Genomic DNA, 54680 nt, shown 5'->3' with positions numbered 1-54680 from the left:
CGGACGACGGAGCGAACGGATCGACGGCTACCGAGGATGCCACGGCCCAGGCCGCCGACGGCGCGACCGACTGGCGGCAAACGGGCAGCCAACCCGGCGGGGCCAGCGCCGGTGCGGCGACGGCGGACGGGTACGCGACCCGGACCGACTACAAAGAACAGTCCTTCGACCGCGTTCGGGTCCCGCTGACACCCCAGTCGATCATTCAGGTCGGGACGATGTTCGCCTTTTACCCCGTGTTCCTGTTCGCCTCGCTGTTCCCCGCGTTCCCGGCACTCGTCAACCTCGTCGTCGGGCTCTGTACGCTGTTCGTGATCGCGTATCTCCTCTCGATACCCGAGGTCGGGATGGTCGTGTTCGGCGGCTGGGGCCTGCTGGCTCCCGCGGTACTGCTCGCATTACCAGCGGTCGGCATCGTCTCGCTGGTCGGCGTCGTCGCACTGACGGCCTGCTGGGTCCCGTTCGGCCTCTCGGTGCTGACCCGGGCCGCCCTGCGGACCTGAAAATCCCTCACGAGAACCGGTCGAAGACCTCCCACGCGGGATCGCCGTCCGGCGGCTCGATCGCCTCGCCGTCGACGACGACGCCTTCGCCGTCGGTCACGGAGCCGACGACGGCCGCGGGCGTCCCGTTCCGCCGCACCGCCTCTGCGACCGCTTCGCCCGACCCCGACTCGACCGTGATCAGGAGCGTGCCGGCACTGGTCACGGTCCACGGATCGAGCTCGACCGCGTCACAGACGGCTTCGACACCGGGCGCGCTCGGCACCCGGTCGCCCTCGATCTCGAACCGGACGCCTGCGCCGCGGGCCATCTCGGTCAGCCCGCCGGCGACGCCGCCCTCGGTCGCGTCGTGCATCGCGGTGACGCCGCCCGCCTCGAACGCCGCGCGGGCGTCAGCGACGGCCGCGATGTCGTCGACCCGTTCCTGTGCGGTCGCCACGGTCTCGGCGTCGAGGCCCAGTTGCTCCGGAAACAGCGTCGCGAACAGCCCCGTCAGCTCCGCTGCCGGTCCCGTTGTCATGACGAGGTCGTCACCGGCGCTCGCGCCGTCGGGTCGGACCACGTCCTCGGGATCGCCGACGCCCAGCACCGTCGCGCCGCCGACCCACGAACTGTCGACGCCGGGGTACCGCGCCGTGTGTCCCGTGACGATGCTCACGCCCAGCCGCTCGGCGTGGTCTGCGAGTCCACCCCACACCGCGGCCAGGTCCTCGTCGCTCCAGTCCGGGGGGAGCGTCAGGCTGATCGCCAGGTGCGTCGGCGCGATTCCCGAGACGGCCACGTCGGCCAGCACGATCTCCAGCGCCAGCCGACCCGCCCGCTCCAGCCCGAGTTCCGGGAGCAGCGAGATCGGGTCTGTGGCGATGGCGATCGCTCGATCTCCCACCTCGATGACGCCGAAGTCGACGCCGTGCTGTGGGCCCAGCGTCACGTCGTCCCGCGTCGCGCCCAGCGACGGGTAGATCACCTCCCGGAACACGTCGCGGTCGATCTTCCCCAGGTCAGTCATGGTTCACCTCTGTCCGCTCGCCCCGACGTTCGGTCGAGAGGACGTGAACGGCGTCCGGCTCGAACCGGAGCGAGACGCCCCCCTCGGGCGCGCTCGTCCCGGCGGTCTTGACGGTGACCGGCCGACCGTCCCACCGGCAGTGAACCCGGTAGGCGTCCCCGAGGTACTCGACGGTCTCGACGGTCGCGGGCCGGGTCACCGCACCTCCCGGATCCGTCTCGTCGACCCTCGATCCGTTCCGGTCGGTTGCTGGGCCCTCCCGTTCGCGGAGCGTGATCGACTCCGGGCGGATCGAGACCGTCAACGACTCGCCCGCCGTCGCGTCGATATCGGGCGGGAGCGGGAGCGTCGCCGTTCCGTCGACGGCGAGTCGATCACCCGACTCGCCAACGACGCCGTCGAAGACGTTGTTGTCGCCGACGAACTCCGCGACGAAGCGGGTGGCCGGCTCGCGGTACACCGCTTCCGGGGTCCCGACCTGTTCGATCTCCCCGTCGCGGACGACGGCGACGCGGTCGCTGATCGCCAGCGCCTCCGCCTGATCGTGGGTGACGTACACCGTCGTGATCCCGAGGTCGCGCTGGATCGTCCGGATCTGGACCCGGAGCCGCTTGCGAAGCCGGGCGTCCAGTGCCGACAGCGGTTCGTCGAGCAGGAGTACGTCGGGTTTCGGTGCCAGCGCCCGGGCGAGCGCGATCCGCTGGCGCTGGCCCCCCGAGAGCTGGTCGGGTTCGCGGTCGGCGACGGCTTTCAGATCCACGAGGTCGAGCATCTCGTCGACGCGCTCGTCGTCGGATTCGGGGAGGTCGTGGAACTGCAACCCGTAGGCGACGTTCTCGCGGGCGGTCATGTGGGGGAAGAGGGCGTAGTTCTGGAAGACCATCCCGACGCCGCGGTCCTCGGGCGGGTCGTCGGTCACGTCGCGGTCGTCGATGCGGACCCGGCCTGCCGTCGGCGTCTCCAGGCCGGCCAGCGCGCGCAACAGCGTCGTCTTCCCGCAGCCCGAGGGGCCGACGAGCGTGAAGAACTCGCCGTCGTCGACGGCGACGGATACCTCTGACAGCGCGTCGACCTCACCGAACGAGACCGTAAGGCCCTCTACTTCGACGCCAGCGTCGGATCCAGTCATCACTCCCACATCCCGCCGACGCGGTCGATCAGTACGAAACTGACGGTCGTGACCGCCAACAATACTGTGCCCATCGCCGTCGCCGGGCCGAGACTCGGACCGATCGAGCGGTCGTCGGTGTACCGTTCGAGCGCGACCGGCATCGTGGCCGTGTCGACGCCCTCCGCGAGCAGGACGGTCGAGTCGAACTCCCCGACGCTGATGGCGAAGGCGAAGGCCGCGCCGGCCACCAGTGCCGGCGCGACCAGTGGCAGTTCCACGTCGGTCAACACGGTCGTCCGGTCGGCCCCGAGCGAGCGGGCGGCCTCCCCGAGCCGGTCGTCCACCGAGCGCAACGCCGGTGTCACACTGCGGGAGACGAACGGGTAGGCCGCGACCGCGTGGGCGGCGACGATGGCGACCGGCCCGGTGACCGTGAGCCGGCGGCCGAACAGGGTCGTGCCGAACACGAGCGTCTGGAGCATCCCCAGTCCGAGGACGATCCCGCTGACGGCAAGCGGTGCGGTCAGCAACACCTCGGCCGTGCGGGTGCCGCGTCCCTCCCGCGTCGCGACGACCGAGACGACGATACCCATCGGGATCGCCACGAGGAGCGTGGCTGCGCCGAACAGCAGGGAGTTGACCACGGCCGGGAACGGCTGGACCGTCCCCGCGGCCGTCGAGGCCTGCCGGGCGAGCAGGAAGGCGTAGTACTCCAGCGTGAACTGTCCCCCGGGCGTCGTGACGCTCTCGACGATCAGGCTGACGAGCGGGCCCGCGAACAGCACGAGGACGACAGCCCCGTACGCGAGCATGGCGAGCCGAAGGGGGTCGAGGAGCGACCGGGCTCCGTCGACCAGCGGCCGCCGTGACAGGCCGCGGTCCCCACTGCTCGACCCGGTCCGCGTCGCCTCGTACCGCAGATAGACGTACAGCAACCCCAGCGAGAGCGCGGTCTCGATCGCACCCAGCGTCGCCGCCTCCGCCAGGTCGAGGCTCTGGACCTGCGAGTACAGCCAGACCTCGACCGTCGCCAGTTCCAGCCCGCCGAGCGCGAGGACGATGGGGAACGACATGAACGTGAACACGAAGGTCAACACCGCAGCCGTCGCCAGCGCGGGCAGCAACTGCGGGAGCGTCACGTCCCGGAACGCCCGCAGGGGCGAGGCCCCGAGCGTCCGAGCGGTCTCGACGCGGTCGGCGTCGACGGACTCCCAGGCCGCCGTCACGAGTCGCGTCACCAGCGGCGCGTTGTAGAAGGCGTGCGCGAGGACGACGATCTCCAGCGTGAACGTTAGATTCACGGGACCGAGCCCGACGATCCCGAGCACGTCGTTGAACAGCCCGGTCCGGCCGAACATCGCGAGGAAGCCGACCGCGACGAGGATCGACGGCAGGACGAACGGCAGGATCGTCACCGATCGCAGAAACCGCCGGCCGGGGAACTCGAAGCGTGCGAGGACGTACGCGCCCGGGAGCCCGATCAGGACGCTGGCGACCGTCGAGAGCAGCGCCTGGTAGGCGGTGAAGGCGAACAGGTCGACGTAGAACGGATCGCTCAGCACCGAGAGCACGGGGGCGAGCGAGAGGCGACCCTCGGCGCTGAACGCCTCGGCGAAGACGCTGGCGACGGGGTAGTAGAAGACCACGACCAGCGTCGCGAGCGTCGCGGCGACGCCGGCCCAGAGCGCCCAGCCGTCCCGGCGTGCCATCGCTACGCGCTCGCGATCTGGCGCGCCCAGTCCTCGATCCAGCCGTCGACCTTGCCCACGAGTTCGTCGTAGCTGTAGGTCACTGCCTCCGGCGGCCTGAACGCGTACTCGCCGAAGTCACCGCCGGGCTCGACGCCCTCGACCGCCGGGAACTGGACGTTCCGCACTGCGATCTCCTTCTGGGCCTCCTCGGTGAGGACGAAGGACATGAACTCCCGGGCCAGTTCCGGATTGTCCGAATCGGCGAACTGCGCCATCCCCTCTGGGTTGGCGTAGCCCTGGTCGTTCAGGAAGCCGACCTGGTGGCGCGACATGTCGACGCCCTCGCCGTGGTAGTACACCTGATCCGTGGAGTAGGAGACGACCATCGGGGCTTCCTCGTTCTCGTAGGCCTGATAGGCCGGCTGCCAGTCCGAGAGGACCTGCACGCCGTTGTCGACCAGCCCCTGCCAGTAGTCGAGGTAGCCGTCCGGTCCCTTCGCCTTGATCGTCCACAGCAGGAACGCCCGGCCGGGGTCGGACTGCTGGGCGTTCTGGACGATGAGTGCGTCCTCGTAGGCCGGTTCCAGCAGCGCGTCGAAGGTCCCCGGCGCGTCGACCTCGTTCTCGTCGTAGACGAGGCTGATGAACCCGGTGTCGTACGGGATCGCACGGCCCTCGGGGTCGAACGACAGCGACGGGTCGACCACGTTGGCCCCCTCGACTTCGTCCTCGACGGTCGCGAACAGTTCCTCGTCGAGTTGCTCGTCGGCCCGGACGAGTTCGCCCGTGTTCAGGCCGACGAACAGGTCGGCGTCGATCGGCGCACCCTGGGACTTGCGCTGGACGAACCGGTTGATCCCGTTCTCCGGCGTCCGGAACTCGACGGTCGCGTCCGAGTGTTCATCCTCGAACGCCGACTTGAGCCAGTTGCCCGCCGTGTCCTCGCCCGTGAAGGAACTGTAGGTCGCGACGGTGACCGTCCCCGATTCCGAATTCGAGGAGTCCCCGAGACAGCCCGCGGTCGCCGCCAGCCCCGCCGTAGCGAGTCCAGCCTGTGAGAGAAACGCGCGTCGTTGCATTACCCAGTTGTCACACCGGGTCATACTTGAACGCTGGCTTTTCGCCACGTCGCAGGCCCAGTTTCCGGGTTTCGAAAAAGTGCGGGCCGCGGGCGGCGATCAGTCGTCTCCCGCTGCCGCGGCCTGCTGGTTCTCGATGTGATCTACGATCTCGGCCGTCTCTCGCTCGAAGTCGTCCATCTCCACCTCCGCGCCGTGGAGGACCGTCGAGAAGTACCCGACGCCGGCGGCGACGTTCACGGCTTCTTCGAGGCCCTCCTCTTCGACGCCCTCGAGGCGCGATTCGGCCTTGTGGAAGTGGATGCAGTAGGGACAGCCGATCGCCGCGGCCGCTCCCAGACCGACGAGCGCCTTCTCCCTGTTCGGCAGTTCCGTCTCGGCCAGTTCCAGGTCGCGCATGATCGCCCAGCTGTGGTCCGCGGCCGGTTCGGACAGCGCCTCTATGAAGCTCGGCACCTGGCCGAGATACTCTTCTATCTCACCGCTGATTTCGCTTGATACCATTGTGATCCCGGACTTCGCGCGTCGTCTCGTCATCGACGACGACGGACCGCGCCGCTGCCACCCGGTGACGCCGCTCGAAATCCGTTTCGAAGGACGCGGTCCAGCATCATGACAGTATTTCGCACACGCCTGCGTGTTGCGAACCGCTTCCGTCGCTCTCGTGAGCGGATGGTGGTCACCTGCTCGACGTTGCGACCGACATCCTGCACGGGTTTCGCCGTCGGGTCACTCCCCGTGGAGGGTCCGGCGGACACGCTCGTGGATCGTCTCCCGCGTCCGGTGGCTCGATTCGCTGTCGAAGACGACCTCGATCACCTGCGCGCCGTCCATCCCCTGTGATTCCTCGAAGGCAGCCGCGAAGTCGTCGGGTCGGACGCGCTGGAACTCGAGGTCGTAGAGGTCCGCCGTCGACTCGAAGTCCAGTCCGTGCGGGGTCCGGAACTGCTCGGTGAACGGCGGATCGAACTCCTCGATCGGGAGGAGGTGGAAGATGCCGCCGCCGTCGTTGTTCACGAGGACGATGGTCGCGTCGACGCCACAGCGAGCGATCGAGAGCAGGCCGTTCGTGTCGTGGTAGTAGGCCAGATCACCCGTCACGAGCACCAGCGGATCGTCGGCCGCGCTCCCCGCGCCCAGCGCCGTGCTGGTGACGCCGTCGATGCCGCTCGCACCCCTGTTTCCGAGGATCGTGAGGTCCGCCCCACGGGGCCGGCCGAACCGGTCCAGATCCCGGACGGGCATGCTGTTGGAGACGAAGACGGTCGCCGGGTCGGGCGCGCGCTCGGCGACCGTCGCGAGCACCTGTCCCTCGAATGTCTCGGCCGCGCGGGCCTCGTCGATCAGGTTCCAGTAGTCGCGCTCGGCGGCCTCGAATCGCTCGCGGTAGCCGTCGGCGCTGGTCGCGGTGTCGATCCGCTCCGCCAGGGCGGCCGCCAGCCGCGAGGGGTGCGCGACGAGGTGGTCGGTCGCGGTGAACTCTGCCTCCCGCCAGCCACCGGCCGGGTCCACGACGAACTGCCTGTCTGCGTAATCTCTGAGGTACTGGCGGAGGACCTTCGAGGTCGGGGAGGCACCCAGTCGGACGACGACCTCGGGCGCGGGCCAGTCCCCGGCACCGTTCAGGTAGGAGTCGTAGCCGCCACAGACGGTCACGCCGTCGCGGTCGAGGTGGTCGCCGAACCGGAGTCCCGAGAGGGGATCGGCGAGGATCGGGAAGCCGGTCGCCGCGGCGAGGTCGGCCACCGCGTCGGCGTCGAGGTCGGGCGCGTCGGCCGGCCCGGCCACGAGCAGGCCGCGGTCGGCGGCCCGCAAGGCCGCGGCCACGTCGTCGACCTCTCCGTCGGTCAGTTCGGGCCGTCCCGCGGTTCGCTCGACGAAGGGCCCGTCTCGACCCTCGACAGCGAGGGGGGCGCGCTCGGCCAGATCCGCGGGCACGTCGCCCTCGACCTCGACGGGTTCGAGTGGCTTCCGGAACGGGCAGTTGAGGTGCACCGGCCCCGCGGGGACGCCGGTGGTCTCGCCGACCGCTCGGTCGATCGTGGTCCGGAGCGAGCGGAGTTTTCGGTCCCTCGGTTCGGGTTCGGGAAGCGTGCGGTACCACCGGACGGCGTCGCCGTACAGTTTCTCCTGGTCGACGGTCTGGTTGGCACCGCTGTCCCCGAGTTCGGGCGGTCGGTCGGCGGTCAAAAGGAGGAGCGGGACTCGCGACTGACTGGCCTCGATCACCGCCGGGTGGAAGTTCGCCGCCGCGGTCCCGGACGTGCAGACGACCGCTGTAGGCTCGCCCGTCCGCCGCGCTCGCCCGAGTGCGAAGAATGCCGCCGAGCGCTCGTCGAGTACGGAAAACGTCTCGATGTCGTCGTGCTCGGATATCGCGACGGTCAGCGGCGTCGAGCGACTGCCGGGGCAGAGCACCGCGCCCGAGATCTCTGCCTTGGCGAGTTCGTCGGCGATCACTCGGCCCCACAGCGTGTTCCGATTGGGTGCGACCATGTCAGCGTTCGAGTTCGTCGAGGATCGGACGGTACTTGTGTTTGACCTCCGCCCACTCCTCGTCGGGGACGGAATCGGCGACGATGCCGTTGCCGGCGAACAGGGTCGCCTCGCGACCGCCGACGACGCCCGAACGGATGCCGACGGCGAACTCGCCGTCTCCATCACTGTCGAACCAGCCGACCGGTGCGGCGTACCAGCCGCGATCGAAGGTCTCCGTGTCGCGGATGACCTCCCACGCCTTCCCCGGCGGGAGCCCCCCGACGGCAGGGGTCGGGTGGAGCGCCTCGACGATTGTGAGGACGTGGTCGTCGTCGGCGAGCGTCGCCTCGATGGGCGTCTGGAGGTGCTGGATGTTCGTGAGTTTCCGGACGCCCTGCTGACCCCTCGACACGTCGCCAAGCGGTTCTAGCTGGCCCGTGATGGCGTCGACGACGAGCCCTTGCTCGTGCTGGAGCTTCTCGCTCGAAAGCAGCGACTGGGCGTGGTCGGCGTCCTCCTCGGGTGTCTCACCCCGTGGGACAGAGCCAGCCAGTGCCTCGGTCCGGACGCGGCCGTCGGTCAGCTTCACCAGCCGTTCCGGTGGCGGGCCGAAGAAGGCCGCCTCGTCGGTCGGCTGGACGAGGAAGCGATAGCAGTTGGGGTAAGTCCGGCGGAGCCGTTCGAGCACGTCCGGTACGTCGATGGCCTCGGCGAGGTCGACCGACAGCGCCGTCGCGAGGACGACCTTCCGGAGGTCGCCGTCGCGGATCCGCTCGATGGCCCGCTCGACCTGTGCTGTCCACTCGGCCTGCGTCGGCGTGACTTCGGTGCCCTCGACGCCCGGCGGCCCGCCGCTGGGACACATCGAGGGTAGCGTCTCCAGGTCCTCGCGTGTGCGATCCAGCCGCGCCGATACGTCTTCGGGCGAGACGTTCTGGCCGTACTCCCTGACGGTCAGCCAGGTGGTCCCGTCGGCCCGCGTCAACTGGACTTCGGGGAGGAAGAACGCCGCCGCGGGGAATCCAGTCCACGGCGGTGCCGGATCGTGATTCTCGTTGAACGCCAGTCCGCCCAGAAATCGCGGGCGCGTCTCCGTCGGCCCGGTCCGGTCCACGTCGCGAAACACCGTCGCTGCACCCTCGCGGAGCGTTGCGAACCGGTCCTCGCCGGCCGCCGTCAGGGTGACGGCAGCACCGCTGCCGACCACCTCGAGGCCGTCCGGCGCGGCCCAGTGGAGCCGTGGGGCCGGGTGGCTGGCCAGGAACGCCCGGTAGGACACGTCGGGGACCTCACAGGTGCGGCTGACCAGCACTGCACCCGCGCGTGGACCCACTCTCTCCTCGCGTTGGGCCGGTTCCATTCCCCTGAATCTCAGGGTTGGTCCCCCTTGAGACTGTCCTTCCGCCAGCGGCGAAACCCGACGCTCCACCCCCGAACCCGCCGCTCGGCGATCAGCTATACCGGTCTTCCGCCCACGGGTCGGCCGTGACGGAGTACCCGCGCTTCTCCCAGAACCCGCGTTCGGGTTCGGTGAGGAACTCCACGCCACACACCCACTTCGCACCCTTGTAGGCGTACCTGTGGGGGGTCACGACCCGGAGCGGGCCGCCGTGTTCGGGGTCGAGGTCCTGGCCGTCGAACCCCCAGGCGAACAGTACTTCGTCGCGCATGCAGGCGTCGAGCGGTAGATCCGTCGTGTAGTCGTCGAGCGCCGAGAACATGACGTGACAGGCGTCGTCGTGCACGCCCGCGCGCTCGGCGAGTTCCGGGAACGTGACGCCGGTGAACTCGCAATCGAATCGGCTCCATCCCGTGACACAGTGGAAGTCCTGGCGTTGCGTGACGCTGGGCAGCGATCGGAACTCCTCCCAGGACAGTTCCAGCTCCTCGTCGACGGCACCGCTGACCCGGAAGGTCCACGAGTCGGGGTCGAACTGCGGTGTGTTCCCCTTCGAGAGGACCGGAAAGTCGCTCGTCTCGTGTTGTCCCGGGGGGAGCCGTTCGTCGCCAAACTCCTCGTAGAGGTCCGTAACGTCGGTAACGGGCACGCTCGGCAAGTGGGGCCACAGCTACGTAGGCGTGCCGACTCAGTGTCGGCTACCCTGTCGGTGTCTCGATTTCTTTCGGATCGGGAACTGGTGTGCCGTAATCTGATAATTAAACACTCGTATCCGAGAAGACAAGTTTGCGAATACAGACGAATTATTTTGCTGGACCCGAAGAACCCCCGTCAGAGTTAAATACCCCTCAGTCGAAACCACGCACGTTCAAATGCCGAAGGCAGAGATAACCGTCCCCGAGCACCTCGAGATGCAGATCGCCCAGCTCGTCGAGAAAGGGGAGTTCCTCAACCGCGAAGAAGCCATCGAAGACCTCCTCTCGACCGGTATCAAGGCGTACAAGACCAGCGGCCCGGTCGACGACGACGACGAGGCGGAGTTCGAAGACGACGGGATGATGGGCCACGACGACGAGTACGTCTTCTGACAGACCATAGGTTGGTCGAGGGCAGTCCAGTCACGACTCGGATCCCGTCGCCGTCGGCCAGACGCCGCAATAGTATCGGCTCGACCTGACAGGTGTCGCGTGTGCGCACCTGTGGCACGGGTTGTCAAAAACCCTTAAACAGTGCTTTTGCCTATGTCATAGTACAGATGCACAAAGACGAACTGCTCGAACTGCACGATCACATGGTGCAGATCAAAGATTACTTTTCGGATCTGGAGGACGTCGACTCGACGCTTTTCGACCCCTACGAGGAACTCGACGTGACGCCCAACGACGTGCACAAATCCAAGAGCGAGCACAAACACGCCGTCTTCGTCCTCGGCAACGCGCTGGCGACGGCCATGAGCGAGGACGAGTTCTCCGACGCCGGCCGGATCGGCAAGCGGATGAAGGAACTCGCCGAGGACGCCGAGAGCAAACTCTGAGCCGGTGACGGCGGTGGGCAGACTCACCCGCGGAATGGAACCTGTTTGAACGTCGGGGTCGTTGGTGATCGTTGATTTGTTCGGAAACCAATGGGTTGATAGTCCCCGAGGGCGGTTGTTCCGAACGAGATGGCGTCCCTCCACCATGCGACACTCACTGCAGTGTTAACTTTCCTCATTCTCGTGAGCGGTGCTGGTCTGGCTCCCGGTACGGGTGCCACCGCCGTCGACGGGGAGGCGGTATCGGTTCAGTCGGATTCACTCGACGCGATGACCGCGGTCGACAGCTACCGGGCGGTCACGAACATGGACGTGTCGATCGGAGCCAACCGCACGTTCACGAACGTAACGACGGTCGTCAACCGGTCCACGGCGACCGCGAGCGTCTACAGCACCGACGGCAACGACACCACACACGTCGTCGATGACCGGATCTACCGCAACGGGAGTGACGGCTGGCAGGTCGAATCCACCGGCGCCGAGAACGTGACCCGACCGGCGCGCGAACAGATCGAGCTGCTGAACGACTCGCGGGTGACCGACGTTCAGCGAACGCGGACGAACGGTCGCCAGACCTACCAGCTGGAACTGACCCCGAACAACACGACGGTCGCGGAGACGGTCGCAGCCCAGCCCGGGAACGGTATCGAGCGGGCGGCGTCGATGACCGTCCTGGACCGCTCCTACGATATCGTGGTCAACCGGTCGACACACCGCGTCCAGCGGGTCCAGATGACGCTCAAGTTCCAACACGACGGCGAGATCGGCCGCGCGACGATGGTGACGTGGTTCTCCGGGTACAACGAGACCGTCCCCGCCGCACCCGAGCGCGTGCCGTCGGAAAACTGAGGGTCGGAGACCGGCGGATCGCGACTTAAACTCTCTATCACGGACAGCACCTTTATCATGTAGTGATACGAACAGGTACGATATGTTTGGACAAGGGAATCAAACGTATCAAACCGTGGTCGATCTCCTCCACGCATGGAGACCGTCTCAGGATTATGGCCACGAAAGTAAGTTCCAAAAGGAATTAGCGGATTTTCTGGAGGTAGAGCTCAACGAGCATAGTGACGGAATGATGGGTGGGATGTTGGGCGGTGGTGGAGGTGATAACTACGTGGTCAGCCGGGAACGTGGCAATGCTCGTGGTGACGTCGTAGTCAACGATACGGTCGGAATCGAGATGAAGCGACATTTCTCAAATGACCAGAAGCGGAAACTGCGGGGCCAGCTCGAGGACTACGCGGACAATTATCCTTACGTAATCGCCCTGGCGTGTGGCATCGATGATATGGATGGCTGGCGCGAGGTCGAGAACAAGTTTGCCCAGGGCCGCGGGATGGGGATGGAGCAGACTGAATTCACATTCCTCGTCAAACGCAGGGAAAACTTTGGCGAGGAACACGATTTCGGCGGTGGCTTTGACGGTGGAATCCCTGGGATTTGAGGCTAATAATACGATGAAATTGCCATCAACTGGACGTCTGAATGGAGGGCTGTTCTAATGGACGAGGACCCGCTTCAGGACCTCCCGGACTGGATAGTACTCCTCATGCTCCTCCTCTTCCTGATCGGTGCAGCTGTTGTACTCTATCTCTAAGCGACATTCTATCCCGATTATTCAAAATAAGCCGTCTGAACGGCCTCTGAGACGACTCGCGCGTCAGGGCCGTTCCATGATATTCACGCAAGAGACAGCGCCGGTCGCGTTGCGGCCGATCCCGATGTTGTGCTGGAGGCCCACCTCCGGCGCGTCGACCTGCACGGCACCGGCCTCGCCCCGCAACTGCTCGAAGATCTCGGCGATCTGAGCGACGCCCGTCGCCCCGATGGGGTGCCCCTTCGAGAGCAGGCCGCCCGAGGGGTTGACGGGCTTGTCGCCGTCGAGGTGTGGGTGACCCTCGTCGACGAACTGGCCGCCTTTGCCTTCCTCGCAGAACCCGAGGTCCTCGTAGGTGATCAGCTCCGTGATGGAGAAACAGTCGTGGACCTCGGCCACGTCGACGTCCTCGGGGCCGAGGCCGGCTCGCTCGTAGGCCTGGCTGGAGGCCTGCCGGGTGGCCGGGAAGTTCGTGAGCGCCTCCGGTGCGCCGCGCTGGAAGGTGTCGCTGGCGAGCCCGTAGCCCGCGACCCGGATCGGATCGTCGGTGAACTCGCGGGCGCGGTCCTCGCTGGTCACCAGCACCGCACACGCCCCGTCGGTGACGGGACAGCAGTCGTAGAGATTCAAGGGGTAGGAGACCGTCGGCGACTCCTTGACGTCCTCGACCGAGCACTCGAACTGCTGGTGAGCGTGGGGGTACTTCGTCCCGTTCTCGTGGTTCTTGACGCTGATCTCGGCGATCTGCTCCCGGGTCGTCTCGTACTCCTCCAGATGACGGGTCGCGCGCATCCCGAAGTAGGCGGGCATGGTGACGCCCCGGCCGCGCCAGAGCCGCTCGAGGGCGGCGCTGGCGATCAGCCCCTCCGTGGAGTCGGTCATCTTCTCCGCGCCGATGACCAGCGCGACCTCGGCGTCGCCGGCCTTGACGGCCTGGGCCGCGTTCCGGAAGGCGTCGCTCCCGGTCGCGCAGGCGTTCTCGACGCGGGTGATCGGCGTCTCGAATAGCCCGGTGGCGTGGGCGACGGCCGACCCCGAGGACCCCTCGTTGGCGATGTCGATGGTGCCGTACCAGGCGGCGTCGATGTCGCTCGGATCGACACCCTTGTCGACGTTCTCCAGCAGGGAGAGGTAGGCCGATTCGAGCAGGTCGTCGAAGCTCTGCTCGTACAGTTCGCCGAAGTCGATCATCCCCGCGCCGACGACGTGTGGCTCCGTCATGCTTTCTCCTCCCGCGGAACGCTGAACTTGAACGAGTCGATCGGTCGCTCGCCGTCGCTGAACAGTTCGCGGAAGCGGGCGACGACCTCGGTGCCCACGTCGATCTCCTCCAGATCGGTCTCGGTCAGCAGGCCGTAGGCTCTTGCTGGTTCACCGTCCCCGTCTTCCTGCGGCAGGTCGACGATGGCCACGGGCTGGGGCGTCTCGATGTCGTCCGGGAGGTACTGCTGGACGACGAAGGTCTGGATCTCGCCGCGCTCCTGCAGTTGCACTTCCTCCATCTCGGCCGGAGCGTCCCCACACCGCTTGCAGGTCCGCTTCTCCTCGGGGAAGGAGACCCAGCCGCAGGCCTGACACTCGAAGCCGATCAGACGCTGGTCCTGCCGTTTCGTGCGGTCGTATCGCGGACCGCTCACGGCGTCTTCACCCCCTCGTACTCGACGGGTTCGCGGTATTCGAGGTGCTTGGCGTAGGTCGTCTGCTCGCTGGCGTCGAGGTAGGTCGCGACCGACTTCGCGTCGGCGGTCCCGACGCCGTCCGCGGTCTCCAGCGCGACCGCGCCGGCACCGCCCGCGCCGTAGGCGACCACGAGGGCGGTCTCGCCCACGTCGGCGGATTCGAGCATATGCGCCAGATCGAGCAGCGCGGCGGCTGCGCCGGCGTCGCCGACCCGATCGCGTGTCGAGACCTGCTCGACCTCGACATCGGAGAGGGCGGCCCCGGCGTGGCGGTCGTTCGGTGCGACGGCCACGGCTTTCGTGGGTTCCGCTCCGTCGAGCGCCCGCTCGATGGCCGGGGGAGCGGCCTCGCCGACGCCGTGCTGGCTCTCGAACTTCGCGTCGCCGCTCTCGGCGGCCTCGCCGTGACGGCGGTGGTGTTCGACGAAGCCGGTCGTCGCCTCGCCGACGCCCGTGAGTTCTGCAGCCGGGCTCTCGGCGTCGGGGCGGAGAACGACCGCGCCCGCGCCCGCACCGGCCTCGGCCACGTCGTCGGCCTCGGGGTCGGCGGGAAGGACGTCGACGCCGACCACGAGGGCCGGCGCGTCGTTCGCCGCGACGAACTCTTGGGCCGACGCGAGGGCGTCGGTGGCCGCGCGGCGACTCCCGCGCAGGTCTTCGGTCCGCACGTCGCCCGTGGCACCGAGGCGGTAGGCGACGTGGGGCGCGATCCCGTGTTCGGCGAAGGGGTCGCTCACGCTCGCGGTGAGGACGGCTTCGAGTTCCTGCCTCTCGATACCGCTCCGGGCGAGGGCGTTGGCGGCGGCCTCGCAGGCCATCGTCACGTGGTTCTCGTCACGGGCCGGCACGGCGCTCTCGCCGCGGCCCCGTCCGCCGTGCTGTGCGGCGACGTCGCTCCTGTCGACGCGGTACAGCGGGACGTAGCCCCCGTGTCCGTCGATCACTGCCATCCGGACCACCTCGCGGCGACCCGACCGGTCCTGTGTAGAGAGTGCATACCATTAACGCTCCACGAAGGCCTGGTAGTAATCCCTTCCGATGGAAGGCGAAAGGCATATGTGGGTAACGTTGGAAGGGGTTCCTGGGTTGCAACCCGTACCCGGTGTACCAGGCAGGTCTTAACACGAATCACATGCTCACCCCTCTCTGCTTTACGACAGACGAGAGATATCTGTGTTAATCTAACAGTGTTCCGCTGCTCCGGTGGAGTTAAACCGGTGGGCGTACAGCTACCCCGCATGTCAGTTGACGACATCGAGCGAGTCGCGGTGCTCGGCGCCGGAAACATGGGCCACGGCATCACGGAGGTCGTCGCCATCGCCGGCTACGACGTGGTGATGCGGGACATCGAACAGGAGATCGTCGACGAGGGCTACGAGGACATCCAGTGGAGCCTCGAGAAGCTCTCCGAGAAGGGCATCGTCGACGAGGACCCCGACGACGTGATGGCCCGGATCGACACCGAGGTCGATCTGGAGACCGCCGTCTCCGACGTGGACCTCGTGATCGAGGCCGCGCCCGAGCAGATGGAGCTCAAGAAGGACATCTACGGCGACCTCACGGAGTTCACACCCGAGGACGCCATCCTCGCCTCGAACACCTCCTCGCTGTCGATCACGGAGATCGCCAAAGCCACCGACAAGCCCGAGAAGGTCGTCGGGATGCACTTTTTCAACCCGCCCGTCAAGATGGACCTCGTCGAGGTCATCTACGGCGCGGAGACCTCCGACGAGACCGCCGAAACCACCTACGACTTCGTCGAGTCCATCGCCAAGACGCCGATCTACGTCCGGAAGGACGTGAACGGCTTCGTCGTCAACTCGGTGCTCGGTCCGTTCGGCGACGAGGCCGGCTGGATGGTCAGCAACGACGAGGCCACCATCCGCGAGGCCGACGCCACGATGGTCCACGAGCGGGGCTACCCGATGGGCCCCTTCGAGCTGGGCGACCTGACCGGGATCGACATCGGCTATCACGTCCGGAAGGAGGCCGGCAAGCCGGTCCCGCCCATCGTCGAGGAGAAGGTCGAGGCCGACGAACTCGGCCAGAAGACGGGGAAGGGCTACTACGACTACGAGGACGGCGACGGTGCTGACTACGGCCACGAGGACGTGACCGAGGAGTTCGACTGGCTCCGCATCGAGGCCCGGATGATCAACGAGGCCGCGAAGCTCATCGGCAACGACGTCGCCACCCCCGACGCCATCGACACCGGGATGCGTCTGGGTGCGGGCTTCCCCGAAGGCCCCTGCCGGCGCGCGGACAAGATCGGGCTGGATCAGGTCCTCGACAAACTGGAGACCCTGCACGAACAGACCGAGGCCGAGCGGTACGACCCCGCGGACTACCTCGTCGAACTCGTCAACGGGGGCCACACCGGCGAGGACGCCGGGCAGGGCTTCTACGAGTACGGCGGCGACGACGGCGACCGCGAGTACCGCACGCTGAACGTCCTCGAAGACGGCGAAGTGCTGGCCATCGAACTCGACCGGCCCGAGCGGATGAACGCCCTGAACGAGGACCTGATGGACGAGATCGAACACGTCCTGAACAACGCCGACCCAGAGGAGGTCCGCGTGGTCACCTTCGAGGGTGCCGGCGACCGCGCGTTCTGTGCCGGTGCGGACATCGGTGGCTTCGCGGGCGCGAAACCCTGGGAGCGGGGCACCATCACCTCGATGTTCGAGACGGTCAACGACTTCCCCAAGCCCACCATCGCCAAGATCGACGGCTTCTGTCTCGGCGGCGGGCACGAACTCGCGCTCGCGTGTGACCTCCGGGTCGCGACCACCGACTCCGAGTTCGGCTTCCCGGAGATCAACCTCGGCCTGCTGCCGGGCGGCGGCGGCACCCAGCGCACGATGCGGATGATCGGCGAGGCTCGCGCGAAGGAACTCGTCTTCCGCGGCGAGCGCATCTCCGCCGAGAAGGCCGAGGACTGGGGCCTCATCAACCGCGCCGTCGAGCCCGAGGAGTTCGACGATGTGTGTGCGGAGTTCGTCGACGACATCGTCGAGGGGCCGCCGGTCGCGCTCGACTACGCCAAGAAGGTCATGAACCGCGGCGAGGACGCCAGCCTCGAAGCGGCGCTGACCATGGAGAGCCAGAGCTTCGGGCTCCTCCTGAGTACCGAAGACGTGCTGGAGGGCACCTCCGCGTTCGCCGAGGACCGCGACCCCGAGTTCGAGGGCAAGTAGATGGCGGAAGACGGTGACGGCGGGCCCGGGGGACCGATGGACATAGACCCGGACGCCCCCAGCGCGGAGGTCGCCGCGTACGTCCTGGAGAACCACGGCTACCTCTCGTGGCTGAACATCTCGGTCGAGGATCTGGAGGAAGGTCGCGCGGTCATGCACCTCCCCTACCAGGAGAAACTCGCCAACTGGGTGACGGGGACGATCCACGGCGGCGTGACCGCTACGCTGATCGACACCTGTAGCGCCTTCGCGCTCCGGACCACGATGGACGACCCGATGGAGACGACGCTCGCCACCACGGATCTGGACGTGAAGTACGTCCGGCCGGCGACCTCCGATATCGAGGTCGAGGCAGCGGTCATCCGATCGGGCACGTCGACCGGCGTCACACGGGTCACCGTCACCGGCGAGACCGACGACGGCGAGGAGAAGATCGTGGCCATCGGCGCGACGACCTACCGGCTGTTCACGGACAGCGACATATGACAGAGAGTTACTTCGAGACCGTCGAGATCGGCGAACAGCGCGAGACCAAGGGTCGGACGATCACGGAGGCGGACGTGATGAACTTCGCCGGCGTCAGCGGCGACTTCAACCACCTCCACACCGACGCGGAGACGATGGCCGACTCCGAGTTCGGTGAGCGGATCGCCCACGGCATGCTCGTGTTCTCGGTCGCGACGGGGCTGCTCTGGCAATCCCGATCGGAGAAGGAACGCGACGCCGTAGTCGCGTTCTACGGCATCGACGAGGTGCGGTTCGTCGGGCCGACGTTCATCGGCGACACGATCCACGTCGAAATCGAGGTTCTGGAAAAAGAACGGCGAGATCACCCGGTCGCGACCGGCGTCGTCCGGTACGACATCGACGTGGTCACACAGGCCGGCGATACGGTGTTGTCCTGTGAGATGCTCTCGCTGGTGACCTGACGGGAGAGCGGACGGGGCGTTTTCTCAGTCGTCCTCGTGGAGTGTCTCTAAGATCTCCGGGTCGGTCCGGAACTTGAGGACGTTGTGGACGACGGAGTTGCGGAGGTTGTCGACGACCTCGCCGTGTTCCTTGTAGAAGTCGTGGATCCACTTGGACTCGGTCTGGCGGTCGGGGAACATCATCACCGACTTCCACTGGTACTCGCCGTCCGAGAGGAAGTACATCAGCGTGTTCGGCGAGTCCCGGATGTACTCCATGGCGTCACGCCAGCCCTCCTCGAAGTGCTCGGGGTTGATCTTGAACTCGAACATCCCGAAGATGAAGTACTCCTCGTTGGGGATGATCGCCTCGCGGAAGACGCCCTCCTCGCGCATCCCGCGGATCGACTCGCTGACGGTGACGTGGGACACCTCGATGTCGTGTTCCGTTTCGAGGATGCGCGCCAGGTCACGCGAGGACAGCTGTGGGTCCCGGGATAGCTCGCGCAGTATCAACACGTCCCGTTCCTTGAACTCCCAGTCCGGTGGATTCTGATCGGCGCTCACGCGTCTCCCTCCATCGATTGTGTGGTGGTATGTAGATTCATTTTATCCTTTTGTTACAGGTGTTCACTCCGCGAGAAACTGTGACACTTCCTCGGCGAACCGCTCGGGGCGATCCTCGACGACCCAGTGGTAGGCGTCGAGTTCGACCACCTCGCCACCGACCTCCTCGGCCAGTCGCTGTCCGTACTCTAGCGGCTGCATCACGTCGTCGGCCCCCCAGAGACAGAGCAGGTCGGCCTCGATCTGGCCGTAGTCGATCTCCGTCGTGTGGTTGGTGTTCGTGGCCACTGCGTTCCGACAGAGCGAGACCTGTCCGGTCTCGGTCGTCCACGGTGCGGCGATCCCCTCGACGAACGTCTCGTCGGCATCGTCGCCGTAGAGCCCCTGCCGGAAGGCTCCCTCGAGCATCGACTGAAACTCCTCGGGCGCTTGATCGGCGGTGTCGGGCAGGCCGAGGTTCGAGATGAACTCGACCGGCCAGGAGTCGTAACAGACGGCGTTGGCCATCACGAGGTCGGATACCTCGCCGGGCCGGTGGGCGGCGTACCGGACCGCCGCGCCGCCGCCGATGTCGTGAGCGACCAGCGCGAACTCGTCGATTTCGAGTTCGTCGAGCAGCTCCCGGAGCATCAGCTCCTGTGCCCTGACCGACCGGTCGAACCCGTCGTGCATCGCCGAGTTGCCGTACCCGAGCATATCGGGGACGATCACCCGACGGTCGGTCGCCTCGGCGACGGCCGGCGCCACGTCCCGCCAGAGGTACGACCACGTCGGAATCCCGTGCAGGAAGACGATCGGCGGGTCCTCGTTCGCGGTGTCGACCTCGCCCTCCTCCGCCGAGTCGAAGAAGGCGACCGACAGATCGTGCCCGTCGACGGAGACGGACGCGTCGCTTTGCTCGCTGGACCACTCCTCGTGTGTGTACCGTGTCTCGGACATGCTTAGAGGTGCTCCCGGACGCCGCGCTCCGCTGTCGGCCGGACGGACATACCGGCCCATCGTTACCATTGGAAAAATAAGTTCCGGGCGACCGAAACGCCGTTAAGATTCTCGCCGGGTTTAAGTCCTCCCCCGTCGAGAATATCTGCTATCGTATGCATCGGATCACGCTCGGAAACACGTACTTCGAGGGCGAGAACGACGCCTATCTGTTCACCGGCGACCGGACGGTGCTGGTCGACACCGGCATCGCGACCGCCGACACCCGCGAGCAACTGGCCGACGGTCTCGCAGACCACGGCGTCGAGTTCGCCGACATCGACGCGGTCTTTCTCACTCACTATCACGCCGACCACGCCGGTCTCGCCGCCGAGATCCAGGACGCCGGCGGTGCCACCGTCTACGCCCACCCGGCGGACGCGCCCCTGATCGCGGGCGACGACGACGCGTGGGACGATTTCCGCGCCCAGCAGCGAGCGGCCTTCGACGAGTGGGGGATGCCCGAGGACCGACGGGAGACGCTGCTGACCGTCATGCAGGCCGGCGTCGACCACCACGCGGCCGGAGCAGAAGTCGAGACGTTCGAGGACGGCGACCGCTTCGACGTAGGTGAGACCACGCTGGAAGTGCTGCACACGCCCGGCCACACCGCCGGCCTCAGCTCGTTCGTCATGACCGACCGCGACGAGGTGCTCACCGGCGACGCCGTGTTGCCCGTCTACACACCCAACGTCGGTGGGGCCGACGTGCGCGTCGACCGTCCGCTGGAGCGGTACCTCGACACGCTCGGCCGGATCGCCGAGGCCGACTTCGAGCGTGCCTGGCCCGGCCACCGCGACCCCATCGACGACCCCACAGGACGTGCCGAGGAGATCATCCATCACCACGAGGAACGGGCCTACCGCGTCCTCCGGGCGCTCGACGACCTCGGCCCGTCGAACGCGTGGGAGGTCAGCGCCGACCTGTTCGGCGACCTCGACGACATCCACGTCCTCCACGGGCCCGGCGAGGCGTCGGCTCACCTCGATCATCTGACCCGCGCCGGCGACATCGAGAGAGACGACGACGGAACGTACTCCCTGACCGCCGACACGCGCGAGCGACTCGGCGATCGCGACGACGGGACCTGGCCGCTCTGAGCGGCCAGTCGACCTCGCTGGCGCCTGTCAGGCGCCCTGGTCGGGATCGGCTGCCAGGTCGCCGAAGCCGGCGATCCGGAACTGCCGCGAGTCGGTGCAATCGTCGACGGCGGCCGCGAGGTTGCCGACGGTGTAGTCGAACCGGTGTTCGAAGGCGTCGTAGCTGTCGTCGGCCAGGCGGTCGGTCAACTCCGCGACCGTGAGGTCCTCGTGGTACTCCTCGCGGAAGGCCGCGGCCTTCTCGGCCGCGACTGCCGCCGTCTCTTCGTCGGCCTCGAACGCCTCGACGAACGTCGTTTCGAGTTCCGCCGCGAACTCGGTATCCCCGGTATCGCTCATGTACGTTGCACTGTCGACGCTCCCTGTATTCGTTGTGGAACCCGGTCCGCCACGAGTCACACCGCTCCGAAACCGTGCCCTACGTCCACGTCCCCCACCCGGAATAACTTGTTGGAGAGGGAGGGGATTTATACGCTAGAGCCGTAGCGAGCGTGTGGACTCCCCATTCGAGATTCTCGGGATCGAGCCCGACGCCGACGACGCGGCGGTTCGCGAAGCCTACCGTCGACGGGTGAAGGAGGCCCACCCCGACCGTGGCGGCTCGGCCCGCGAGTTCCAGCGCGTCAAAGAGGCCTACGAGAAAATTCAGAACGGATGGGAGCCAGCCGACGAGACCGATCCCGGCCACCCGGAGCCTGGCCGGTCGGAATCGAGTGTCGACGGCACGACCGCGGAACCGGAAGGGACCCGCGTCGAGTACCTCGACTACGAGGTCCTCGACGACCACGGCTGGGAACTCACCGACGATGACCTGTTCGAGAAGGCCGCCGGTGCGTACCTCGACGAGGACGATTACGGAGAGCTCCGTGTCCGGCCCAACCAGTCGCTACTGGAAGCCGCCGAGGACGACGGCCACGCCTGGCCGTTCGCCTGTCGGGGCGGTGCCTGCACCAACTGCGCCGTGGCCGTCGTCGAGGGCGAGATGCCGACCCCGACCAACCACATCCTCCCTCAGGAGATGCTCGACAAGGGGATCCGCCTCTCCTGTATCAGTTCGCCCGTCACCGACGAGGCCAAGATCGTCTTCAACGTCAAGTATCTCCCCGGCGTCAACGAACTCCTCCTGCCCGCCAGCCGGTTCGAGGGCGCGTCGACGACCGACTGAGCGTCGCGTTCGGATCCTCGACGGCACGTCGCCCCGACCGCCGCCAGTGTTCAGTCGGCGCTCTGCTCGGACGGTCCCGGCTGCTCCGCGTGGAGCGGGTCGGTCGACGCGCTCGCAGTCACCAACCGCAGGTACCGTCCCGCGTTCGTGAGCAGTTTGTTCTCGGCCTTCCGAAGGTGTTCCTCGTAGGTCGACTTCGAGACGGTGGTCCGGTCGGCGATGTCGCGGAGCGACGTCTTCCGGGGTTGCTCGTAGTACCCGTGTTCGAGCGCCAACTGGAGCGCCGCCAGTTGCCGGTCGGTCAGGTCGTCGAACAGCCGGTCGACCGGCGTCAGCATGCTGTGTGGGATCTGCTTCTCGGCGATGGCGGTTTTCGAGAGGAGTTCGATGTCCCGGTCGGCACGCAGATCGTCGAGCAACGCCCGGACGTCGCCCTCGTCGAACGCGATGACCGTGTAGTGCTCCCAGCCCTGTCGATAGATCGTCGGCGACTGGTACAGGCAGTTGTACTCCTCGAACCGGTCGACGATAGACTCCTCCAGCGAACAGAGACAGGACTGGGTCACGACGTGGTACCCGGCGTCGTCGGCCGACTCGTGCAGCACCGTCCCGAGCCGGTCGATGTCTTCCATCAGACGGTCCGTCGGCGTCTCGTCCGCCGATATCTCCAGTACCTGACAGTCGCTCAACGGCCACTCCCGGATCGTGAGATCGGGATGCCGTTCCGAGATCTCCCGGTAGGGACACTCGTGTCTCACCCGAAGCGACGCCTCGTACAGTGCCATACCGGGGATTGCGGCTGTGCCGGAATAACGGTGCCGGTCATGTCCGGCAGCACCTATAATCGAACGATAGCCCTACGGATGCGTACCGATGTCAGAGATCACGCCGGAGGAACTCGGCAGGCGACTCCAGGCCGACGACGAGGACGTACTCGTCCTGGACATTCGCCACCGAGAGGAGTTCGAGGATTGGCACGTCCCGGGGAGCAGGAACGTCGACGTCTACGACGACCTCGTCGACGACCCCGGGGCGGCCAGAGAGGCGCTCGCGGATCTGCCCGACGAAGCGATCGTGACCGTCTGTACCGAGGGCGTCGTTTCCCGGACGGCGACGGACGTGCTGGAAGAGATGGGATACGACGCGGCGACGCTCGAAGATGGCATGAGCGGCTGGAGCCGCGTCCATCGGCACGCACCGATCCCGGTCGATATCGACGGGCAGTTGCTGCAGGTGGCCCGTCCGGGGAAGGGCTGTCTCTCGCACGTCCTCGTCTCGGACGGCGAGGCGGCCGTGTTCGACGCCTCCCACTACCTCGACGAGTACGAGGCGCTCCTCGACGAGTACGACGCCGACCTCGTTGCGGCTCTCGACACCCACGCCCACGCCGACCACGTCTCCGGCGGCGCGGAACTGGCCGCCCGTCGGGACGCTCCCTACTCCCTCCACCCCGCGGACGCGCTGGAGATCGACGCGACTCCGCTGGAAGACGGGGAGACGCTCGCGGTCGGCGACGTGGAGGTCGAGGTGATCCACACCCCGGGCCACAGCGAGGGGAGCGTCTCGTTCGACGTGGGCGGCGAGGCGTTGCTCACCGGCGACACGCTCTTCCACGAGAGCGTCGGCCGCGTCGAACTCGGCGTCGAGGCCGGCATCGAGGACGCGGACGTCGAGGACAACGCCGCCACGCTGTACGAGAGCCTCCAGCGACTGCTGGCGTACCCGGACGACGTGGTCGTCCTGCCGGCACACGACCCCGGCTCGCCCGATCCGCCCGTGGTCGCGACGCTGGGAGAGGTCAGAGCGCGCAACGCGGACCTCGGCCGTGATCGCGGGGACTTCGTCGAGACGCTCGCGTCCGACGTTCCCGATCACCCGCCGAACTTCGAGCGCGTCAAGCGAGCCAACGTGGGCCAGGCGTCGGTCAGCGAGTCGGAGGTGGCCGACCTCGAACTGGGGCCGAACAACTGTGCGGCGGAGTGACCGATGAGTACGGCAACAGATCTCCAGCAGGGCATCCGCGAACACCTCGGACAGTTCTCGCTGCACGTCCTGCTGGTGTTCGCGACCGGCCTCACGATCGGCTCGGAACGCGCCGTCGTGCCCGTACTGGGCGAGGACATCCTCGGCGTCGAGTCGTTCCTCGTGATCGGCTCGTTCGTCGTCTCCTTCGGTTTCGTGAAGGCGCTGCTCAACCTCTACGCCGGGAAGTGGGGCGAAGAGTACGGCCGCAAGCCCGTCCTCGTTCTGGGGTGGGCGACCGCCCTGCCGCTCCCGCTGATCCTGATTTTCGCCCCCAGCTGGAACTGGATCGTCTTCGGGAACGTCCTGCTGGGCGTCAATCAGGCGCTGACCTGGAGCATGGCGATCAACGCCAAGATCGACCTCGCGGGGCCCGACCAGCGCGGCCTCGCGGTCGGCATCGACGAGGCCTTCGGCTACACGGGCGTGGCCGCCGGCGCGTGGATCACAGGCGTCATCGCGGCCCGGACGAGCCTCCGGCCCGAGCCGTTCTACTTCCTCGCGGCCGTCGTCGTGCTCGCCTTCCTGATCTCGATTTTCCTGATCAGAGAGACCGTCCAGTACGCACAGGCCGAGGGCGACGACGACCACCACGACGCCAACCTCCCGTTCGAGGAAGTGCTGAAGCGGGCCACCTACGGCGACAGGACGCTGTTCGCCGCGGCCCAGGCCGGTCACGTCGAGAACTTCGTGGACACCCTGTTCTGGATCGCCGTCCCGCTCTATCTCACGAGTCAGGGGCTGGGTATCGCGGCCGTCGGCGTCGTCGTCGGAGTCCACAGCGCGATGTACTTCTTCCAGATCGCGACCGGTGGCCTCGCCGACCGGATCGGTCGCCGGCCTCCCGTGGTCGCGGGGATGTTCCTCGCCGGGGGCGGCGTCCTCGGAATGGTGTTCGTCGAGGGCTACATCCCGTGGGCCGTGCTGGCCGCTGTCTCGGGACTCGGCATGGCCTTGCTCTACCCGAACCTGATGACCGTGCCCGGCGACGCCGCTCATCCGACCTGGCGATCCGCCGGTATGGGCGTCTACCGGATGTGGCGCGACTCGGGCTACGGCGTCGGCGCGATCCTGATCGGCGTGACGATGGAGTTCGTCAGCGCCGAGGCCGCGTTCTACGTGACCGCCGGCCTGATGTTCCTCTCCGGTGCTGTCGTCTACGTCTGGATGGAGGAGACCCACCCCGAGTTCGGGACCCACGAACCGCCGGCTCCCGCGGCGGAATCTGCCCCGGGAACAGCGTCCGACGACTGATATCGTCGGACAGATCCGCTCTCGTCACCGGGGCGTCGAAATTCTTGCCGCCGTCTATGTCGCCCTCGAACCGGCGGTTTCACGCACTGTACCGATCTATAGCGGCCAGCGACGGTGTTTCGGCCGATATTACGGCTCCGGGACCGGACACCCTTCTTACTGGCAAGTGCAGACCCAAGAGGCCGCACCGATTACGACCGATAACCGACGAGTCGGTCTCGCTCGTCAGTCTCCTATGGGTACGAGCAACACGCAACTCGACGTGGCACAGTTCCTCGCGAACCTGCGGGCGTTCCGGTATCGGGAGGTGATGATGGTCTTCGCGACCGCGATGGTCGCCGCCGGGTCGGTCGTCCTCTTCCCGGGTATGGACAACGTCACGCGGGGCCTCCAGTCGGACGTTTCCGGTGGGCTGCTCGCCGCATTCGTCCTCGTCGCGGTCCTCGCGGGCGCGGTCAAGGGCATGATCGGGTTCGGCTACGCGCTGATCACGACCCCCATCTTCGCGACGGTCATCGACCCGACGCTCGCGGTCGTCGTCCTCGCCATCCCGCCGTGGATGCTCAACATGTTCCAGATCGGGGAGACGGACACCGGGCTGGAGTTCGTCCGCGAGGAGTGGGCGCTGCTGGCGCTGGCCGTCGTCGGGACGGTCGTCGGCGTGGTCTTTCTCGCCGAGTTCAGCGCCGGCCCCATCGTCCCGTTTCTGATCGGTCTGGTCATCTTCGGCTACGTCGTCTTTCAGGTCGTCCAGAACTTCGTGACGGTCCGGGAGGCCCACCACCCGGTCGCGCTCGGCACGGCCGGCTTCCTCGAAGGGTTCCTGCTCGCGGTCGCGAACCTCGGCCCGCTGCTGCCGGCGTACTTCCACACCTTCGAGCGCGACGTGGACCGGTACATCGGCGGGCTCTCGATGGTGCTGGCGGCGATTTTCACCGTGCGGATCGTCCAGATGACGTTTTTCACCGACCTGATGACGACCTACCGGCTCTGGCTCGGCTCGGTCATCGCCGTCGTCACGATCATCGGCCTGCTGATCGGCACCTACCTCCGGCGACTGGAGATCGACGAGGCGAAGTTCAACTGGTTCGTCGTCGCGCTGCTGTTCGTGATCTCGCTCAACATCTTTCGGAACACGATTCCCGCGCTCTTCCTCTGACCGTCGCGACCCGGGATTCACTCCCCGCGCGTCGCCAGCCATTCCTCGACGCGGTCGTTCACCGCGCCGACCACGTCGCTGAGGTGGGCGGTGCCCCACGTGGCGACGATCACCGCGCCGACCGAGTCGAACACCAGGTCGAGCATCGTGTCCTCCAGCCCGTACTGGGTGAGGAAGGTCCCGAGCCCGAACGCGGCCGAGACCTCGGTGATCAGAAACTCCAGTACTTCCCAGAGGACGCCGAAGGCGAGCACGAACAGCAGGATGAACACGAACATGAACTTCGGCGGGAGGTGAACGCCCTCGGCGTGTTCGTCGAACGAGCGGGCGGTGGCGTAGCCGACCGCGGCCACGACCGACGCCGACAGGCCGTGGGTGAGGTGGTCCCACCAGCCGACGGACTCGTAGAACGAGAGGTCGCTCCAGGGCAGCCCCATGGTCCCCAGCGCGTGCAGGAAGACGGCGCTCGTGATCCACAGCGTCAGCGCCGGATCCATCGGAATCTCGAAGTCCCGTTCGAGCAGGGGCGGAAGCTGCGTGACGACCAGCGCCACGACGGTGTTGACGACGACGCCCTGACTGCCGCGGTAGAGGCCGATAAGGAGGATCCCGACGAGCGCGACCTCCATCGCCCACGAGAGGCGGGCCTGCGTCCGCGTCGATATCCCGACGGCGTCGCGGAGTCTCACGACGGATCGACCCCCTCGGGGACGCGGTCACGCGGCCGAATCCGTCGGCGCAGGTAGAAGACGTACACGAGGCCGGCGACGACCCCCGCGGTGGCAGAGCCGACGAACTCCAGCATCAGGGCGTGTTCGGAGGCGAGAAAGCCGGTGCCGACGAGTCCGTCGGCGGTCCAGCGGACGACCGCCCAGATGCCGGCGGTCGCGAGCGTGGTGACGACGACGAACACCGCCCCGAAGCTCTCGTTCATCTCCACGGGCGTGAACCCGTCGAGGTCGACGGCCACGAGCAGGGCCAGCGCCGCCACGGAGACGTAACGGGCGGTGTTCTGTGCCTGTCCCGTCAGGAGTTCGACCGCGAACAGGTGGCCCAACACCGGTGCGGTCGCCAGCAGCACGACTTCCCAGGGCGGCATCACCCAGACTGATCGCAGCTTGAGCGCCGGTAGCACTGCGATGACTGCGACGACGGCGGCGAAGACCGCCCAGAGCAGGTCCCCAGTCACCACGCTCGCGAGACTCGTGATCAGTACCAGCCCGACGAACAGCCACGCGAGGAGCGCGTTTCCACGCCGACTCCGGAGCATCCGACTCAGTCCCGTATCGTCCATGGCTGTCGCGTATGCGTTCCTGTCCCGAAACGGTACCGGCCGAGCGGCCTACACGAGCAGGTACGCGAGCGTGTACCCCGCCGCGGCCAGCGTCACGGCAGCCAGTCCCGTCGCGAGCGCAGTCGGCCAGTCCGAGAGCGTCGGCCGGACTCGCCCCAGCGGGAACTGGTCGCCCGATCGCCGGGCTGCACCGACGACTCCCACCGAAGCCAGCGGCAGAATCGAGAACACGAACGGGTACGACGCCGACAGCGTGGGCGCGGGGAGGGCGAGCGCTGCCGCGGCGTAGCCGGCCCCCAGTCCCGCCCGGGGACTGAGATAGTCCCGGAAGCGTCGGTCGGTGAGGGCGAAGAGTGCGTACGCGGCCAGCCAGATCGTCGCGAGTTCGATCGCGAACGCGCCGAGCAGGTGCAGCGTCGGGTCGGGGTGGAGCGCCACGCGCCCGGCGAACAGCGTCGCGTCGAGCGGGTAGAGCATCGCCGGTGGTTCGCCGGTGAACAGGTCACCGAACGGGTGGCTCAGGAGGCCGATCAGGGCCGTCGCGCCGACGAGGTGGGGGGCGACGCCACGACGCGCGGCGACGACCGTCACGCCGAGGCCGGCCAGACAGAACAGGGCGACCATCACGGCTGCGAGGCCGTGGCTGACGAGGCCCGCGGCCGCGACGAGTCCGACGAGCAGGCCGACGCCGACGGCTGTGGCGGACAGGCGGTACCGGCTGTGAACCGTCGAGCGATACCGGACGGCGACGAGCGCGAACGCGAGGGCGGCGACCACGCCGAGGACGAGCGAGTGTGTCATCGAGCGGTGGACGACGCTGCTGGCGTTCCAGAACGCTTCGGACGCGTCGAGCAGGCCGTTCGCGCCGCCCAGCAGACCGATGGGCGCGTACAGCATGTCCACGTCGGGGACGGTCGCGAACGCCCCGGCGAGGACGCCGAGCCACAACGCACGCTCGCGCGACCACCCGACTGCGCTGCCGGCGAGGGCGACGAGGGCGAACGCGAGCAGTCCGTGGCCGAGAAACATCACCCATCCTTCGTGACGAGCGTATTTAAGCTCCGCGTGGGACGCCCTCGCTCGGCACTGCCTAATCCGCGGTTAGGCGATGCCCCATGACAAGCTTTCTCTCACACTACTTTTGGTGGTGTCTCTCACAACGAACAGGTATGGACAGACCGAGGGTCGGGGAGCTGTCACCACCCGACAGGATGCTGATGGGCCCCGGGCCGAGCGACGTGCATCCCCGCGTCTTGCGGGCGATGAGTACGCCGCTCGTGGGCCATCTCGACCCGGCGTTCGTCGAGATCATGGACGACGTGCAGGACCTGCTGCGGTACGCCTTCCGCACGGACAACCAGTGGACCATTCCGGTGAGCGGCACCGGATCGGCGGCGATGGAGGCCGCCGTCGCCAACCTCACCGAACCCGGCGACACGGTGCTGGTCCCGGGCAACGGCTACTTCGGCGAGCGCATGGCCGCGATGGTCCGCCGAGCCGACGGCGAGGCCGTCTTCGTCGACGCGCCGTGGGGCGAACCGCTCGACCCCGCCGCCGTCGAGGAGGCCTTCGACCGCCACCAGCCCGACATTCTGGGGTTCGTCCACGCCGAGACGAGCACCGGCGCACTCCAGCCGAACGTCCCGGAACTGACGAGCATCGCCCACGAACACGACGCGCTCGTGATCGCCGACACCGTCACCTCCCTCGGTGGCGTCGAGTTGCGCGTCGACGAGTGGGGCATCGACGTAGCCTACTCGGCCGACCAGAAGTGTCTCTCCTGTCCGCCGGGTGCCAGCCCGCTCACGCTCAACGACCGGGCGATGGACAAGGTGCTGAGCCGGGAGACCCCGGTCCGCTCGTGGTATCTCGATCTCTCACTGCTCCAGGAGTACTGGGGCGACGAGCGGGCCTACCACCACACCGCGCCGATCACCAACGTCTACGCGCTCCGAGAGGCGCTCAGGCTGGTCGCCGAGGAGGGTATCGAGAACCGCTGGGCGCGCCACCGCCGCGTGGCCGGTGCGCTCAAGGCCGGCGTCGAGGCGATGGGGCTGGAACTCAACCCCGAGGAGGACTGGTGGCTGCCGAGCCTGAACGCCGTGCGGCTCCCGGCTGGCGTCGACGACGGGACCGTCATCGAGGCGCTCGTGGAGGAGTACGGTATCGAGATCGCCGGCGGGCTCGGTGACCTCTCGGGCGATATCCTGCGAATCGGCTGTATGGGTCACAGCGCCCGCGCGGAGAACGTACTGGCGCTGACGAATGCGCTCGGCAACACGCTCGAAGCGCTGGACGCGGATGTGGACGCGGACGCGGGCGCGAACGCGGCCCGCCGCGCGCTCAGGCGCTGACGTTCACGTCCGGCGCGTGACAGACCTCGTACTCCCCGTTTTCTTCGATCCCGATGACCGCCCACTCGTAGTCGGGATCCCGCCGTTCGAGTCGGTCACGAACCGCAGTCGCCTTCTCCTGCCAGGTGACGAGACAGTGGAACTCGCCGGGGTCGGCCGGCGTCGACGGCTCGTCGACCGGTGTGACGTTTACGACCCGCCACTTTCGCTGTGCGCGTAACTCCCGGCCATCGCGTTCGACGACGTATCCCAGATCGGTGAAAATGGCCTCTGCCTTCTCGGCTAGTGGCGCGGTAACAGTCGCCATCCGCGTGGGTGTATGACACGCGCTTGCTTAAGTGTATTCACCTGATCGGAAAGTTATAGGTTCCAGGTGAGGCCCGCACCAGGAGATGTCTGCACCCGATCTCCGGGCCGCAGTCACTCGTGGGCGGCGTCCCACTCGTCGGCTTTGCGGATGTTGCTGCAGACGTTACACTGGATACGGCCCATCGCGTCCATCGCGTTGTCGAAAGTCTCGCAGTTGGAACAGAAGTAGCCCCAGCGGTCTTCGCGGTCGGGGTCGGCGTAGACGACGAAGAAAGGGCCTTTCGAGCCGGTTTCGGCTTCCTCGCGGGCGACGTACAGCTGCTCTCCGTCCTCTGTCGTCCGGGCTTCCATGGGGTGTACTGATGGCTCCGGCCGTAAATTCCTGCCTTCTCGCGGCCGGTCGAAGAGGATTTGTCGACTCGCGGCGTACTCGTAACCGAATGCCGCCTCGCGTCCTCCACTACTCCGATATCGAGAACGCCTACGACGACCCCGACCGGATCGGCCGGCTGGCCGGACTCGTCGGCTCGCGCCGGGACGACGACACGCTCGTCCTCGGCACCGGCGACAACACCGCACCGGGCGTGCTCTCGATGGTGACCGAGGGTCGCCAGGCGCTCGATTTCTTCTCGGCCGTCGCCCCCGACGCGGACACCTTCGGCAATCACGACTTCGACTACGGCCCCGACGCGACGGCCGACATCGTCCGCGAGTCACCCCAGACCTGGGTGAGCGCCAACGTCCAGTGGGGCGAGGATACAGGCGAGAACGCTGCGGGCGAACGCTTCGCGAGCGAGGCCGGCGTCGTCCCCTCGACGGTCGTCGAGGTCGACGGCACGACCGTGGGACTGACCGGCGTCACCGACCCCAAGACCGGGTCGATGTGTCCCGGTGCGTCGGAGCTGGCGTTCACCGATCCGGTCGCCGCGGTCCGGCGGGAGGCCGACCGCCTCCGGGACCGGGGCGTCGACGCCGTCGTCGTCCTCTCGCATCTGGGTGGCGGAGACGACGAACTCGCACGCGAGACCGACGTGGACGCGATCCTCGGCGGGCACGTCCACTCGCGCCGGGTCGAGACGGTCGACGGGACGCTCTGTACCAGGCCCGGTGCGAACGGGCACAGCGTGCTGGAGGTCGACCTCGAACTGGTCCCGTCGCCGGACGCCGTCACGGTTCACGACGTGGCGGACGCGCCGGTCGACGAGTCGGTCGCCGAGGCGATGGAGCGCCGCCGCGCGGCCGCCGGACTGGACGAGGTGGTCGGGCACGTCGAAGACCCGATCACGAGGGACCGGGCGATCAAACACACCGGGGAGTGCCGGATCGGCAACTTCGTCGCCGACGCCTATCGCTGGGCCGCCGACGCGGACGTGGGCCTCCAGAACTCCGGGGGCATCCGCGAGGGGCCACCGCTCGCCGGCGACGTGACCGTCGCTGATCTCGTCAGCGTGGTCCCGTTCGACGAGCCGGTGATCGTCGCCGAACTCACGGGCCGGGAACTGCGACAGCTCTGCCGGGAGGCCGACGGCGAACACGTCCAGGCCGTGGCCGACCGCTGGCACGCCCACGTCAGCGGTCTCACCGTCCACCGGAACGGCAGCGGCGTCGAGGCGGTCCGGCTGGACGGGGAGCCGGTTTCCGCCGACGGGGAGACCTACACCGTCGCGACGACCGACTACCTGCTCCACACAGACCACGAGTTCCCCGTGCTCTCCGATCACCACCGCGTCGAGCGGCTGTCGACACAGTACCAGGTACTGGCCGCCTACGCCCGCGACCGGGGTATCGACCCGACTGTGGAGGGGCGAATCCAGCACGCCAGCGATTAGATTGGCGCAGTCGCGAGGGCGGAGTCGCCTCCGGGAAGGAAAGGTTGACACTGTGGGCGAGTGTTTTCGAGGACGATGACGCAGGTCGTCGTGCCGGTGCGCTATCCGCTCACCGAGCACTCTACAGCAACGCTCCGTCGGGCGGTCGAGATCGCGCTGGAGGAGGCGGCCAGTCTGACCGTCCTCCACATCAACCTCTATCACAACTCCCGACGTGTCTCGCGGGGCGAACTGAAACGAGCCGTCGAGAACACCTTCAGCGACCTGCCCGACGTCCGCTACGTGGTCCGTACCGGAATGCTGGTCGAGGAGACGATCCTCGAGGAGGTAGCCGATTCGCGGGCGGACATCGTCGTCATCGGCCGAAAACAGGCCAGCCGCTGGCGGCGGATGATCCGCCGGGTCACCGACGACCCCGACATCGAGCGGTTCCTGCAGGAGGAACTCGACGCCAAGATCGTCACGGTCTAGTCCTCCGGTGGCTCCCCGGTATCCGTGTTCTCGCCGTTTAGCCCGTCGGCACGCGGGTCCGGCTGGTGGGCGTCGGGCTCGGGCCGTCGCCGCGGCGGGTTGACACCGACCTCCATCTGTCCACTTGTCTCGTCGAAGACCACGTGCTGGTGGGGGTAGGCGATCTCCACGTCCGCGTCTTCGAGTCGCTGCCAGACGTTCGTCTGGACCCGCGATTTGGTCGCCAGCAGTTTGTACGGCTCCTCCAGCCAGTAACGCAGGCGCAGGTGAACGCCGTGATCGCCGAAGGTCTCGATGTAGCAGGTCGGCGCGGCGGGGTACCGGGCGCTCCCGACGCGGATGTCCGGGCCACCCTCGATGACCCGGTCGACGTTTTTCGCCGCCCGCTCGACCAGATCCCGGGCTTTCGCGAGGTCGCCTTCGTAAGTCACGACGATGTCCAGCGTCTGGCGGGTCCGGGTGTCCTCGGCGGAGTAGTTCACCACGTCCCGACTGCGGATCTCGCCGTTGGGGACGACGACGAAGGTGTTGTCGAGCGTCATGATCTTGGTGTACCGGAGCGTGATGTCGTCGACGAACCCACGCTGGCCGGTGTCGGTTATCTCGACCATGTCGCCGATCTCGTAGGGCTGGTCGGCCAGCAGGAACATCCCGCTGATGATGCTCCCGACGATGGGGGCGAGCACGACACCTATCGCCGCCGAGAACACGGCCACGGACAGCGTGATGTCGCCCAGACTCACGCCGTATATCGGCAGTATCGCCAGGATCGCCAGAAAGTAGATGGCGCCCCGGATCCCTCGCAGCACCATGCGCGTGATGCTCGGCCGGCGGAACCGCTGTGAGATGCGCCGGCCGAAGACGGCGACGGCCAGCCGCGAAGTCGCCCAGGCGAGTCCCAAAATTAGCAGGGTCGCGAAGATGTCGAGCGCCCAGGCCGGAACCGGGAACGGCAGCCACGACGTCGGGATCATGGTCTCGACCGACTCCGGCGTCGTGGTGTTCACAGCAGTCTGCGTCGCCTCCCCAGCGCCACTGCCACCATCTGGCGTCTCCGGCGGTGCTGGTGCCGGTGTCGACACCTGGGCCACCGAATCCCCACCCGCCGCTCCGAACGTCGATGGCCCGCTCATACCACCCCATCCCGGCCCGCTGACTTAAACACAGGGTTGTCGTTGGCCCTCGAAATACGGGGAACGATCGTCGACAACGAACGGGGCGTATGTCACGATTATTCAGTACGCCAACAGGACTTTAGCCGTCCGGACCGTAACGTGGGTAATGAGCTCTCCCGACCTTCGTCGGTCGCAGGAACCGCCAGACGGCAGCCGGAAAACCGGTCGCAGAAAGTCGATTCTGTTCTGTCCGGACTGTGGCCACGAGAGTTTCGTCGGGGGCGACTGGACCGCCTCCGACGACTACGTGACGAGAACCAGACAGCTGCGCTGTCCGGAGTGTTCGGCCACGATCGCGGACCGTCCGTTGCCCTCCGACAGTGCCGCCCGGGACACCGCGAGCGACGACGCGCCGATGGCCGGTCCCGTCGGCCGGACGGTCGAGACCGTCGCGCGTCTCTGGCATCACTCGGTGCGCCACTGGTTGCAGTGGTCGCGCCGTGTCGACGCCTAGAACTCCCTGACGCCCTCGTCGGTGACGACCGTATCGAGGAGGCGCGTCGGCGTCGCGTCGTAGGCCGGATTCTCGACGGTGAACCCCTCCGGGGGTTCCCGCATCACCTCGCTCGGCGACCGAATCTCGTTCTCGAAGGCGAACCCGCCCTCGATGATCTTCGCGCCCGATCCGACGACGGTCGTCGGGACCCCCACGTCGGCGGCCGCCGCCGCGATGGGGTAGGTGCCGATCCGGTTGTACAGCGTGTCCTCGACGATACAGGACATGCCCGTCACCACGCGGTCACACTCCGAGAGGAAGTGCCCGGCCGCGCCGTCGACGATCAGGTGGGGATCGACGCGGTCGATCCCAGAGAGCACCCGGGCCGTCTTCCGGCCGAGGTAGCGGGGCCGCGCCTCGGTGACGTACACGTCGAGGTGCTTGCCCTCCTGTGCGGCGAGTTCGACGGCCTCTAGCACCGTCGAGGAGTAGTCGTGCGTGAGGATCGTCGCGCCGTCGTCGAAGACTTCCGCGCCGTTTTTCGCCGCCTCGCTCTTGGCGCTCTCGATGCGGTCGACGACCCGGTCGATGGCGTCGGCGAGGGTCTCCTGTGCCTCGTCGACGGAGTCGGCGTCGGCGTCTTTCACGGCCGTGACGATTTCGCGCTGGGCGTTGTGCAGCGACGCGTGGGAGGGGTTGGCCCGCTTGAGCGCGTTCGCGTTGCGCTCGAGGGTCACGACGAACTCCTCGACCGTCGGGTACTCCCCCTCGGTCAGCTCCCGGAGGGCGGCGGCGGCCTTCACGGCCACGACCGACGAGGAGTGGGTTTGCATCTGCTCGATCTCCTCGACCGTCTCGTCTATCATACTGGACCCGTCGGTTCCTCGGGGCAAGTACCTTTGCCATCTCCGTGGCCGCCGGCGGGCCAGCTAAATCCCTCGGCCCCCAACGGACCGCATGGTCGAAGTCACCTATCACTGCCCGTACTGCGGGGCGGTGACTGGGGTCGAACGCGAGGGGTACCTCGACGACGACTGCGTGACCCGCGAACCGCTCGACGGCTGGGAGTACGCGAGCACGACCGACGACATAGAGAAGCGGGAGGCCGCCGACGGCATCGAGTTCGTCTGTCTCGGCGATGGCGGTGAGGGCGAGGCGGTGGGACAGGGTGTCCCAGCGAGCACAACGAGTGGGGGCTCGTCGGACCGCAGGTCCGACGGTGACGGGAACGACCCGGACCCCGAGAAGGACGGCTGCGGCCGGACGTTCTATCTGAGCTTTCGCAAATCGGAAGGCGGCGAGCGGGTCGACCACCGGACGCCCGACATCGATCCGCCGCGGTTCGACTTCCGACCCTGATCAGGCCGACTCGGCGAGGTCACCGGTCGACCCGGGCCGCTCGTCGTCGTCCGGGGTCGCCTGCGCGATGGCTCGGTCGGCGTACCAGACCACGGCGAAGTCCTGCGGGCTCGGGAGCGCACAGCCGAGCCAGCCGACGAGCGCGGCCTGGACCGGGACTGGAGCGTGCTGGAAGGGGTCGGGAACGACGCCAAGCAGTGCGAGTGCAAGCGGAAGAGCGAGGACCAGGGGTGCGAGAGCGGCGAGTCTGAACGCCGTCGGCGAGCTCGTCGACCCGACCCGGGGCGTCACCGACGCCAGGGCGCTTCGGGGGCGGAGCCGTCCGTCGTCGCGGTCCGGGCGCCACCGGATCACACAGGAGTGGCCGCTCGCTCGGAGGACGAGTGCGTGCGATACCTCGTGGGCGACTGTGCCGGCCGCGACCGACGCGCACAGCGCCAGCGCGGCACCGACCAACTCGACGGGCGTCATGCTCGACTCTATCGCTTGCGTCGACCCGGTCGTTATCAATCTCCCGGTCGGACACGGGCACGAAAAGGAGCACGCACGTGCAAGCCGCAGTCTCACACCTGTCGGCGGACTATCCGTAATAGCCATGTCCGACCGCACTGCGGCACGTACGACCGATCGGCGCGCGAACCGACATCGCGTCGATGGAGGGGGATAGCCGTGGCGATACTCGAACTCGCGATCGGGTTTTTCGTCCTGGCCTTGCTCGCCGGCATTCTCGGTGCGGGCGGTATCGCGGGCCTGTCGATGGACATCGCGAAGTGGCTCGTCATCATATTCATCGTCCTCGCAGTCCTCTCGCTGGTCTGGCCCGGGTAGGCCCCCGGTGCCGACCCGAGCCGCCGGACTGAAACCGTCCGGACCAGTACCGAGTGTATGACCGACGACAGCGCCGAGTGGGCCCAGCGCCTCGCGGCCAACCGCGAGGAGAAAGACCAGTTCTTCGCCGAGCACCGCCAGTCGCCGATTCCCCCTGAGGAGCGCGACGACTTCGACGGTCTCGATTACTACCAGCCCGACCCGGACTATCGCGTCACGGCGACGGTCACGGTCCACGACGACCCCGACCCCGTCGAGATGGAGACGACCAACGGCCCGGCGGTGCGATACCTCCGGATCGTCACCTTCTCTTTCGAACTGGACGGCGAATCCTACGACCTCCACGGGTACCGACAGGAGGGCGAGGACGGCGCGATCTTCGTCCCGTTCCGCGACAAGACGACGGGGCAGGCGACCTACGAGAACGGTCGGTACATGGAACTGGAACCGGACCGCGAACTCGACGACGGCGACGAGATCACCCTCGATTTCAACCTGGCGTACTCGCCGTTTTGTGCCTTCAGCGAGACGTTCGCCTGCCCGCTCCCGCCCGAGGAGAACTGGCTGGAGACGACCGTCGAAGCCGGCGAACGCGCGCCCTGAACCTCAGAGAATCGTATCGAATAACTGCAGGCGATATGAATTGCGCAACAATACCCGTCGAGACGGATATTTACTCACGCCACCGAACTAGTTTTTATAATCGATAATTTCGGGTGGGGCGGGTGTGAATTTCTACCGTGGATTAATTATCGGGACCAACACAATCCAACTCGATGGGAACCTCCCTCCGCGTCCTCGCCGTCGACGACGACCGGGACTACTGTGGGACGCTATCGGCTGCGCTCCGGCAGGAAGACGACCGGTTCGCGGTAGCGACGGCGCGGCGAGCCGAGGATGCGCTCGAGAAGCTGGACGGGGAGTCGTTCGACTGTATCGTCAGTGACTACGAGATGCCCGGGATGGACGGACTGGCCTTTCTCGACGCCGTTCGCGAACGGGACGAGCGGCTCCCGTTCATCCTGCTCACCGGCTCGGGATCGGAGTCGCTGGCGAGCAGGGCGCTCTCGCGGGGCGTGACGGACTACCTGCCGAAATCGGGGACCAGAGACGGATTCGACATCCTCGCCGACCGAATCGAGACGGCCGTCGAATCCTACCGGACGCGGGACCTCCTCGAACGCGAGCGCGAACGATACCGGGCCTTCCTCGAACAGTCGACGGATCTGATCGCCGTCGTCGACGAGCGGGGCGCGTTCCAGTACGTCAGTCAGGCCTGGAAGCGACACATGGGCTACGATCCCGACGATCTGGAGGGGCGGAACGCCTTCGATCTGATGGACGAGGACCACGCCGACGCCGTCTGGGGGGAGTTCGTCGAAGCGGTCACCAACCCCGACCAGACCCACTCCGCGGAGTTCAAATTCAGACACGCGGACGGCTCCTGGCGCTGGCTCGAAGCCGTCGGCAACAACCAGTTCCACAACCCGACGATCGAAGGGTTCGTGGTCAACGTGCGGGACGTAACTGGCCGGAAGGAGCGCGAACGCAAACTCGAACGACAGAACGAGCGCCTCGAACAGTTCGCCAGCGTCGTCTCACACGACCTGCGCAACCCGATCAACGTCCTCTCTGGGCGGCTCGAACTGGCCGCCGAAACCGGCGACCCGGAACACTTCGAGGTGGCACGGGGGACCCTCGACAGGATGGAGGAGATGATCGACGACCTGCTCGGACTCGCCCGCGACGGGCAGTTCGTAGAGGAGACCGAACCGGTCACGCTCGCGCCGCTTCTGGACCGCTGTGCCGAATCCGTCGACGAAGCGGGGTTCTCGCTGTGCGTCCGGACGGACGAGACCGTCGTCGCTGATCCCGGTCGCCTCCGCCGACTGTTCGAGAATCTCTTCCGGAACGCGGTGGAACACGGCGACGACGACGTGACCGTCTGGGTCGGTGACGAACCCGACGGCTTCTACGTCGAAGACGACGGCCCCGGTATCCCCCCGGGCGAGAAAGACCAGGTCTTCGAGATCGGCTACACGACGGCTAGCACGGGGACCGGCCTCGGCCTGGCCATCGTCGAGAGCATCGCCGAGGCCCACGGCTGGTCCGTCAGAGTCACCGACGCCGAAGGGGGCGGAACCCGTTTCGACGTGACCGGTGTCGAGACGGTATCGAACGCCACCGAAGTCCGACACTGACCGTGACTACCCCTTGATGTTACAGACCGGGTACGTCCGGGCGACCTTGTCCCCGATGCCCAGCGCGTCCGAGACCCGGACGACCTCGTCCACGTCCTTGTAGACGCCGGGCGCTTCCTCGGCGATGGTCGCGCCGGACTGGGCCTTGACGTAGATCTCGTTCTGTTCGCGGAGGTCGTCGCGCACGTCCTCGCCCCAGTACTCGTTTTTCGCCTGCGTGCGGCTCATCAGCCGGCCCGCACCGTGGGCCGTCGAGCCGAACGTCTCCTCGAGGGACTGCTCGCCGCCCCGGAGGACGTAGCTACCAGCGCCCATGCTCCCGGGGATGATGATCGGCTGGCCCACGTCCGCGTACGCGGCGGGGACCTCGGGCCGACCGGCGGGGAAGGCCCGCGTCGCTCCCTTCCGGTGGACGAACAGCTCGCGCTCCTCACCGTCCTCGACGGTGTGGACCTCCTTCTTGCCGATGTTGTGGGCCACGTCGTACAGCAGGTCCATCTCCATGGCCTGCCAGTCGCGGTCGAAGACGCGCTCGAACACCTGCCGCGTGCGGTGCATGATGAGCTGGCGGTTCACCCACGCGAAGTTGATCGCGGCACACATCGCCTCGTAGTAGTCTTCGGCCAGTTGCGAACCGGCCGGCGCGGCCGCGAGTTCCTTGTCCGGCAACTGGTTCAACAATCCCTGATGGGCCTGCTCGATGTCGCGGAGGTAGTCCGTACAGATCTGGTGGCCCAGCCCGCGCGAGCCACAGTGGATCAGGACGACGATCTGGTCCTCCTGCAGGCCGAAGGCCTCGCCCACGTCCTCGCGGAACACGTCGGTCACGCGCTGGACTTCGAGGAAGTGGTTGCCCGATCCGAGCGACCCGACCTGATTCGCGCCCCGGTCTTTGGCCTTCTTCGAGACTTTCGCGGCGTTCGCCTCCGGTCTGTGGCCCTCGTCCTCGCAGTGGGCCAGATCGTCCTCGACCGCCCAGCCCTCTTCGAGCGCCCAGTCCATCCCGCGTTCGAGAATCGCCTCGATCCCGTCGCCGTCGGTCTGGACCACGCCGCCGCCGCCGAGCCCCGACGGAATGTTGCTGAACAGGGTCTCGACGAGTTCCTCCTCGCGGCCCTGCAGGTCGTCGTAGGTCAGGTTCGTCCGCATCATCCGGACGCCGCAGTTGATGTCGTAGCCGATCGCTCCGGGCGAGATACAGCCGTCCTCGACGTCGATGCCGGCGACGCCGCCGACGGGGAAGCCGTAGCCCTGGTGGCCGTCGGGCATGCAGATGGCGTGTTTGCGCACGCCCGGGAGGTGCGCCGAGTTCTTCAGTTGCTGGAGGGTCTTGTCCTGCTGGATCTCTTCGAGGAGTGCCTCGCTTGCGAGCACCCGGGCGGGCACGTTCATCCCGCCTTCCTGTGGAATCTCCCAGACGTAGTCCCGTACCTTTTCGAGCGTGATGCCGTCGGCGTCGTAGGTGGTCATACCCGAACCTGCGACGCCGACGGCGGAATATATTTCGACTGGTGCCGGCGGACTTACACGTCGAAGACGACGTAGGCGTGCCAGCCGTCGGCCGTCTCTTCGAGGACCATCTCGGAGTAGGTGACAGCCTTCACGTCGCGGGCGTCGACCGCCGAGAGTGGGACGCCACGCGCCGTGGCCTCACAGACCCACTCCGCCTCGCCGTCGCCGCCAGCGCCGGCGTTGCCGACTTCGGACACCGACGCCTCGTGGTCGACAGGCAGGACGCCCCGCACGTCGCGTTCGTAGATCAACTCGTCCAGATAGTCGAACAGCAGGGCCTCCCGGTTCTCGGCCCGCACGTCGAGAGCGAACCGCTCGTCGTCCCCCTCAGGAATCTCGTCACACATCGCGGCGGCGAGGCCGTCGGCGACGGCGGCGAAGACGCCGCCGAGCGTTTCGCCGGTCGCATCGACGGCCACGTCGGCGGTGTGGTTCCGGAGTTCGTAGCCCATCACTGGCCCTCCGCGGTCGCTTCGGTCCCGTCTGCCGACGGGGCGTCCATGTCCTCGACTGCGACGCCGCTGGTCACGATGGACTGGACGCCCTGCTCGACGCTCATGTCCACGTCGAACACGCGGTCGTTCGGGACGTGGATGACGTGCCCGCCCATCACGGGATTAGGGGCCATCGGCAGGTACAGCGTCGTCATCCCGTCGTGTTCGGTCGCGGTCTCGATGGCGTCGGGCGTGTCCGCGGTGACGAACGCGACCGCGTAGGAGTCCCGGTCGGGGAACTCGACGAGTTTCACCTCTTGAAAACTCTCGGTGTCGCTGTTCATCAGGAGTTCGCTCATCTCGTCGAAACTCCGGTACAGCGAACCGACGCCGGGGATCCGGAAGATAACCTGATTGACAGTCTCCTCGACGGAGCCGCCGGTGGGGTTCTGCTCGGCGACGATCCCGATCGCGAGGATAAACACGAGGGCGGCGGTGATGAGGAGCGCCTCGGTCACGATATCGGGCAACTGGCCGGTGCCGAACGTCGCGTCGACGAGACCGACCAGCGGATTCACGGTGTTGGTGAGGATGTTCACTGCGAACCCGACGACGAGCAGCGTCACGATGAGCGGGATGGTCATCGCGAACCCGGTGAGGAACGCGCTCCGAAGTCGCTGACGCGGTGACATCCGCTCGATCCGGTCCGCCTCTTGGGGCAGCGCCATATCCCCGAAAACGACGTTGTGTCGAAAAACGGTTCCGGCCCGAGGTCCGAGGAGGCGCTCGTCTCCGGTCGCTGCCGGTGGAATTATAGTGGTCTACCCGTTACACGGGGCTAGTGAGCGCCACAGTCGAGAGCCGGGTGGTGGACGCCGGGGAGGACGCCTACGTGGACGACGCCTGGGCGCTGAAAGAATCCATCCGACAGGAGGAAGGAGTCCTCCGCCAGCGTCGCGGCTTCTTCCGGGACGCCTACCGACGGTCGACGGTCTATCTCTTCCTGGAGCGCGGCCCCGTCGACACCGAGCGACTGATCGGATTCGCCGCCGTCCGCCGCGACGGGTACATCCTGTTTCTGGCCGTCGCCGACCGCTACCGCGGGGAAGGCTTCGGCGAACGCCTCGTCGCCCGCGTCGCCGACGCCCACTCCTCGGTCACCTGCCACGCCCGCACCACCAACGAACCAGCCATCGGCTTCTACCGCCACCTCGGCTTCGAGGTCAAACGCCGCATCGACAACTACTACGAGGACGGCGGCGACGCCTACTACCTGAAACTCGGCACCGGCGGCGGGATCACGGAACGACTGCAGAAGTTGCTCGGGTGAGCAGGTTTTACCGGGAGCGGAACCCGGTCCGTTCGATTGTGACCGTCAGGGCCAGGGACCGAACTCCTCGGCCGCGTCGTCGATCCGCTGGAGAGCGATGACGTAGGCGGCGACACGGAAGGAGGGGAGGTCGTGGCTCTCGTACGCGTCGACGAGGTTCCAGAACTGGTCGACGATGATGCTCTCGAGTTCGTCGTTGACGCGTTCCTCGGACCAGTGGAACCGCTGGCGGTTCTGGACCCACTCGAAATAGGAGACGGTGACCCCGCCCGCGTTCGCGAGGATGTCGGGGATCACGATCACGTCTTTCCCCTCGAGCACGTCGTCGGCGTCCGGCGTGATCGGCCCGTTCGCCGCCTCGGAGATGACGTCGGCCTCGACGTCGCCCGCGAGGTCCGCGTCGATCACGTTCCCGAGCGCCGCTGGCACCAGCAGATCGACGTCGAGCGTGAGCAGTTCATCGTTGCTGATCTCGTCGTCGGCCCCCTGATAGCCCACGACGCTGCCGGTGTTGCGCTTGTGCTCTTTGACGGCGACCGGGTCCAGCCCCGCCGCGTCGTAGATCCCGCCGCTGGAGTCCGAGACGGCGACGACGGTGGCGCCCAGTTCCTCGACGAGTTTCGCCGTGATCCAGCCCGCGTTGCCGTAGCCCTGGACGGCGACCGTGGCGTCCGCGATGTCTTCGTCGCGGTAGTCGAACGCCTCGCGGGCGGCCAGGACGGTCGAGCGCCCGGTCGCCTCGACACGACCCTCGCTCCCGCCGTTCTCGATGGCTTTGCCGGTGATGACGCCGGGTTCCGTGGTGTTTTCGAGGGTCTCGTAGGTGTCTTTGATCCAGTTCATCTCCCGCTGGCCGGTGTTGACGTCCGGCGCGGGGATGTCCTGATCGACGCCGATGAGCGGGCGCAGTTCCGTCGCGAACGACCGCGTGACCCGTTCGAGTTCGGACTCGGAGTACTCGCTGGGGTCGATCACGATGCCGCCTTTGGCACCCCCGAGGGGCACGCCGGCGACGGCGGTCTTGTACGCCATCCAGCCCGACAGCGCCTTGACCTCCTCCCGGTTGACGTCCGGGTGGTACCGGATGCCGCCCTTGTAGGGTCCGCGGTCGCCGTTGAATTGCGACCGGTAGGCGGTGAACACCTCGGTGGACCCGTCGTCCATCTCGACGGTGAGGTTCGTCTCCAGAACGCGCTCGGGGCTCTTGAGCCGCTGGAGCATCCCCTCTGTCACGTCGACGTACTGTACAGCCTCTTCGACCTGCCTCTGTAACGACGAGAACGGGTTTACTTCGTCGGACATGCGATTGGCGATATTACCCACACCGCGGTTATAAATAGCGCGAAATAAATTGGGATCTGGAATTTATGTCGGTTCTTTGTGTATGAATGCTAACCATCTTCGCCGGTGGAATCCGTCGATCAGGGGGGTTGAATAACAAACGTCTTTTGTCGACAGACAGCCTATCGGGATCGTTCGATGAACACGACAGGAGGGATCGATTCGGCATCGATTCTGTTCGTCGGGGAGGCGGCGTGGCTCGAGCGAGTCGTCGAGACCTTCGCGGACCGGACCGGGGCCACCATCGGGACCGTCGCCACGAAGGCCGCGGCGCTCGACCGGATTCGCGACGCGCCGCCCGACTGCGTCGTCGTTGCGTACGAACTCCCAAACGAGACGGGGATCGACCTGCTCCGGGACATCGATCAGGAGCGGGAGCGGCTCCCCGTCGTGCTGGGCGCGCAATCGGGAAGCGAGTCGGTGGCGAGCGAGGCGATCGGTGCCGGTGTCACGGACTACGTGGCGGTTCCGGACCGGACGGCGTCGGTGGGCGAGACGTTTCTGGAGCGAACGGAGCGAGCGGTGCTGGCTGCGGGACGAAGGGCGACCCAGCGTGACCGGGCCAGACAGTTCGACGCCATCTTCGACGACGCGCGGACGGCGACGTGGGTGCTCGATCCCGACGGATCGCTCGTGCGGGCCAACCGGACGGCCCGGGAGCTGATCGACACGGACACGGACCGGCTCGTCGGCCGGCCGTTCTGGACGCTCCCGTGGTGGCCGGAGAGCGACGGTACAGCCGAGGACGTGCGCCGGATCGTCGAGACGGCACTGGACGGCCGCTACGGAAACGCCGTCGTGGTGCGGTCGGCGGCCGGTGACGAATCGCGGGTCGTCGACCTCTCGGTTCGGCCGGTCACGAACGATCGGGGGGAGATCGTCTCGATCGTCGCGGAAGGCGTCGACGTGACCGAGCGCGTCGACCTCGAACGCGATCTCCGGGCGTCCGAGGAACTCCATCGAGTCACCCTCAACAACATGACCGACACGATCCTCATCACGGACGAGGCGGGTGAGTACACCTACGTCTGCCCGAACGTCCACTTCATCTTCGGCTACACGGCCGAGGAGATCCACGAGATGGGATCGATCGACGAACTGCTCGGCGAGGACCTCTTCGACAGGGAGGCCCTCGAACGCGAGGGCGTCCTGAAAAACATCGAGTGTACCGCGACGGACAGCGCCGGCCGTGAGCACACGCTCCTGGTCAACGTCCGCGAGGTCGATATTCAGGACGGAAGCTTGCTCTACAGCTGTCGGGACATCACGAAGCGCAAGCAGCGCGAGGCTGCCCTGACGACGCTCCAGGAGACGGCGCGTGATCTCCTGTACGCCGAGACCCACCGGGAGATCGCACAGGGTATCGTCGACGACGCGCCGAACGTGCTCGATCTGGACGCGAGCGCGGTATATCTGTTCGACGCCGAGGCGAACCACCTCGAACCAGCGGCGTACTCGGGACGGATGGAGTCACTCAACGGGCCGCTCCCGACCGTGCACGCCGACGGGACGACGCTGCCGAGCCACTGTTTCCTCGAAAACGAGCCGCTGTGGTTCGACGACGTCCACGAGTCCGACCGGTTGGACAACCGGGCGACCGATCTCCGGAGTGCGATCTACGTCCCGCTGGGCGATCACGGTGTGTTCGTGGCCGGTTCGGAGACGGTCGGCGCTGTCGACGAGATCACTCGCGAACTGGCCGATCTGCTCGCCGCGACCGCCGAGGCCGCGCTCGACCGCGTCAGACGGGAGTCGAAGCTCCGCGAGCAGGACCGCACGCTCCAGCGACAGAACGAGCAACTCACCAGACTGAACCGGATCAACGAGACGATCCGGGAGATCGATCGCGCCGTCGTCCGGGCGGAGACCCGCGAGGAGATCTACCACGCCGTCTGTGAACGGCTCGTCGACGACCGCTACGGTCTCGCCTGGATCGGGACGACCGATCCGGCCGACGGGACGCTCGACCCACAGGCCCGGGCGGGCGACGGCCGGGGCTACCTCGACGGACGGACCTTCGACGCGTCCGGCGCGGGCACGGAACCCGCGGAGCGAACCGCGGCGACGGGATCGGTGACGAACGTCTCGAACGTCGCCAGCGGCCTCCGCGAGGAGGCGTGGCGCAAGGACGCACTGACCCGCGATTACCTCTCCGTGCTGAGCATCCCGCTGGTCTACAACGACCTCTCACACGGGGTGTTGACGGTCTACGCCGAGACGCAGGACGCGTTCGACGAGACAGCGCGTGCGGTGCTGGAGGAACTCGGCGAGACCATCGCGGCCGCACTGAGTGCGATCGAGCGCAAGAACGCCCTGCTGACGACCGCCGTCACGCGAGTCGAGTTCGCCGTCGAGGACCCCTCGTTCGTCATGTCACGCCTCGCACGCGAGACCGGGTGTACGCTCTCCTACGAGGGCGGCCTCCGGCAGTCCGCCGAGGGGAGTCACGTGTTCGTGACCGTCGAGGGAGCCGACCCGGCTGCCGTCGAGTCGGCCGCGACGGAACTGGCCGCCGTCGACGACGTCCAGCGGATCAGCACGAACGAGAACGGCGGCATCCTCCGACTCGGTCTGGCTCGCCCGTTCTTCGCGCTGGATCTGGCCGATCACGGCGCCGTCTGTCGTGAGGTGGTCGCCGAACCGACGGGGACGACGCTCGTGGTCGACGTCCCGGAGAGCGTCGAGGTCCAGAACGTCGCCGGACTCGTTCGAGACCTGTTCTCCGAGGTCGAACTCCGGGCGAAACAGACGCTCGACCACGCCGGCGAGTACGACTTCTACGCGAAGTTCCTCGACGACGTGACCGAACGCCAACTCGAAGTCGTCCAGACGGCCTACTACAGCGGCTTCTTCGAGTCCCCCCGCGAGAGTACCGGCGAAGACGTCGCCGCAGCGCTCGATATCTCCCCACCAGCGTTCTACCAGCACTCCCGAACCGTTCAGCGGAAACTGTTCGCCGCACTGTTCGACGACGACAACCTCTCCGTGGCCGCGCCACAGCAACGGTTCAATAACTAACCCTGGAAGCGTACCAGCGTTTGCTATCGAACAATCACATACTCCCTTATACACTTATTACCACCTTACAGTGGCCGGCCCTTCGAACCGGCACCATCCCCCCAACCATGCGAGATACAGAATCCACGTCGAGCGAAGAGACGCCGTACGAATGTTTCGAGTGCGGGAACGTGATCGTCGCGACAGACAATCCCGGTAGCTGTCCGGAGTGTGGCGGCTCGATGCGAAATCGCCTGATGCCACTGGAATAATTACGGCGTCGTCATCGGACGAGTACACGGAGCGGGCGACGCTCGCGCGTGACGCTGTAGAAACCCTTTTGCACTGCTCCCCGCAACGGACTGGATAGTATGGAGGAGCGAACGCAGGCGTATCTGCGTGGGCGGTTCGGCGACTACTACCGCCGCGCCGACATCACGCCGCCGCCGGACGCCAACGAGCGCGAGTGGGGCTACATCCCCTGGACCTCGGGGCCGGGGACGACGATGGTCCGGCACAAATCCCTGCTCGATCTCGGGGACATCGAATCCTTCCTCGAACGCGAGCGCCCGCGACACGTCTACTTCTCGGCCGGCCGCTACGAGGCCCCCAGCGCCGGGTCGATGAGCGAGAAGAACTGGCGCTCCTCCGATCTCGTCTTCGATCTCGACGCCGACCACCTCCCCTCGGTGACGCTCGGCGAGGACTCCTACGCCGAGATGCTGGCGAAGTGCAAGGACGCCCTCCGTCGCCTGCTGGATTTCCTCGAAGACGACTTCGGCTTCGATGACCTGACGATCGCGTTCTCGGGCGGCCGGGGCTACCACGTCCACGTCCGCGATCCGGGCATCCAGGAACTGGAGAGCGACGCGCGACGGGAGATCGTCGACTACGTTCGCGGGATCGGCATGGAGTTCGACGCCGTGATCGACGCGGAGGCAGTCGGCGGCGACGTGGGCCGGAAGAGCCCGGCACACAACGAGTACCTCCCCACGGACGGCGGGTGGGGGCGCCGGATCCACGAGCGCCTCCTCGCGGAGTTCGAGGAGATCCGGGCCATGGAGGAAGCGGCCGCCGTCGAGCGCTTACAGGAGTACGACGGCGTGGGCGAGAAGAAGGCCCGCGCGGCCTGGACGATTGCACAGGATCGGTTCGTTGAGATCGAGCGCGGCAACCTCTCGGCCCACCCCGTCGTCAAGAACTTCGCGGAGCGGATCGCCTCGTCGGTCGTAGGAGAAGACGACGCGCCCATCGACGAGCCGGTGACGACGGACACGAACCGGCTGATTCGCCTGCCCGGGACGCTCCACGGCGGGAGCGGGCTGGCGGTCAGACGGATCGACCGCGACGCCCTGGACGACTTCGATCCGCTGGTCGACGCGGTGCCCGAGACCTTCGTCGGCCACGAGATTTCCGTGGAAGTGACGGAGGGCGGGGCGGTCGAACTCCTGGGCGATAGTTTTACACTCTCGGAGGGAGAGCATTCCGTCCCAGAGCACGTCGGCGTGTTCCTCATGGCCCGGGGACGCGCCGAGAAGGGGCCGGAATAGCATGAACCTCGACGAACTCCAGTCTGTCCGGGACCGCGAGCGCCAGAGCGACAGCCTCCAGCAGCTGCGGGACACCTTCTACGCGGACGCGGGCGAGTTGATCCAGAACCTGCGTGCGGAGCGCGACCGGGCGGCCGAGCAGGCCGACGACCCCTTCGACGATCCGGAGGTCAACCGGATCACCAACAACATCAACACGGCCGAGCAGACCGTCGAGGCGATCTACGAGCGCCGCGTGGGCAAACTCGTCAAGATGGCCTCCTTCGCCGCGGCGGACATGCCCACCGAGGACGAGGGTCTGACCGCCGAGGAACGCGAACTGTTCGAGGAGATGGTCGCGTCCATCGAGACCAACCGCGATCGGGTGTTCGCCGTCCTCGACGGCGAGGATCCCGACGCCGTCGACACGTCGGCCGCGACGCCGGACGCTGTCGGCTCGGACGCCGATTCGACCGCGCCCGATCCGTCGAGCACCGATGCGCCTGATCCGACCGGAGAACCGGGCCAGTCCACCGGCGTCGACGCCGCGGATCTGATGGGAAGCGGGGAGGACGCACCGACGGCCGGGAAACCCGAAGGCGAATCGGCCGCTAGCGACAGCGGCGAGGATTCGGACCGTCCAGTCCCGCCACGGGAAGCGCCTCCGGAGGGGGCGGAGCCCGACCCCGACTACGCAGCACCCGAATCGGTGGCCGGGAACGGGGGCGACGAACCCGGCGACGCCATCGGACGGAGCGGCGACGAGTCAGCGAGTTCGGCGTCGCGGCCCGAAACCGCGGGCGCTACGGACGGGGGACCGGACCCGCGTTCGGACGGCGGGGCGACGGGGGCGAATGGCGACGACGCGTCGGGCGTCGACCGCCGGACGGTCCGGATCACCCGCGACGTGGGCGAGATTCTCGGCGTGGACGAGCGGGCTTACGACCTGGCCAGCGACGACGTGGTGACGCTCCCGGCCGCCAACGCCGAGCCGCTGGTCGAACGGGACGCCGCGGAACCGCTCGATCGGTAGGCGGTGTCGCCGGCCGCCGGACCGTCCCGGATCGGTGTGTCTCCGGACGATTGATACCGCTGGAGGCAGTCAGTTCAGGGCGATGCCCGCCGCCATCGAGACGGAGGCGTTGACCAAGGCCTACGGTGACGTGACGGCCCTGTCGAACCTCGACCTCTCGATCCCACAGGGAACCGTCTACGGGTTTCTCGGCCCGAACGGCGCGGGCAAGACCACGACCATGCGGATCCTGACGACGCTGACCGCCCCCAGTAGCGGCGACGCCTGGATCGAGGGCGACCACGTCGCCGACCGGGACGCGGTCGTCGAGCACGTGGGCTATCTGCCCGAGCAACCGCCGGTGTACGACGAGTTGACTGCCCGCGAACAGCTCTCCTATCTCGCGGATCTGCGCGACCTCGGTGACGCCGAACGCGACCGGATCGACCCGCTGCTGGAGCGGGTCGGCCTGCTCGGGGACGCCGACGCCCCGATCCGCACCTACTCGAAGGGGATGCGCCAGAAGACCGCGCTGGCGGGCACAGTACTGGGCGACCCCGACGTGCTCTTTCTGGACGAACCGACCAGCGGACTCGACCCGCGGGCCGCCCGCACGGTCAGGGATCTGCTCGCCGAGTTGGCCGACCAGGGGCGGACGGTCTTTCTCTCGACGCACGTCCTCCCGGTCGTGGAGGAACTGGCCGACCGCGTAGGCGTCCTCAACGAGGGGCGACTCGTCGCCGAGGGGACGCCGACCGAACTACAGCACCGCGCCGAGACCGGGGCCGAACGGGGACTGGAGGACGCGTTCCTCGATCTGACAGCCGAACTGGGCCACCCGGGCGAGGCCGCCCTGGAGGACTGAGATGGCGGGCCGACTGGTGACGGACCTGCAACACGGCGTCCGGATCGCCGAAGTCGAGGTCCGCCGGAGCGTCCGGGCGATCCTCGTCAGTCGCCGACAGCTCGTGGGGATCGCGCTGTTGCTCGTGCTGTTCTCGCCGGTCCTGTCATCGCTCCTGTCGGGCGGGTACGCGCTCGGGGTGCGGTTCCGGAACGGGACGGACCTGCCGGTCGTCGAACTCGCGCGCCCACAGGTCGTCGCCTGGGTCGGGTCGCTCGCCGTCGTGTTCTCCCTCCGGGCGCTCGAACGCGCCGGTGACGCCGACCACGCCGACCTGCTGTTGACGACCGTCCGACCACGGGCGATCGTCACCGGCCTCGTCCTGGCGGAGTACGTCCGCGTCGTCGCCGTGTTCGGGGGTCCCATCGTGGCTGCGATTACGGCCTTCGCACTGGGAGCTGGGACACCGCTTTTGCTCCCAGTCGCCGCCGTCGGCGTCCTGCCGCTGCTGGCGCTCGGGCTGACCGGCGGGTTCGTCCTCGGCTACCTCGTCCGGCTCGGGTACCGACGGGTGGGCTGGTCGAACCCCTCTGGCGCGTGGGCGAGTCTCCTCGTCGCCGGGGCGATCGTCGTCGGTGTGAACGTGCTGGCTCCGACTGACCCCAGCAGATTACTGGAATCGCTCGCGCCGCTCGGGGCCGTCCCGGTCGGCCCCTACGCCGATCTGTTGCTCGCCGCGTCGCCGGTGGCCGTGACCGTCGGCACGCCGTCGCTGATCGCTGCCGGTATCGTTCTGGGAGCGATCCCGTGCTTGCTGGCGGCCACCTGGTACCTCGCCCCCGCGATCTGGTACGCCGATCCCCCCGTGTCCGACGAGGGAAGCGTGCGAGCGCGCCTCTCCCGGGCGGCGATGCCGAACGCCCTCGCCGGCCGGCGGGTCACGCGACTCGTCTGGTGGCAGTGGGTCCGCGGCGTCCGCGCGCCCGCCCGGTTCGTTCACCTGACGTACTTCCTGTTCATGGCCTTCCCCATCGGACAACTGGCCGTCTCGAACCCCCGGTCGCCAATCCTCCCCGTGTTCGTCGCCGTCCTCGGCGCGTTCCTCGCCGGCGGGACCTTCGGGCTGAACCCGCTGGGCGACGAGGGCTCGATGCTCCCCGCCGTCCTCACCACGCCCTCGCCCGGCCGGACGCTCGTTCGCGCACGCATCCTCGCCGGGGCCCTGCTGTGGCTCCCGCCGACGCTGCTGGTCGTCTCCCTGACCGGGTGGTACGGCGTCATCGATCCGGTGAGTCTCGTGTACGTGCTGGGGTTCACCCTCGTCCTCACGGGCTTTAGCTGTCTGCTGGCGCTGGGGCTGGGCGCGTTCGCGCCACGCTTCGAGGCCGTTCGCGCGTTCGGCGGCGTCGAGGCCCCTACACCGACGACGGTCGCGCTGCTGGGCCACTCCTTCTCGACGACCGTCGTCGCCCTCGTCGGCCTCGCCGCCGTCTTCGCCCCCGTCGTCGTCGACCTGCCGATGTTCGCCGGTGGATCGGCCCGGCTGGTCCGGGCCGTCGCCTTCCTCGCCTGGTCGTCCCTGCTCGCGCTGGCCGGTCTCGGCTGTTACCGCTACACCGTGGCCCGACTGGATCGATACACCTACGAGTGATCGACCGGGGGAAAGCAGGCGCTGTGGCGGTTTCTGAACCGTAATTCGCTACGGCGTCAACACGACCTTGATACAATCGTCCGCTTTGTCGTTGAACGTCTCGTAGAGTTCCGGCCCCTTTCCGAGGTCGGCCTCGTGGGTGACGACGAAGGAGGGGTCGATCTCCCCATCTTCGATCGTCTCCAGCAGCGGTTCGAGGTAGCGCTGGACGTGGGTCTGGCCGGTCTTCACCGTCAGTCCCTTGTTCATCAGCGGGCCAAAGGGGAAGTTGTCCATCCGGCCGACGTAGACGCCGGGGACCGAGAGGGTCCCGCCCTTCCGACAGCACCGGATCGCCTCCCGGAGGACGTATGGCCGGTCGTCCTCCAGTTTCACCGAGCGTTTCACCCGGTCGGAGGCGTCGAGGAGGCCGGTGCCGTGGGCGTCGGTTCCGACCGCGTCGATACAGCTGTCCGGTCCGCGGTTCCCGGTCAACTCCATCAGCCGGTGGTAGACGTCCTCCTCGGAGTAGTCGATGGTCACGGCGTCGCCGTGTTCGCGGGCCATCGCCAGCCGTTCGGGGAACCGGTCGATGGCGATCACCCGATCCGCACCGAGCAGTTGAGCGCTCTGGATGGCGAACTGGCCGACCGGCCCACAGCCCCAGACCGCCACCGTGTCGGCGGGGTCGATGTCGGCGTTCTCGGCGGCCATGTAGCCCGTCGGGAAGATATCCGAGAGGAAGAGGAGCTGCTCGTCGGAGAGATCCGACTCGACCTCGATCGGTCCTACGTCGGCATAGGGGACCCGGAGGTACTCCGCCTGCCCGCCGGCGTACCCCCCGAGCATGTGGGAGTAGCCGAACAGGCCGGCCGGCGAGTGGCCCATGACCTCGCGGGCGATCTCGGCGTTGGGGTTGGAGTTGTCACAGAGTGAGTAGAGGTCGTTCTCGCAGAACCAGCACTCCCCACAGCTGATCGTGAACGGGACGACGACCCGATCCCCCACTTCGAGCGTCTCGACCTCCTCGCCGACCTCGATCACCTCGCCCATCGGCTCGTGGCCGAGCACGTCGCCCTCCCGCATCGACGGCACGCGGCCGTGATAGAGGTGGAGGTCGGAGCCACAGATCGCGGTCGCCGTGACCTCGATTATCGCGTCCGTCGGGTTGACGATCTCGGGCCGGGGGACGTCTTCGATCCGAACGTCCTGCTTGCCGTGCCAGGTGAGCGCTCTCATCGCCACACCTCCGTCACAGTCGATCACCTCGTCCTCGGCCGGACGGGTTCCCCTGGAGCGTCGGGATCGACCCGCTCTCGACGAGGCTCTTGAACCGGGATAGCGCCACGCCGGCGAGTTCCCTGGGGACGAGACCGAGTCGCCGCAGCGCCGCGTCGCCGAGCGGGCCACCCGGCGGATCGAACCGGAGCGTGAGCGTCACGTCGGTCCCCCGGTCGCCGGTCGCCTCGCGGAAGCGAACCTCGCCCGCGTTCGAGAGTATCGCCTTTGCCGGCGTCTCCCAGCGGACGATCTCGCCGGGGTCGGACTCCACGACCTTCGTCTCCCAGGAGACCATCCGGCCGAGCGGCCCCTTGACGGTCCAGTGAAACCGGTCCTCGTTCGAGGGAGTGACCTCGGCGAAGTGGCCCATCACCTCCGAGAACACAGTCGGGTCGCGCCAGGCCTCGTAGAGGTCGTCGGCCGACTTCCCGATCGTGATGGAGCGGCTGACGGCCATCGTGTCGCCGCCGGAATCACCCTCGCTCCGCGAGCGATATCGCTTCGGCAACGCACGGGATAGCAACCAGCCGCCGGCGAGCGCCATCGCGATTCCGCGCGCCGAGCGCCGCCGGAGGCCGCGGACGAGGAGCGCGAGGCCGATCACCCCCGACGCACCGCGTGTCACTCTGTCCGAAAGCGGTACCGTCCCCGTCGTCTCGTCGTCCTGCGATCGACCGTTCTCCCGTTCGTGTCCGGTATCCTGTGATCGTATCGCCATTGAACTGTCCTCGCTGGGTTCCTCGCAGCCACCCGGTCGACGGCGGAGTGGCCGGCGGTACGGCAATCGGTTCCGTCCGGGGGAAGGACACTCCAGGGGTTAGCGCCGCTGCCTGCACCTGCCGGCGCGTTTAACCGATGCGCGTCAGCTCATGGGTGGCGGCGCAGAATCGAATGATCAGCTACCCGGTTTGCAGTTCGCGAAAGGACAGATCGAGTCGCCCGCCGAGCGTGTAATCACTCTCCAACCAGTCGCCGGTTCCGAGGTCCACCGTCGCGTCGACGAACAGCTCCGATCCGTTATCGGCCCCCGGCCTGACGAGCAACTCTAGCGTGCTGATGGTCTCGTCGGCCAGATCGTCCAGATCCGTGATCTCGATGCGCTGGCCCTGCTTCCGGTCCGGAACCGAGAGCGTGAGTTCGGGCGGCGGCGAGCTGTCGCCGGAGACCGGCGAGACCACCGCGACCTCGGCGGCCGCGTCCCGCGGCGGCATCCACACCCGGAGCGTGATCGCGTCCACGGTGGTTCCCTCCCGGTGCCAGATCTCGAAGGGCAGTTCGATCACGCCGTCGTCGACCCGGCCGTCGACGCCGACTTTCGCGATCTCTTCGCCATCCGCGGTGAAACTGAGATGCTTCCGGTGACTGGATTCGCCCCTTACTGTGGGATCCGAGAGCGTCTCTGCCTTCCCCGGCGCGCTACACCCCGCCGTCGCGACCGCGCCGGCACTGCCTGCGAGTCCGAGGAACGCGCGTCTGTTCATGGCGGGTTCTCACGGGCGTCACTGAAACCGTTAGTGATGGGTCAAAGACACGCTTGAGTATCCGAAGCTGGAGTGCGATCTCATCGGCCGGTGACCGGTTCCCGGAATGCGAGCAGCGTGAGGGCGACTGCGAGCCAGAATATCACGATTCCGACGCTGAGGACGAGCAACACTACTCGTACGACCCAGTGCATATGGTCGAACCGATCGGGGACGGGCGGCGTCGGGTCGTCCATGCGATCCCATTCCCCGACAGCATAAGGATTTGACCGAGAATACGGATACAGAAGACACGCACCGATACAAGCATCCGCGCCGAGCGCAGCGAGGCGCGGTTCACCGTCAGAGCGAAGCTCTGACGAGCACCCGCTCGTTCCCCAAGGTCACTCGCGGGAACACCGCGAGCGCCGGAGGCGCTCGGGGCTTTTTCCCCAAGTTTTTGCTTCGGGGGTCGCCGGCGGCGACCCCCCGACGTAAAAAGTGGGGTCCTATTGGAAGGTCCGGCTGACCGTCTCTTCCTCGACCGCGGGTTCGGCCGTGTCGAAGCGATCTTCGATCTCGTCGTAGCGCTCGCGGGTCTCCTCGTCGACGCTGGCA

General features: G+C 67.1%; 60 protein-coding genes (2 of these 60 only partly in view). 28 read left to right on the top strand and 32 right to left on the bottom strand.

Annotated features, from left to right (window positions below):
• Positions 1 to 503: the 3' portion of a J domain-containing protein gene (locus BV210_RS02015; RefSeq protein WP_077205029.1), read on the top strand. It extends 400 nt beyond the left edge of the window; the window shows 503 of its 903 coding nt (coding positions 401-903); its start codon lies beyond the left edge, outside the window; its stop codon occupies positions 501 to 503.
• 7 nt (positions 504 to 510) lie between these two features.
• Here BV210_RS02015 and BV210_RS02010 read toward each other — a convergent pair whose 3' ends face one another.
• The 8 genes from BV210_RS02010 to BV210_RS01975 all read right to left on the bottom strand — a co-directional run bounded on the left by BV210_RS02010 (position 511) and on the right by BV210_RS01975 (position 9928).
• Positions 511 to 1512 carry an AIR synthase family protein gene (locus BV210_RS02010; protein WP_077205028.1) on the bottom strand — a complete coding sequence of 334 codons (1002 nt, stop codon included), beginning with the start codon at positions 1510 to 1512 and terminating at the stop codon, positions 511 to 513.
• A complete protein-coding gene (locus tag BV210_RS02005) occupies positions 1505 to 2641 on the bottom strand; it encodes an ABC transporter ATP-binding protein (protein ID WP_077205027.1) in 1137 nt (378 codons plus the stop codon). Before BV210_RS02005 ends, BV210_RS02010 begins: the two co-directional genes overlap by 8 nt.
• Positions 2641 to 4332, bottom strand: a complete 1692-nt coding sequence (locus BV210_RS02000; protein WP_077205026.1) for an iron ABC transporter permease — start codon at positions 4330 to 4332, stop codon at positions 2641 to 2643. Before BV210_RS02000 ends, BV210_RS02005 begins: the two co-directional genes overlap by 1 nt.
• A 2-nt stretch (positions 4333 to 4334) precedes the next feature.
• Positions 4335 to 5393 carry a thiamine ABC transporter substrate binding subunit gene (locus tag BV210_RS01995; protein ID WP_077205025.1) on the bottom strand — a complete coding sequence of 353 codons (1059 nt, stop codon included), beginning with the start codon at positions 5391 to 5393 and terminating at the stop codon, positions 4335 to 4337.
• A gap of 99 nt (positions 5394 to 5492) precedes the next feature.
• Entirely contained in the window at positions 5493 to 5897 is a 405-nt protein-coding gene (locus BV210_RS01990; protein ID WP_077205024.1) for a carboxymuconolactone decarboxylase family protein, read from the bottom strand.
• Between the two features lie 225 nt (positions 5898 to 6122).
• Positions 6123 to 7889: a 2-succinyl-5-enolpyruvyl-6-hydroxy-3-cyclohexene-1-carboxylic-acid synthase gene (gene menD, locus BV210_RS01985; RefSeq protein ID WP_077205023.1), complete on the bottom strand. Its 1767-nt coding sequence runs from the start codon at positions 7887 to 7889 to the stop codon at positions 6123 to 6125.
• Position 7890: 1 nt separating this feature from the next.
• Positions 7891 to 9231, bottom strand: a complete 1341-nt coding sequence (locus BV210_RS01980; protein WP_077205022.1) for an isochorismate synthase MenF — start codon at positions 9229 to 9231, stop codon at positions 7891 to 7893.
• Between the two features lie 91 nt (positions 9232 to 9322).
• On the bottom strand, positions 9323 to 9928 hold the full coding sequence (locus tag BV210_RS01975; RefSeq protein WP_084802540.1) for a sulfite oxidase-like oxidoreductase: 606 nt from the start codon (positions 9926 to 9928) through the stop codon (positions 9323 to 9325).
• A gap of 214 nt (positions 9929 to 10142) precedes the next feature.
• Here BV210_RS01975 and BV210_RS01970 point away from each other — a divergent pair, with 214 nt between their 5' ends.
• The 4 genes from BV210_RS01970 to BV210_RS01955 all read left to right on the top strand — a co-directional run bounded on the left by BV210_RS01970 (position 10143) and on the right by BV210_RS01955 (position 12254).
• Entirely contained in the window at positions 10143 to 10358 is a 216-nt protein-coding gene (locus BV210_RS01970; RefSeq protein ID WP_077205020.1) for a ribbon-helix-helix domain-containing protein, read from the top strand.
• 167 nt (positions 10359 to 10525) lie between these two features.
• Complete coding sequence (locus BV210_RS01965) at positions 10526 to 10804, top strand: UPF0058 family protein (RefSeq protein ID WP_077205019.1); 279 nt, start codon at positions 10526 to 10528, stop codon at positions 10802 to 10804.
• A 183-nt stretch (positions 10805 to 10987) separates the two neighbouring features.
• Positions 10988 to 11653, top strand: coding sequence for a hypothetical protein (locus BV210_RS01960; RefSeq protein WP_077205018.1), 666 nt, complete (start codon positions 10988 to 10990; stop codon positions 11651 to 11653).
• A gap of 82 nt (positions 11654 to 11735) precedes the next feature.
• On the top strand, positions 11736 to 12254 hold the full coding sequence (locus BV210_RS01955) for a hypothetical protein (protein WP_077205017.1): 519 nt from the start codon (positions 11736 to 11738) through the stop codon (positions 12252 to 12254).
• Between the two features lie 216 nt (positions 12255 to 12470).
• Here the strand turns inward: BV210_RS01955 and BV210_RS01950 are convergent, their stop codons facing one another.
• The 3 genes from BV210_RS01950 to BV210_RS01940 are packed head-to-tail and all read right to left on the bottom strand — an operon-like array spanning position 12471 to position 15036.
• On the bottom strand, positions 12471 to 13628 hold the full coding sequence (locus BV210_RS01950; protein ID WP_077205016.1) for a thiolase family protein: 1158 nt from the start codon (positions 13626 to 13628) through the stop codon (positions 12471 to 12473).
• On the bottom strand, positions 13625 to 14044 hold the full coding sequence (locus tag BV210_RS01945) for a Zn-ribbon domain-containing OB-fold protein (protein WP_077205015.1): 420 nt from the start codon (positions 14042 to 14044) through the stop codon (positions 13625 to 13627). The genes BV210_RS01950 and BV210_RS01945 overlap by 4 nt, the downstream gene beginning before the upstream one ends.
• Positions 14041 to 15036 carry a hypothetical protein gene (locus tag BV210_RS01940; protein WP_157525754.1) on the bottom strand — a complete coding sequence of 332 codons (996 nt, stop codon included), beginning with the start codon at positions 15034 to 15036 and terminating at the stop codon, positions 14041 to 14043. Before BV210_RS01940 ends, BV210_RS01945 begins: the two co-directional genes overlap by 4 nt.
• A gap of 288 nt (positions 15037 to 15324) precedes the next feature.
• Here BV210_RS01940 and BV210_RS01935 point away from each other — a divergent pair, with 288 nt between their 5' ends.
• From BV210_RS01935 to BV210_RS01925, 3 genes are read left to right on the top strand one after another with little or no spacing between them, the layout of a single operon-like run.
• Positions 15325 to 17283, top strand: coding sequence for a 3-hydroxyacyl-CoA dehydrogenase/enoyl-CoA hydratase family protein (locus BV210_RS01935; protein WP_077205013.1), 1959 nt, complete (start codon positions 15325 to 15327; stop codon positions 17281 to 17283).
• Positions 17284 to 17769, top strand: a complete 486-nt coding sequence (locus BV210_RS01930; protein ID WP_253741584.1) for a PaaI family thioesterase — start codon at positions 17284 to 17286, stop codon at positions 17767 to 17769.
• On the top strand, positions 17766 to 18212 hold the full coding sequence (locus BV210_RS01925) for a MaoC/PaaZ C-terminal domain-containing protein (RefSeq protein WP_077205012.1): 447 nt from the start codon (positions 17766 to 17768) through the stop codon (positions 18210 to 18212). Before BV210_RS01930 ends, BV210_RS01925 begins: the two co-directional genes overlap by 4 nt.
• 24 nt (positions 18213 to 18236) lie before the next feature.
• Here BV210_RS01925 and BV210_RS01920 read toward each other — a convergent pair whose 3' ends face one another.
• A complete protein-coding gene (locus BV210_RS01920; RefSeq protein ID WP_077205011.1) occupies positions 18237 to 18758 on the bottom strand; it encodes an Lrp/AsnC family transcriptional regulator in 522 nt (173 codons plus the stop codon).
• 63 nt (positions 18759 to 18821) lie between these two features.
• Complete coding sequence (locus tag BV210_RS01915; protein WP_077205010.1) at positions 18822 to 19697, bottom strand: alpha/beta fold hydrolase; 876 nt, start codon at positions 19695 to 19697, stop codon at positions 18822 to 18824.
• A 155-nt stretch (positions 19698 to 19852) separates the two neighbouring features.
• Here BV210_RS01915 and BV210_RS01910 point away from each other — a divergent pair, with 155 nt between their 5' ends.
• Positions 19853 to 20836 (top strand): MBL fold metallo-hydrolase, encoded by a 984-nt coding sequence (locus BV210_RS01910; protein ID WP_077205009.1) that lies wholly within the window; start codon positions 19853 to 19855, stop codon positions 20834 to 20836.
• Between the two features lie 27 nt (positions 20837 to 20863).
• On the opposite strand, the gene BV210_RS01905 is transcribed toward BV210_RS01910, so the two are convergent.
• Positions 20864 to 21175 carry a hypothetical protein gene (locus BV210_RS01905; protein WP_077205008.1) on the bottom strand — a complete coding sequence of 104 codons (312 nt, stop codon included), beginning with the start codon at positions 21173 to 21175 and terminating at the stop codon, positions 20864 to 20866.
• Positions 21176 to 21329: 154 nt separating this feature from the next.
• Here BV210_RS01905 and fer point away from each other — a divergent pair, with 154 nt between their 5' ends.
• Positions 21330 to 22001, top strand: coding sequence for a ferredoxin Fer (gene fer / locus BV210_RS01900; protein ID WP_077205007.1), 672 nt, complete (start codon positions 21330 to 21332; stop codon positions 21999 to 22001).
• Positions 22002 to 22051: 50 nt separating this feature from the next.
• Here fer and BV210_RS01895 read toward each other — a convergent pair whose 3' ends face one another.
• Positions 22052 to 22786, bottom strand: coding sequence for a helix-turn-helix domain-containing protein (locus BV210_RS01895; protein WP_077205006.1), 735 nt, complete (start codon positions 22784 to 22786; stop codon positions 22052 to 22054).
• An 88-nt stretch (positions 22787 to 22874) separates the two neighbouring features.
• On the opposite strand from BV210_RS01895, the gene BV210_RS01890 reads away from it, so the two are divergent.
• The 3 genes from BV210_RS01890 to BV210_RS01880 all read left to right on the top strand — a co-directional run bounded on the left by BV210_RS01890 (position 22875) and on the right by BV210_RS01880 (position 26436).
• Positions 22875 to 23984 (top strand): rhodanese-like domain-containing protein, encoded by a 1110-nt coding sequence (locus BV210_RS01890; protein ID WP_077205005.1) that lies wholly within the window; start codon positions 22875 to 22877, stop codon positions 23982 to 23984.
• Positions 23985 to 23987: 3 nt separating this feature from the next.
• Positions 23988 to 25277, top strand: a complete 1290-nt coding sequence (locus tag BV210_RS01885) for an MFS transporter (protein ID WP_077205004.1) — start codon at positions 23988 to 23990, stop codon at positions 25275 to 25277.
• Positions 25278 to 25512: 235 nt separating this feature from the next.
• Entirely contained in the window at positions 25513 to 26436 is a 924-nt protein-coding gene (locus BV210_RS01880) for a TSUP family transporter (protein WP_077205003.1), read from the top strand.
• A 17-nt stretch (positions 26437 to 26453) separates the two neighbouring features.
• Here BV210_RS01880 and BV210_RS01875 read toward each other — a convergent pair whose 3' ends face one another.
• From BV210_RS01875 to BV210_RS01865, 3 genes are read right to left on the bottom strand one after another with little or no spacing between them, the layout of a single operon-like run.
• Positions 26454 to 27125 carry a hypothetical protein gene (locus tag BV210_RS01875; RefSeq protein WP_077205002.1) on the bottom strand — a complete coding sequence of 224 codons (672 nt, stop codon included), beginning with the start codon at positions 27123 to 27125 and terminating at the stop codon, positions 26454 to 26456.
• Positions 27122 to 27730, bottom strand: a complete 609-nt coding sequence (locus BV210_RS01870; protein ID WP_077205001.1) for a hypothetical protein — start codon at positions 27728 to 27730, stop codon at positions 27122 to 27124. Before BV210_RS01870 ends, BV210_RS01875 begins: the two co-directional genes overlap by 4 nt.
• Positions 27731 to 27778: 48 nt before the next feature.
• Complete coding sequence (locus BV210_RS01865; RefSeq protein WP_077205000.1) at positions 27779 to 28759, bottom strand: metal-dependent hydrolase; 981 nt, start codon at positions 28757 to 28759, stop codon at positions 27779 to 27781.
• A gap of 140 nt (positions 28760 to 28899) precedes the next feature.
• Here BV210_RS01865 and BV210_RS01860 point away from each other — a divergent pair, with 140 nt between their 5' ends.
• Complete coding sequence (locus BV210_RS01860; protein ID WP_077204999.1) at positions 28900 to 30084, top strand: alanine--glyoxylate aminotransferase family protein; 1185 nt, start codon at positions 28900 to 28902, stop codon at positions 30082 to 30084.
• Here BV210_RS01860 and BV210_RS01855 read toward each other — a convergent pair.
• Positions 30074 to 30391 (bottom strand): hypothetical protein, encoded by a 318-nt coding sequence (locus BV210_RS01855; RefSeq protein ID WP_077204998.1) that lies wholly within the window; start codon positions 30389 to 30391, stop codon positions 30074 to 30076. The genes BV210_RS01860 and BV210_RS01855 overlap by 11 nt on opposite strands.
• A 113-nt stretch (positions 30392 to 30504) precedes the next feature.
• Positions 30505 to 30744, bottom strand: coding sequence for a DUF5816 domain-containing protein (locus BV210_RS01850; protein WP_077204997.1), 240 nt, complete (start codon positions 30742 to 30744; stop codon positions 30505 to 30507).
• 89 nt (positions 30745 to 30833) lie between these two features.
• Here BV210_RS01850 and BV210_RS01845 point away from each other — a divergent pair, with 89 nt between their 5' ends.
• Together BV210_RS01845 and BV210_RS01840 are read left to right on the top strand one after the other, a co-directional pair.
• Complete coding sequence (locus tag BV210_RS01845) at positions 30834 to 32222, top strand: bifunctional UDP-sugar hydrolase/5'-nucleotidase (RefSeq protein ID WP_077204996.1); 1389 nt, start codon at positions 30834 to 30836, stop codon at positions 32220 to 32222.
• A 75-nt stretch (positions 32223 to 32297) separates the two neighbouring features.
• Positions 32298 to 32693, top strand: a complete 396-nt coding sequence (locus BV210_RS01840; RefSeq protein ID WP_077204995.1) for a universal stress protein — start codon at positions 32298 to 32300, stop codon at positions 32691 to 32693.
• Here the strand turns inward: BV210_RS01840 and BV210_RS01835 are convergent.
• A complete protein-coding gene (locus tag BV210_RS01835) occupies positions 32690 to 33667 on the bottom strand; it encodes a mechanosensitive ion channel family protein (RefSeq protein WP_084802668.1) in 978 nt (325 codons plus the stop codon). The two genes, BV210_RS01840 and BV210_RS01835, sit on opposite strands and share 4 nt — an antisense overlap.
• Before the next feature lie 307 nt (positions 33668 to 33974).
• Here BV210_RS01835 and BV210_RS01830 point away from each other — a divergent pair, with 307 nt between their 5' ends.
• Positions 33975 to 34322, top strand: a complete 348-nt coding sequence (locus BV210_RS01830) for a hypothetical protein (RefSeq protein ID WP_077204993.1) — start codon at positions 33975 to 33977, stop codon at positions 34320 to 34322.
• Here BV210_RS01830 and BV210_RS01825 read toward each other — a convergent pair.
• A complete protein-coding gene (locus BV210_RS01825) occupies positions 34319 to 35170 on the bottom strand; it encodes a translation initiation factor eIF-2B (RefSeq protein WP_077204992.1) in 852 nt (283 codons plus the stop codon). The two genes, BV210_RS01830 and BV210_RS01825, sit on opposite strands and share 4 nt — an antisense overlap.
• A gap of 91 nt (positions 35171 to 35261) precedes the next feature.
• Here BV210_RS01825 and BV210_RS01820 point away from each other — a divergent pair, with 91 nt between their 5' ends.
• The gene (locus BV210_RS01820; protein WP_077204991.1) at positions 35262 to 35663 is read left to right on the top strand and encodes a hypothetical protein; all 402 of its coding nucleotides are present in this window, start codon (positions 35262 to 35264) and stop codon (positions 35661 to 35663) included.
• Here BV210_RS01820 and BV210_RS01815 read toward each other — a convergent pair whose 3' ends face one another.
• Positions 35664 to 36134, bottom strand: coding sequence for a hypothetical protein (locus tag BV210_RS01815; RefSeq protein ID WP_077204990.1), 471 nt, complete (start codon positions 36132 to 36134; stop codon positions 35664 to 35666). It abuts the gene before it with no gap.
• A gap of 204 nt (positions 36135 to 36338) precedes the next feature.
• Here BV210_RS01815 and BV210_RS01810 point away from each other — a divergent pair, with 204 nt between their 5' ends.
• From BV210_RS01810 to BV210_RS01800, 3 genes are all read left to right on the top strand, one after another.
• Positions 36339 to 36491: a DUF1328 family protein gene (locus tag BV210_RS01810; protein WP_077207933.1), complete on the top strand. Its 153-nt coding sequence runs from the start codon at positions 36339 to 36341 to the stop codon at positions 36489 to 36491.
• A 57-nt stretch (positions 36492 to 36548) separates the two neighbouring features.
• Positions 36549 to 37094, top strand: a complete 546-nt coding sequence (locus tag BV210_RS01805; RefSeq protein ID WP_077204989.1) for a DUF1684 domain-containing protein — start codon at positions 36549 to 36551, stop codon at positions 37092 to 37094.
• A 173-nt stretch (positions 37095 to 37267) separates the two neighbouring features.
• The gene (locus BV210_RS01800) at positions 37268 to 38692 is read left to right on the top strand and encodes a PAS domain S-box protein (protein ID WP_077204988.1); all 1425 of its coding nucleotides are present in this window, start codon (positions 37268 to 37270) and stop codon (positions 38690 to 38692) included.
• A 6-nt stretch (positions 38693 to 38698) separates the two neighbouring features.
• Here the strand turns inward: BV210_RS01800 and BV210_RS01795 are convergent, their stop codons facing one another.
• The 3 genes from BV210_RS01795 to BV210_RS01785 are packed head-to-tail and all read right to left on the bottom strand — an operon-like array spanning position 38699 to position 41366.
• Positions 38699 to 40162 carry an RtcB family protein gene (locus BV210_RS01795; protein WP_077204987.1) on the bottom strand — a complete coding sequence of 488 codons (1464 nt, stop codon included), beginning with the start codon at positions 40160 to 40162 and terminating at the stop codon, positions 38699 to 38701.
• 53 nt (positions 40163 to 40215) lie between these two features.
• Positions 40216 to 40656, bottom strand: coding sequence for an archease (locus BV210_RS01790; protein WP_077204986.1), 441 nt, complete (start codon positions 40654 to 40656; stop codon positions 40216 to 40218).
• On the bottom strand, positions 40656 to 41366 hold the full coding sequence (locus BV210_RS01785; RefSeq protein WP_077204985.1) for a DUF502 domain-containing protein: 711 nt from the start codon (positions 41364 to 41366) through the stop codon (positions 40656 to 40658). The genes BV210_RS01790 and BV210_RS01785 overlap by 1 nt, the downstream gene beginning before the upstream one ends.
• Positions 41367 to 41479: 113 nt before the next feature.
• Between BV210_RS01785 and BV210_RS01780 the strand changes: the two genes are divergently transcribed.
• Positions 41480 to 41968: an N-acetyltransferase gene (locus tag BV210_RS01780; protein WP_077204984.1), complete on the top strand. Its 489-nt coding sequence runs from the start codon at positions 41480 to 41482 to the stop codon at positions 41966 to 41968.
• Between the two features lie 45 nt (positions 41969 to 42013).
• On the opposite strand, the gene BV210_RS01775 is transcribed toward BV210_RS01780, so the two are convergent.
• Entirely contained in the window at positions 42014 to 43270 is a 1257-nt protein-coding gene (locus tag BV210_RS01775; protein ID WP_077204983.1) for a Glu/Leu/Phe/Val dehydrogenase, read from the bottom strand.
• Between the two features lie 177 nt (positions 43271 to 43447).
• Between BV210_RS01775 and BV210_RS01770 the strand changes: the two genes are divergently transcribed.
• The 6 genes from BV210_RS01770 (at position 43448) to BV210_RS01750 (ending at position 51342) form a co-directional block, all read left to right on the top strand.
• Positions 43448 to 46327: a bacterio-opsin activator domain-containing protein gene (locus tag BV210_RS01770; RefSeq protein ID WP_077204982.1), complete on the top strand. Its 2880-nt coding sequence runs from the start codon at positions 43448 to 43450 to the stop codon at positions 46325 to 46327.
• Positions 46328 to 46434: 107 nt separating this feature from the next.
• Positions 46435 to 46578, top strand: coding sequence for a rubrerythrin-like domain-containing protein (locus BV210_RS19635; protein ID WP_157525752.1), 144 nt, complete (start codon positions 46435 to 46437; stop codon positions 46576 to 46578).
• A gap of 99 nt (positions 46579 to 46677) precedes the next feature.
• On the top strand, positions 46678 to 47856 hold the full coding sequence (gene priS, locus BV210_RS01765) for a DNA primase small subunit PriS (protein ID WP_077204981.1): 1179 nt from the start codon (positions 46678 to 46680) through the stop codon (positions 47854 to 47856).
• Between the two features lies 1 nt (position 47857).
• On the top strand, positions 47858 to 48868 hold the full coding sequence (locus BV210_RS01760) for a hypothetical protein (protein ID WP_077204980.1): 1011 nt from the start codon (positions 47858 to 47860) through the stop codon (positions 48866 to 48868).
• Positions 48869 to 48950: 82 nt separating this feature from the next.
• A complete protein-coding gene (locus BV210_RS01755) occupies positions 48951 to 49712 on the top strand; it encodes an ABC transporter ATP-binding protein (protein ID WP_077204979.1) in 762 nt (253 codons plus the stop codon).
• Position 49713: 1 nt separating this feature from the next.
• On the top strand, positions 49714 to 51342 hold the full coding sequence (locus BV210_RS01750; RefSeq protein WP_077204978.1) for a hypothetical protein: 1629 nt from the start codon (positions 49714 to 49716) through the stop codon (positions 51340 to 51342).
• 48 nt (positions 51343 to 51390) lie between these two features.
• Here the strand turns inward: BV210_RS01750 and BV210_RS01745 are convergent, their stop codons facing one another.
• The 5 genes from BV210_RS01745 to BV210_RS01730 form a co-directional block, all read right to left on the bottom strand.
• The gene (locus BV210_RS01745) at positions 51391 to 52560 is read right to left on the bottom strand and encodes a zinc-dependent alcohol dehydrogenase (RefSeq protein ID WP_077204977.1); all 1170 of its coding nucleotides are present in this window, start codon (positions 52558 to 52560) and stop codon (positions 51391 to 51393) included.
• 13 nt (positions 52561 to 52573) lie between these two features.
• A complete protein-coding gene (locus BV210_RS01740; protein ID WP_077204976.1) occupies positions 52574 to 53320 on the bottom strand; it encodes an SRPBCC family protein in 747 nt (248 codons plus the stop codon).
• 181 nt (positions 53321 to 53501) lie between these two features.
• A complete protein-coding gene (locus tag BV210_RS20440) occupies positions 53502 to 54083 on the bottom strand; it encodes a hypothetical protein (protein WP_216640636.1) in 582 nt (193 codons plus the stop codon).
• Positions 54084 to 54163: 80 nt separating this feature from the next.
• Positions 54164 to 54319 (bottom strand): hypothetical protein, encoded by a 156-nt coding sequence (locus BV210_RS19630; protein WP_157525750.1) that lies wholly within the window; start codon positions 54317 to 54319, stop codon positions 54164 to 54166.
• A 252-nt stretch (positions 54320 to 54571) separates the two neighbouring features.
• Positions 54572 to 54680, bottom strand: the final stretch of a protein-coding gene (locus BV210_RS01730) for a CDC48 family AAA ATPase (protein WP_077204975.1). The gene runs 2165 nt beyond the window's last position; only the last 109 of its 2274 coding nucleotides appear in the window; its start codon lies beyond the right edge, outside the window; it ends in the stop codon at positions 54572 to 54574.

The organism is Halorientalis sp. IM1011, assembly GCF_001989615.1.
Classification (GTDB): Archaea; Halobacteriota; Halobacteria; order Halobacteriales; family Haloarculaceae; genus Halorientalis.
The sequence above is the reverse complement of the archived record's forward strand: the minus strand, read 5'-3'. Positions and strand labels throughout refer to the sequence as shown.

Coding starts and splice junctions, on each gene's coding strand:
- menD (WP_077205023.1), bottom strand. CDS start 7,889: ATGGTCGCACCCAATCGGAACACGCTGTGGGGCCGAGTGATCGCCGAC.
- BV210_RS01835 (WP_084802668.1), bottom strand. CDS start 33,667: ATGATCCCGACGTCGTGGCTGCCGTTCCCGGTTCCGGCCTGGGCGCTC.
- BV210_RS01855 (WP_077204998.1), bottom strand. CDS start 30,391: ATGGCGACTGTTACCGCGCCACTAGCCGAGAAGGCAGAGGCCATTTTC.
- BV210_RS01925 (WP_077205012.1), top strand. CDS start 17,766: ATGACAGAGAGTTACTTCGAGACCGTCGAGATCGGCGAACAGCGCGAG.
- BV210_RS01840 (WP_077204995.1), top strand. CDS start 32,298: ATGACGCAGGTCGTCGTGCCGGTGCGCTATCCGCTCACCGAGCACTCT.
- BV210_RS01860 (WP_077204999.1), top strand. CDS start 28,900: ATGGACAGACCGAGGGTCGGGGAGCTGTCACCACCCGACAGGATGCTG.
- BV210_RS01830 (WP_077204993.1), top strand. CDS start 33,975: ATGAGCTCTCCCGACCTTCGTCGGTCGCAGGAACCGCCAGACGGCAGC.
- BV210_RS01745 (WP_077204977.1), bottom strand. CDS start 52,560: ATGAGAGCGCTCACCTGGCACGGCAAGCAGGACGTTCGGATCGAAGAC.
- BV210_RS20440 (WP_216640636.1), bottom strand. CDS start 54,083: ATGAACAGACGCGCGTTCCTCGGACTCGCAGGCAGTGCCGGCGCGGTC.
- BV210_RS01910 (WP_077205009.1), top strand. CDS start 19,853: ATGCATCGGATCACGCTCGGAAACACGTACTTCGAGGGCGAGAACGAC.
- priS (WP_077204981.1), top strand. CDS start 46,678: ATGGAGGAGCGAACGCAGGCGTATCTGCGTGGGCGGTTCGGCGACTAC.
- BV210_RS01795 (WP_077204987.1), bottom strand. CDS start 40,162: ATGACCACCTACGACGCCGACGGCATCACGCTCGAAAAGGTACGGGAC.
- BV210_RS01865 (WP_077205000.1), bottom strand. CDS start 28,759: ATGTTTCTCGGCCACGGACTGCTCGCGTTCGCCCTCGTCGCCCTCGCC.
- BV210_RS01905 (WP_077205008.1), bottom strand. CDS start 21,175: ATGAGCGATACCGGGGATACCGAGTTCGCGGCGGAACTCGAAACGACG.
- BV210_RS01965 (WP_077205019.1), top strand. CDS start 10,526: ATGCACAAAGACGAACTGCTCGAACTGCACGATCACATGGTGCAGATC.
- BV210_RS02010 (WP_077205028.1), bottom strand. CDS start 1,512: ATGACTGACCTGGGGAAGATCGACCGCGACGTGTTCCGGGAGGTGATC.
- BV210_RS01850 (WP_077204997.1), bottom strand. CDS start 30,744: ATGGAAGCCCGGACGACAGAGGACGGAGAGCAGCTGTACGTCGCCCGC.
- BV210_RS01885 (WP_077205004.1), top strand. CDS start 23,988: ATGAGTACGGCAACAGATCTCCAGCAGGGCATCCGCGAACACCTCGGA.
- BV210_RS01895 (WP_077205006.1), bottom strand. CDS start 22,786: ATGGCACTGTACGAGGCGTCGCTTCGGGTGAGACACGAGTGTCCCTAC.
- BV210_RS01750 (WP_077204978.1), top strand. CDS start 49,714: ATGGCGGGCCGACTGGTGACGGACCTGCAACACGGCGTCCGGATCGCC.
- BV210_RS01880 (WP_077205003.1), top strand. CDS start 25,513: ATGGGTACGAGCAACACGCAACTCGACGTGGCACAGTTCCTCGCGAAC.
- BV210_RS01755 (WP_077204979.1), top strand. CDS start 48,951: ATGCCCGCCGCCATCGAGACGGAGGCGTTGACCAAGGCCTACGGTGAC.
- BV210_RS01845 (WP_077204996.1), top strand. CDS start 30,834: ATGCCGCCTCGCGTCCTCCACTACTCCGATATCGAGAACGCCTACGAC.
- BV210_RS01950 (WP_077205016.1), bottom strand. CDS start 13,628: ATGACGGAGCCACACGTCGTCGGCGCGGGGATGATCGACTTCGGCGAA.
- BV210_RS01935 (WP_077205013.1), top strand. CDS start 15,325: ATGTCAGTTGACGACATCGAGCGAGTCGCGGTGCTCGGCGCCGGAAAC.
- BV210_RS01775 (WP_077204983.1), bottom strand. CDS start 43,270: ATGTCCGACGAAGTAAACCCGTTCTCGTCGTTACAGAGGCAGGTCGAA.
- BV210_RS01740 (WP_077204976.1), bottom strand. CDS start 53,320: ATGGCGATACGATCACAGGATACCGGACACGAACGGGAGAACGGTCGA.
- BV210_RS01915 (WP_077205010.1), bottom strand. CDS start 19,697: ATGTCCGAGACACGGTACACACACGAGGAGTGGTCCAGCGAGCAAAGC.
- BV210_RS01800 (WP_077204988.1), top strand. CDS start 37,268: ATGGGAACCTCCCTCCGCGTCCTCGCCGTCGACGACGACCGGGACTAC.
- BV210_RS01760 (WP_077204980.1), top strand. CDS start 47,858: ATGAACCTCGACGAACTCCAGTCTGTCCGGGACCGCGAGCGCCAGAGC.
- BV210_RS01890 (WP_077205005.1), top strand. CDS start 22,875: ATGTCAGAGATCACGCCGGAGGAACTCGGCAGGCGACTCCAGGCCGAC.
- BV210_RS01995 (WP_077205025.1), bottom strand. CDS start 5,393: ATGCAACGACGCGCGTTTCTCTCACAGGCTGGACTCGCTACGGCGGGG.
- BV210_RS02000 (WP_077205026.1), bottom strand. CDS start 4,332: ATGGCACGCCGGGACGGCTGGGCGCTCTGGGCCGGCGTCGCCGCGACG.
- BV210_RS02005 (WP_077205027.1), bottom strand. CDS start 2,641: ATGACTGGATCCGACGCTGGCGTCGAAGTAGAGGGCCTTACGGTCTCG.
- BV210_RS01990 (WP_077205024.1), bottom strand. CDS start 5,897: ATGGTATCAAGCGAAATCAGCGGTGAGATAGAAGAGTATCTCGGCCAG.
- BV210_RS01815 (WP_077204990.1), bottom strand. CDS start 36,134: ATGACGCCCGTCGAGTTGGTCGGTGCCGCGCTGGCGCTGTGCGCGTCG.
- BV210_RS19635 (WP_157525752.1), top strand. CDS start 46,435: ATGCGAGATACAGAATCCACGTCGAGCGAAGAGACGCCGTACGAATGT.
- BV210_RS01770 (WP_077204982.1), top strand. CDS start 43,448: ATGAACACGACAGGAGGGATCGATTCGGCATCGATTCTGTTCGTCGGG.
- BV210_RS01785 (WP_077204985.1), bottom strand. CDS start 41,366: ATGGCGCTGCCCCAAGAGGCGGACCGGATCGAGCGGATGTCACCGCGT.
- BV210_RS01930 (WP_253741584.1), top strand. CDS start 17,284: ATGGCGGAAGACGGTGACGGCGGGCCCGGGGGACCGATGGACATAGAC.
- BV210_RS01980 (WP_077205022.1), bottom strand. CDS start 9,231: ATGGAACCGGCCCAACGCGAGGAGAGAGTGGGTCCACGCGCGGGTGCA.
- BV210_RS01805 (WP_077204989.1), top strand. CDS start 36,549: ATGACCGACGACAGCGCCGAGTGGGCCCAGCGCCTCGCGGCCAACCGC.
- BV210_RS01955 (WP_077205017.1), top strand. CDS start 11,736: ATGTTTGGACAAGGGAATCAAACGTATCAAACCGTGGTCGATCTCCTC.
- BV210_RS01940 (WP_157525754.1), bottom strand. CDS start 15,036: ATGGCAGTGATCGACGGACACGGGGGCTACGTCCCGCTGTACCGCGTC.
- BV210_RS01970 (WP_077205020.1), top strand. CDS start 10,143: ATGCCGAAGGCAGAGATAACCGTCCCCGAGCACCTCGAGATGCAGATC.
- BV210_RS19630 (WP_157525750.1), bottom strand. CDS start 54,319: ATGGACGACCCGACGCCGCCCGTCCCCGATCGGTTCGACCATATGCAC.
- BV210_RS01820 (WP_077204991.1), top strand. CDS start 35,262: ATGGTCGAAGTCACCTATCACTGCCCGTACTGCGGGGCGGTGACTGGG.
- BV210_RS01825 (WP_077204992.1), bottom strand. CDS start 35,170: ATGATAGACGAGACGGTCGAGGAGATCGAGCAGATGCAAACCCACTCC.
- BV210_RS01870 (WP_077205001.1), bottom strand. CDS start 27,730: ATGGACGATACGGGACTGAGTCGGATGCTCCGGAGTCGGCGTGGAAAC.
- BV210_RS01790 (WP_077204986.1), bottom strand. CDS start 40,656: ATGGGCTACGAACTCCGGAACCACACCGCCGACGTGGCCGTCGATGCG.